The 57,671-nt window shown below is 45.1% G+C and carries 56 protein-coding genes (1 of these 56 running past the window's edge); 43 read left to right on the top strand and 13 right to left on the bottom strand.

Going from position 1 to position 57,671, the window contains the following annotated elements:
- The 24 genes from P8O70_18850 to P8O70_18735 all read left to right on the top strand — a co-directional run.
- Positions 1 to 1,095 carry the 3' portion of a PAS domain-containing protein gene (locus tag P8O70_18850; protein MDG2198900.1) on the top strand. The gene continues 231 nt to the left of window position 1, outside the view, so 1,095 of the gene's 1,326 nt are visible here — the last part of the coding sequence; its start codon lies beyond the left edge, outside the window; it ends in the stop codon at positions 1,093 to 1,095.
- A gap of 208 nt (positions 1,096 to 1,303) precedes the next feature.
- Positions 1,304 to 1,879, top strand: a complete 576-nt coding sequence (scpB, locus tag P8O70_18845; protein MDG2198899.1) for an SMC-Scp complex subunit ScpB — start codon at positions 1,304 to 1,306, stop codon at positions 1,877 to 1,879.
- Between the two features lie 190 nt (positions 1,880 to 2,069).
- The gene (gene glpK, locus P8O70_18840) at positions 2,070 to 3,557 is read left to right on the top strand and encodes a glycerol kinase GlpK (protein MDG2198898.1); all 1,488 of its coding nucleotides are present in this window, start codon (positions 2,070 to 2,072) and stop codon (positions 3,555 to 3,557) included.
- A 553-nt stretch (positions 3,558 to 4,110) separates the two neighbouring features.
- Positions 4,111 to 5,112: an ABC transporter substrate-binding protein gene (locus P8O70_18835; protein MDG2198897.1), complete on the top strand. Its 1,002-nt coding sequence runs from the start codon at positions 4,111 to 4,113 to the stop codon at positions 5,110 to 5,112.
- A gap of 1 nt (position 5,113) precedes the next feature.
- Positions 5,114 to 5,896 carry an ABC transporter ATP-binding protein gene (locus P8O70_18830; GenBank protein MDG2198896.1) on the top strand — a complete coding sequence of 261 codons (783 nt, stop codon included), beginning with the start codon at positions 5,114 to 5,116 and terminating at the stop codon, positions 5,894 to 5,896.
- 12 nt (positions 5,897 to 5,908) lie between these two features.
- Positions 5,909 to 6,670: an ABC transporter permease gene (locus tag P8O70_18825; GenBank protein ID MDG2198895.1), complete on the top strand. Its 762-nt coding sequence runs from the start codon at positions 5,909 to 5,911 to the stop codon at positions 6,668 to 6,670.
- Positions 6,667 to 7,848, top strand: a complete 1,182-nt coding sequence (locus P8O70_18820; GenBank protein MDG2198894.1) for a urate hydroxylase PuuD — start codon at positions 6,667 to 6,669, stop codon at positions 7,846 to 7,848. The genes P8O70_18825 and P8O70_18820 overlap by 4 nt, the downstream gene beginning before the upstream one ends.
- A gap of 22 nt (positions 7,849 to 7,870) precedes the next feature.
- Positions 7,871 to 9,328 carry an FAD binding domain-containing protein gene (locus P8O70_18815; protein MDG2198893.1) on the top strand — a complete coding sequence of 486 codons (1,458 nt, stop codon included), beginning with the start codon at positions 7,871 to 7,873 and terminating at the stop codon, positions 9,326 to 9,328.
- Between the two features lie 29 nt (positions 9,329 to 9,357).
- On the top strand, positions 9,358 to 11,751 hold the full coding sequence (xdhB, locus tag P8O70_18810) for a xanthine dehydrogenase molybdopterin binding subunit (protein MDG2198892.1): 2,394 nt from the start codon (positions 9,358 to 9,360) through the stop codon (positions 11,749 to 11,751).
- 29 nt (positions 11,752 to 11,780) lie between these two features.
- On the top strand, positions 11,781 to 12,893 hold the full coding sequence (locus P8O70_18805; GenBank protein MDG2198891.1) for an ABC transporter ATP-binding protein: 1,113 nt from the start codon (positions 11,781 to 11,783) through the stop codon (positions 12,891 to 12,893).
- Between the two features lie 27 nt (positions 12,894 to 12,920).
- A complete protein-coding gene (locus tag P8O70_18800; GenBank protein MDG2198890.1) occupies positions 12,921 to 14,216 on the top strand; it encodes a PotD/PotF family extracellular solute-binding protein in 1,296 nt (431 codons plus the stop codon).
- Between the two features lie 34 nt (positions 14,217 to 14,250).
- Positions 14,251 to 15,114 (top strand): ABC transporter permease, encoded by an 864-nt coding sequence (locus P8O70_18795; protein MDG2198889.1) that lies wholly within the window; start codon positions 14,251 to 14,253, stop codon positions 15,112 to 15,114.
- The gene (locus P8O70_18790) at positions 15,111 to 15,953 is read left to right on the top strand and encodes an ABC transporter permease (GenBank protein MDG2198888.1); all 843 of its coding nucleotides are present in this window, start codon (positions 15,111 to 15,113) and stop codon (positions 15,951 to 15,953) included. The genes P8O70_18795 and P8O70_18790 overlap by 4 nt, the downstream gene beginning before the upstream one ends.
- The gene (locus P8O70_18785; GenBank protein MDG2198887.1) at positions 15,953 to 16,690 is read left to right on the top strand and encodes an aspartate/glutamate racemase family protein; all 738 of its coding nucleotides are present in this window, start codon (positions 15,953 to 15,955) and stop codon (positions 16,688 to 16,690) included. Before P8O70_18790 ends, P8O70_18785 begins: the two co-directional genes overlap by 1 nt.
- Before the next feature lie 33 nt (positions 16,691 to 16,723).
- Positions 16,724 to 17,665 (top strand): allantoinase PuuE, encoded by a 942-nt coding sequence (gene puuE, locus P8O70_18780; protein MDG2198886.1) that lies wholly within the window; start codon positions 16,724 to 16,726, stop codon positions 17,663 to 17,665.
- A complete protein-coding gene (gene uraD / locus P8O70_18775) occupies positions 17,662 to 18,165 on the top strand; it encodes a 2-oxo-4-hydroxy-4-carboxy-5-ureidoimidazoline decarboxylase (GenBank protein ID MDG2198885.1) in 504 nt (167 codons plus the stop codon). The genes puuE and uraD overlap by 4 nt, the downstream gene beginning before the upstream one ends.
- An 8-nt stretch (positions 18,166 to 18,173) precedes the next feature.
- Complete coding sequence (gene uraH / locus P8O70_18770) at positions 18,174 to 18,515, top strand: hydroxyisourate hydrolase (GenBank protein MDG2198884.1); 342 nt, start codon at positions 18,174 to 18,176, stop codon at positions 18,513 to 18,515.
- Positions 18,516 to 18,544: 29 nt separating this feature from the next.
- Complete coding sequence (gene alc, locus P8O70_18765; GenBank protein MDG2198883.1) at positions 18,545 to 19,558, top strand: allantoicase; 1,014 nt, start codon at positions 18,545 to 18,547, stop codon at positions 19,556 to 19,558.
- Positions 19,555 to 20,040 (top strand): ureidoglycolate lyase, encoded by a 486-nt coding sequence (locus P8O70_18760; GenBank protein MDG2198882.1) that lies wholly within the window; start codon positions 19,555 to 19,557, stop codon positions 20,038 to 20,040. The genes alc and P8O70_18760 overlap by 4 nt, the downstream gene beginning before the upstream one ends.
- 14 nt (positions 20,041 to 20,054) lie before the next feature.
- Positions 20,055 to 20,651 (top strand): nucleoside deaminase, encoded by a 597-nt coding sequence (locus P8O70_18755; protein ID MDG2198881.1) that lies wholly within the window; start codon positions 20,055 to 20,057, stop codon positions 20,649 to 20,651.
- Complete coding sequence (locus tag P8O70_18750) at positions 20,648 to 22,174, top strand: ABC transporter ATP-binding protein (GenBank protein MDG2198880.1); 1,527 nt, start codon at positions 20,648 to 20,650, stop codon at positions 22,172 to 22,174. Before P8O70_18755 ends, P8O70_18750 begins: the two co-directional genes overlap by 4 nt.
- A 6-nt stretch (positions 22,175 to 22,180) precedes the next feature.
- Positions 22,181 to 23,242, top strand: coding sequence for an ABC transporter permease (locus tag P8O70_18745; protein ID MDG2198879.1), 1,062 nt, complete (start codon positions 22,181 to 22,183; stop codon positions 23,240 to 23,242).
- Positions 23,239 to 24,177 (top strand): ABC transporter permease, encoded by a 939-nt coding sequence (locus P8O70_18740; protein ID MDG2198878.1) that lies wholly within the window; start codon positions 23,239 to 23,241, stop codon positions 24,175 to 24,177. The genes P8O70_18745 and P8O70_18740 overlap by 4 nt, the downstream gene beginning before the upstream one ends.
- Before the next feature lie 38 nt (positions 24,178 to 24,215).
- The gene (locus tag P8O70_18735) at positions 24,216 to 25,271 is read left to right on the top strand and encodes a BMP family ABC transporter substrate-binding protein (protein MDG2198877.1); all 1,056 of its coding nucleotides are present in this window, start codon (positions 24,216 to 24,218) and stop codon (positions 25,269 to 25,271) included.
- 8 nt (positions 25,272 to 25,279) lie between these two features.
- Here P8O70_18735 and P8O70_18730 read toward each other — a convergent pair whose 3' ends face one another.
- The 3 genes from P8O70_18730 to msrP form a co-directional block, all read right to left on the bottom strand.
- On the bottom strand, positions 25,280 to 26,155 hold the full coding sequence (locus P8O70_18730) for an alpha/beta hydrolase (protein ID MDG2198876.1): 876 nt from the start codon (positions 26,153 to 26,155) through the stop codon (positions 25,280 to 25,282).
- Positions 26,156 to 26,545: 390 nt separating this feature from the next.
- Positions 26,546 to 26,950 carry an alpha/beta fold hydrolase gene (locus P8O70_18725; GenBank protein ID MDG2198875.1) on the bottom strand — a complete coding sequence of 135 codons (405 nt, stop codon included), beginning with the start codon at positions 26,948 to 26,950 and terminating at the stop codon, positions 26,546 to 26,548.
- A 298-nt stretch (positions 26,951 to 27,248) separates the two neighbouring features.
- Positions 27,249 to 28,208, bottom strand: a complete 960-nt coding sequence (msrP, locus tag P8O70_18720; GenBank protein ID MDG2198874.1) for a protein-methionine-sulfoxide reductase catalytic subunit MsrP — start codon at positions 28,206 to 28,208, stop codon at positions 27,249 to 27,251.
- A 487-nt stretch (positions 28,209 to 28,695) separates the two neighbouring features.
- Here msrP and P8O70_18715 point away from each other — a divergent pair, with 487 nt between their 5' ends.
- From P8O70_18715 to P8O70_18705, 3 genes are all read left to right on the top strand, one after another.
- A complete protein-coding gene (locus P8O70_18715; GenBank protein MDG2198873.1) occupies positions 28,696 to 29,313 on the top strand; it encodes a hypothetical protein in 618 nt (205 codons plus the stop codon).
- A 110-nt stretch (positions 29,314 to 29,423) separates the two neighbouring features.
- Complete coding sequence (locus P8O70_18710) at positions 29,424 to 30,101, top strand: hypothetical protein (protein MDG2198872.1); 678 nt, start codon at positions 29,424 to 29,426, stop codon at positions 30,099 to 30,101.
- A gap of 222 nt (positions 30,102 to 30,323) precedes the next feature.
- A complete protein-coding gene (locus P8O70_18705) occupies positions 30,324 to 31,811 on the top strand; it encodes a M81 family metallopeptidase (protein ID MDG2198871.1) in 1,488 nt (495 codons plus the stop codon).
- 8 nt (positions 31,812 to 31,819) lie between these two features.
- On the opposite strand, the gene P8O70_18700 is transcribed toward P8O70_18705, so the two are convergent.
- From P8O70_18700 to P8O70_18680, 5 genes are all read right to left on the bottom strand, one after another.
- Positions 31,820 to 32,821: a 4-hydroxythreonine-4-phosphate dehydrogenase PdxA gene (locus P8O70_18700; protein MDG2198870.1), complete on the bottom strand. Its 1,002-nt coding sequence runs from the start codon at positions 32,819 to 32,821 to the stop codon at positions 31,820 to 31,822.
- Complete coding sequence (locus P8O70_18695) at positions 32,818 to 33,537, bottom strand: GntR family transcriptional regulator (GenBank protein MDG2198869.1); 720 nt, start codon at positions 33,535 to 33,537, stop codon at positions 32,818 to 32,820. The genes P8O70_18700 and P8O70_18695 overlap by 4 nt, the downstream gene beginning before the upstream one ends.
- Positions 33,538 to 33,653: 116 nt before the next feature.
- Positions 33,654 to 35,144, bottom strand: coding sequence for a tripartite tricarboxylate transporter permease (locus tag P8O70_18690; protein MDG2198868.1), 1,491 nt, complete (start codon positions 35,142 to 35,144; stop codon positions 33,654 to 33,656).
- Between the two features lie 2 nt (positions 35,145 to 35,146).
- Positions 35,147 to 35,629, bottom strand: coding sequence for a tripartite tricarboxylate transporter TctB family protein (locus tag P8O70_18685; GenBank protein ID MDG2198867.1), 483 nt, complete (start codon positions 35,627 to 35,629; stop codon positions 35,147 to 35,149).
- A gap of 56 nt (positions 35,630 to 35,685) precedes the next feature.
- Positions 35,686 to 36,636 (bottom strand): tripartite tricarboxylate transporter substrate binding protein, encoded by a 951-nt coding sequence (locus tag P8O70_18680; GenBank protein ID MDG2198866.1) that lies wholly within the window; start codon positions 36,634 to 36,636, stop codon positions 35,686 to 35,688.
- Positions 36,637 to 36,811: 175 nt separating this feature from the next.
- On the opposite strand from P8O70_18680, the gene P8O70_18675 reads away from it, so the two are divergent.
- The gene (locus P8O70_18675) at positions 36,812 to 37,870 is read left to right on the top strand and encodes an iron-containing alcohol dehydrogenase (protein ID MDG2198865.1); all 1,059 of its coding nucleotides are present in this window, start codon (positions 36,812 to 36,814) and stop codon (positions 37,868 to 37,870) included.
- Between the two features lie 27 nt (positions 37,871 to 37,897).
- Here the strand turns inward: P8O70_18675 and P8O70_18670 are convergent, their stop codons facing one another.
- The gene (locus P8O70_18670; GenBank protein MDG2198864.1) at positions 37,898 to 38,869 is read right to left on the bottom strand and encodes a glycoside hydrolase family 3 N-terminal domain-containing protein; all 972 of its coding nucleotides are present in this window, start codon (positions 38,867 to 38,869) and stop codon (positions 37,898 to 37,900) included.
- A gap of 280 nt (positions 38,870 to 39,149) precedes the next feature.
- Between P8O70_18670 and ngcE the strand changes: the two genes are divergently transcribed.
- The 8 genes from ngcE to P8O70_18630 all read left to right on the top strand — a co-directional run bounded on the left by ngcE (position 39,150) and on the right by P8O70_18630 (position 46,856).
- Positions 39,150 to 40,547, top strand: a complete 1,398-nt coding sequence (ngcE, locus tag P8O70_18665) for an N-acetylglucosamine/diacetylchitobiose ABC transporter substrate-binding protein (protein ID MDG2198863.1) — start codon at positions 39,150 to 39,152, stop codon at positions 40,545 to 40,547.
- Between the two features lie 166 nt (positions 40,548 to 40,713).
- Entirely contained in the window at positions 40,714 to 41,589 is an 876-nt protein-coding gene (locus P8O70_18660; GenBank protein MDG2198862.1) for a sugar ABC transporter permease, read from the top strand.
- Positions 41,590 to 41,597: 8 nt separating this feature from the next.
- On the top strand, positions 41,598 to 42,434 hold the full coding sequence (locus tag P8O70_18655) for a carbohydrate ABC transporter permease (protein ID MDG2198861.1): 837 nt from the start codon (positions 41,598 to 41,600) through the stop codon (positions 42,432 to 42,434).
- Between the two features lie 33 nt (positions 42,435 to 42,467).
- On the top strand, positions 42,468 to 43,175 hold the full coding sequence (locus P8O70_18650; protein ID MDG2198860.1) for an NAD(P)-dependent oxidoreductase: 708 nt from the start codon (positions 42,468 to 42,470) through the stop codon (positions 43,173 to 43,175).
- An 89-nt stretch (positions 43,176 to 43,264) separates the two neighbouring features.
- A complete protein-coding gene (locus P8O70_18645; GenBank protein ID MDG2198859.1) occupies positions 43,265 to 43,786 on the top strand; it encodes a hypothetical protein in 522 nt (173 codons plus the stop codon).
- A 72-nt stretch (positions 43,787 to 43,858) separates the two neighbouring features.
- The gene (locus tag P8O70_18640; GenBank protein ID MDG2198858.1) at positions 43,859 to 44,965 is read left to right on the top strand and encodes an aminotransferase class V-fold PLP-dependent enzyme; all 1,107 of its coding nucleotides are present in this window, start codon (positions 43,859 to 43,861) and stop codon (positions 44,963 to 44,965) included.
- 59 nt (positions 44,966 to 45,024) lie between these two features.
- Positions 45,025 to 45,960 carry an acetylxylan esterase gene (locus tag P8O70_18635; protein MDG2198857.1) on the top strand — a complete coding sequence of 312 codons (936 nt, stop codon included), beginning with the start codon at positions 45,025 to 45,027 and terminating at the stop codon, positions 45,958 to 45,960.
- A gap of 29 nt (positions 45,961 to 45,989) precedes the next feature.
- Positions 45,990 to 46,856 carry an acetylxylan esterase gene (locus P8O70_18630; GenBank protein MDG2198856.1) on the top strand — a complete coding sequence of 289 codons (867 nt, stop codon included), beginning with the start codon at positions 45,990 to 45,992 and terminating at the stop codon, positions 46,854 to 46,856.
- 21 nt (positions 46,857 to 46,877) lie between these two features.
- Here the strand turns inward: P8O70_18630 and P8O70_18625 are convergent, their stop codons facing one another.
- Positions 46,878 to 48,014: an amidohydrolase/deacetylase family metallohydrolase gene (locus P8O70_18625; protein MDG2198855.1), complete on the bottom strand. Its 1,137-nt coding sequence runs from the start codon at positions 48,012 to 48,014 to the stop codon at positions 46,878 to 46,880.
- 277 nt (positions 48,015 to 48,291) lie between these two features.
- Between P8O70_18625 and P8O70_18620 the strand changes: the two genes are divergently transcribed.
- The 5 genes from P8O70_18620 to P8O70_18600 all read left to right on the top strand — a co-directional run bounded on the left by P8O70_18620 (position 48,292) and on the right by P8O70_18600 (position 53,080).
- A complete protein-coding gene (locus P8O70_18620; GenBank protein MDG2198854.1) occupies positions 48,292 to 49,188 on the top strand; it encodes an NAD(P)-dependent oxidoreductase in 897 nt (298 codons plus the stop codon).
- 134 nt (positions 49,189 to 49,322) lie between these two features.
- Positions 49,323 to 50,357, top strand: coding sequence for a TRAP transporter substrate-binding protein (locus tag P8O70_18615; GenBank protein MDG2198853.1), 1,035 nt, complete (start codon positions 49,323 to 49,325; stop codon positions 50,355 to 50,357).
- 103 nt (positions 50,358 to 50,460) lie between these two features.
- A complete protein-coding gene (locus tag P8O70_18610; protein MDG2198852.1) occupies positions 50,461 to 50,883 on the top strand; it encodes a TRAP transporter small permease subunit in 423 nt (140 codons plus the stop codon).
- Positions 50,880 to 52,181 (top strand): TRAP transporter large permease, encoded by a 1,302-nt coding sequence (locus P8O70_18605; protein ID MDG2198851.1) that lies wholly within the window; start codon positions 50,880 to 50,882, stop codon positions 52,179 to 52,181. Before P8O70_18610 ends, P8O70_18605 begins: the two co-directional genes overlap by 4 nt.
- 8 nt (positions 52,182 to 52,189) lie before the next feature.
- Positions 52,190 to 53,080 (top strand): TauD/TfdA family dioxygenase, encoded by an 891-nt coding sequence (locus tag P8O70_18600; GenBank protein MDG2198850.1) that lies wholly within the window; start codon positions 52,190 to 52,192, stop codon positions 53,078 to 53,080.
- A 104-nt stretch (positions 53,081 to 53,184) separates the two neighbouring features.
- Here the strand turns inward: P8O70_18600 and P8O70_18595 are convergent, their stop codons facing one another.
- The 3 genes from P8O70_18595 to P8O70_18585 are packed head-to-tail and all read right to left on the bottom strand — an operon-like array spanning position 53,185 to position 55,118.
- The gene (locus P8O70_18595; protein MDG2198849.1) at positions 53,185 to 54,282 is read right to left on the bottom strand and encodes a Gfo/Idh/MocA family oxidoreductase; all 1,098 of its coding nucleotides are present in this window, start codon (positions 54,280 to 54,282) and stop codon (positions 53,185 to 53,187) included.
- A gap of 25 nt (positions 54,283 to 54,307) precedes the next feature.
- Complete coding sequence (locus tag P8O70_18590) at positions 54,308 to 54,439, bottom strand: hypothetical protein (GenBank protein ID MDG2198848.1); 132 nt, start codon at positions 54,437 to 54,439, stop codon at positions 54,308 to 54,310.
- A gap of 13 nt (positions 54,440 to 54,452) precedes the next feature.
- A complete protein-coding gene (locus tag P8O70_18585) occupies positions 54,453 to 55,118 on the bottom strand; it encodes a glutathione S-transferase family protein (GenBank protein ID MDG2198847.1) in 666 nt (221 codons plus the stop codon).
- Positions 55,119 to 55,177: 59 nt separating this feature from the next.
- Here P8O70_18585 and P8O70_18580 point away from each other — a divergent pair, with 59 nt between their 5' ends.
- Positions 55,178 to 55,324: a hypothetical protein gene (locus tag P8O70_18580; protein ID MDG2198846.1), complete on the top strand. Its 147-nt coding sequence runs from the start codon at positions 55,178 to 55,180 to the stop codon at positions 55,322 to 55,324.
- A gap of 33 nt (positions 55,325 to 55,357) precedes the next feature.
- The gene (locus tag P8O70_18575) at positions 55,358 to 57,025 is read left to right on the top strand and encodes a thiamine pyrophosphate-binding protein (protein MDG2198845.1); all 1,668 of its coding nucleotides are present in this window, start codon (positions 55,358 to 55,360) and stop codon (positions 57,023 to 57,025) included.
- Positions 57,026 to 57,671 lie beyond the last annotated feature (646 nt).

The raw sequence follows: 57,671 nt of genomic DNA, 5'->3' as shown, positions 1-57,671 counted from the left end.
ATCATTGTCAGTAATGCGATTCGCACCGTGCAAAAGAACGGTGGCGAGATCATGTTCAAGGATGTCCAGATCGATACTGATGAAGGACCAAAACTGATGAGGCTTTCGGTCACTCTTTATCGACGTAGGCCATTCACACAGGATTTCTTCATCGTTACTTTCAATAGTTTGAATGAATTGAACGACGAGGATAAAAGGGTCAAAGAATCAACGGTTAATTTCAGCGAAGAAGCCAGAGAGCAACTTAGAGATATGGACCAGGAACTTCAACACACCTGGGAGAGTCTGCAGGCAACTATAGAAGAGTTAGAGACAACTAATGAGGAATTGCAGAGTACGAATGAAGAATTGATGTCTGCCAATGAGGAATTGCAGAGCACGAACAAGGAACTTCACTCTGTCAACGAAGAACTCTACACATTGAATGAAGAATACCAGAAAAAAATAGAGGCATTGACCAATGCCAATAATGATCTAAACAACCTGTATTTGACCACAAATATAGGGATCGTCTTTCTGGATCGACAGCTTTGCATTCGCAATTTTACTCCAGTTACACAAGAGTATTTCCCCCTCTTAAACCAGGATGTTGGTCGACCAATCGCCCACCTAGCCGGAAGCTTTAATTATCCAAATTTAATGGAAGATCTCGAAAAAGTTCTCAAGGTTCTTGTCCCGGTTAAAAGGGAAGTACAACTTAAAGGGGATCGCTGGTGTCAGTTAGAGGTAAAGCCCTATCAGACAATTGAGAATCACATTGAGGGGGCTGTGTTGGTTTTGCTGGATATTACAGAAATTCGAAGATATCGGCGAAAACAAGAAGAATTGATGGAGGAAGTTAAACTTAATAACAAGCGAATGACTCTAGCCAACGAAGTAGGAAAAGCGGCTTGGTGGGAGTGGAATTATGACAAAAAGGAAATGGTTTATCACCCCAACAAGGCCCGATGGCTCGGCTTCACAACAAATGAATTAAAGACTGTCGAAGGCTTCATTCAATTGATTCATCCTGAGGACTATGAAAGTGCCATGAACAGTATGCGTAATTTGCTAACTGGTGACTCTGAGGCCTATGATATTCATTATAGATTGTGAACAAAATCAGGCAGCTATCGCTACTTCCATGACCAGGGCTTTGTCACGCAACGTAACGAGAAAGGTTCCCCTAGGGTGATTACGGGAGCAATCGTGAATTTAGAACAGGACGTGCTCCAGAAAATTCTCCAAAAAATGAAATGGACGGGTAGTGATCTTGTTGAGTTTATTCTGGTTCCACTCCGAAATGAAAAATTGAGAAGCTTGGATGGTCGAGGAAAAAAAGCTGACTGAAGTCATTGAAACTCTCCTGTTTGTTACTCCTCGTTCGTTGACAATTCAGCAACTCAAAGACTTGGTGGGAACAGAGCCCTCAACAAAAGAATTGCGTCAGGCGGTTTTACAACTTAACACAGAATACGAGCTTACAGGGCGAGTTTTTAGGATTGAAGATGTTGCAGGGGGATTCCAAATGAGGACGGTACCAAAGGTCCGAGAATGGATTCGAAAGGTGGATTCCATCAAGCCATTTCGACTGACCCCAGCGAATCTGGAAACTCTCTCCATCGTTGCCTACAAGCAACCGGTCACGCGCGCGCAGATTGAATTTCTGCGAGGTGTCGATTCTTCCAGTACCTTGAGAACATTGCTCCAGCGAAGATTAGTCCGAATCAGTGGTCGAGCTGAACTACCAGGAAGACCAACACTCTATTCGACCACCAAGACCTTTTTGGAGGTTTTCAGTCTACAGTCTTTGAAAGACTTGCCCACGCTAGCTGAATTGGACATGGAAGATGAATCGCATGATCAACTCTCTTTACCTCTCATGGAAACTGAATTGTAAATTTAAAGAACAAAGGTTTGGAGGATTTGCTACCACAAATTCTCATAGATGCATCGAGAAAAATTTATAAGTTTTTGATCGAACTTTCACACAAAGTTATAATGGCTCCAATAAATGCCGAATAGATAGCCCGAATTCCTATCGTGATAATCAATAAAAAAACAGATCAGTCGAATTAAAGAGAAAACCTATGACACTTATTATGGCTTTGGACCAGGGCACAACAAGTTCTCGAACTGTACTCGTGAATGCTAAGGGAGAAATTATCGGTCAATCCAGCGCCCCTTTAGATTGCCACTATCCACAAACTGGGTGGGTAGAGCAGGATCCGCTTCAGATTTGGGAAACCCAACAAAAGACCATGCTGGATGTGATGCAAAAGACGAATGTAAGTATTGAAGACGTTGTTGGGTTGGGGATCACTAATCAGCGTGAAACTACGGTTGTCTGGGAAAAAGAAACTGGAAAACCACTTGCTCCAGCAATTGTTTGGCAATGTAGACGTTCCACGGCAATCTGTGAGCAACTGAAAGCGCAGGGCAAGGAATCATTGATTCGTAAAAAAACTGGATTGGTTTTGGATCCTTATTTCTCAGCTAGCAAGATGCGTTGGTTACTCAATGAGGTACCTGGACTATCTGAAAGAATGAAAGCTCGTGAAATTTGTTTTGGAACAGTTGATTCTTGGCTGATCTGCAACCTGACCGCAGGGAAAGTTTTCAAAACAGATGTGACCAATGCTTCCAGAACCATGCTTTGTAATCTTAAATCTGCATCCTGGGATGAGGAGTTGCTGGCAATATTTGGGATTGAGCAATCAGCATTGCCTGAAATTGTACCTTCGAGTGGAAAACTCGCTGAAATTGAAAATTCGATCCTCGGTAAATCTTTACCCATTGCTGGAATTGCAGGTGACCAGCAATCAGCATTATTTGGCCAAGCCTGTTTTGATGTGGGGCAGGCAAAAAACACATATGGTACAGGCTGTTTTTTGATGCTCAATGCTGGCCCAAAGCCTGTTGAGTCACAACATCAACTACTCTCGACAATTGCTTGGCAAATTGGTGAGGAACGTACCTATGCCCTTGAGGGGGCTGTTTTCGTAGCTGGATCACTGATTCAGTGGCTTCGGGACAAAATGGAATTCTTTCAGAATGCCTCAGAAACAGAGAAGATGGCCTTGAGCGTTGATAATTCAGATGGTTGTTACGTGGTGCCCGCTTTCGTAGGCTTGGGAGCACCCCATTGGGATGCGTATGCCCGCGGATTAATCATTGGGCTTACTCGTAACACCAGCAAAGCTCATATCGTAAGAGCGGCACTGGAAGCGATCGCTTATCAGTCAGCTGAAGTTCTCCAATGCATGGAGGCAGACCTTGGTTACCCCCTTCAAGAATTAAAAATTGATGGGGGAGCCTCAGCAAATAATTTCCTTGCTCAAGATCAAGCTGATCTCTTGGGTAGGACCGTAAGACGTCCTAAAAATGCAGAGAGTACCGCTCTTGGAGCCGCTTTTCTGGCTGGATTGGCAGTTGGAGTTTGGCCAAGCATTGAGTCTCTAAAAAGTTGTTGGCAGGAAGATCAAAAATTTGAAGGCACTATTTCAGAAGACGATAGAAATGTTCGTATAACAGGTTGGTTACGTGCTGAAGAGCGATCTAAAAAATGGCTTCAGTAAAATTGATTTATTTATAAATTACATTTTTGAAAAAATTGCTTGTTGTCCCAAGCTCTAACTGCTGATATAGTTCCGCTCATTTTCCGATGAACCAACCCGTAGAATGCTTTGAAAAATTTATTGCTGGGACTGCTCCTGTGCGCTCCAAGTTCCATTCTTTATCTGTGAGTCTGCATTCGCATCAAAAAGAACTCATGAATTCGTTTTGGCACCCATTTTAGTCTATATCTACACATGCGGTTCTTATTTTCGCAGCAGTCATGATTTTAAGGTTTGTTCGCCTTTACAGAAAGAATAAGTAACGAATAGATATTCTTGACCTAGTAAAATTCAAATCTCGTAACCCCACCCCACTGTCAAATTCTTGGGCAACTGATTATAAACTCATCTATGTTTATTCGGCCCCAAGATTTCGAGTAACCACCCAACACCTTGAATCATTGACGATTCGAGCCGATTCTTAAGATGGTCTGGAATTTGTTGTTGGGAACTGATTCTTTCATCCCAAACTCTGAATGAAAGCTATTTAATTCCATAAATTAAGGAATACACCATGCGATTTCTAACAATCCTCTTAGCAACGATCCTCTATGTGACATCCGCTTTTGCGTTGACTCCTATCAAATTTTCTTTGGATTGGAAATTTGAAGGTCCCGCTGCACCGTACTTTGTTGCCCTGGATAAAGGATATTTTGAAGCAGAGGGAATGGATGTTACCATTGACACAGGCAGGGGTTCCCTCGAAGCCATTCCTAGAGTCACTGGGGGAGCTTACGAATTTGGTTTTGCTGACATTAATTCACTCATCAAATTTCGAGACAAAAATCCAACCATTGGTCTCAAAGGAATTTTGATGGTCTACAACAACCCACCATTTGCAATTATTTCACTTAAGAAAAGTGGAGTGATGAAGCCTAAAGATCTGGAAGGAAGAATCCTCGGCGCTCCCGCTTCTGACGGTGCTTATGCGCAATGGGAAGCCTTTGTAGCGGCAAACAACATCAGGTCGACAGAGGTGACCATTGAGAACGTCGGATTCCCAGTTCGGGAGCCGATGCTTGCTGCTGGTGAGGTGGATGCGATCACAGGTTTTTCATTCTCATCCTTTTTGAATTTGAAATCAAAAGGAGTGAAGGAAGAAGATATCAATGTGATGTTGATGTCGGATTATGGGCTGAAGCTATATGGTAACACAGTGATTGTGAATCCAAATTTTGCAGCTGAAAATCCACAACTGGTAAAAGGATTTGTCAGAGCAATTATTCGTGGCTGGATGGATACGATTGCGGATCCCAATTCAGCAATTGATTATCTGATGAAACGGAACAAAATCGCTCGACGAAACGTTGAGCTGGAGCGTTTAGAGATGGCTATTCGTGATAACGTGATTACAGCTGAAGTGAAAGAACGAGGCTTTGGTGATGTGGAAGGTCAGCGACTGTCTGAATCCATTAACCAAGTTGGTATAACCTATGACTTTTCAAATAAGCCAACGGCAGCTTCGGTCTTTACAAGTGAGTTTCTGCCCGCAATGAGTCAAAGGAAGGTCAACTGAAGTGACTCATTTTGTCGATATTGACGAGGTTTCAGTATCGTACACCTTGGCCGAACCACCTGTGTTGGAGGGGGCTTCGCTTCAGATGTCCAAGGGGGAATTTGTCGCTCTTGTCGGACCTAGTGGCTGTGGCAAGTCAACATTTATGAAGCTGATGTCTGGCTTGCTTCGGGCAGATCAGGGATCTGTCGTAGTTGCGAATCAAGAAGTTACTCGTCCCTTGGGAAATGTCGGGATGGCATTTCAGAATTCAGTGATGCTTCCCTGGCGAACGACCCTCAACAACCTACTATTACCCTTAGAGATTGTAAGACCCCATCGAGAAACTTTCCGTCAGAAACGGGAAGCTCACGCCAATAAAGCGATAGAGTTACTGAGTTCCGTTGGGTTGGAAGATGTCGCTGAAAAATACCCGTGGGAGCTTTCAGGTGGTATGCGCCAAAGAGCTTCACTATGTAGAGCACTTATCCACGAACCAGAAGTTTTAATGCTTGATGAGCCTTTCGGAGCTCTTGATGCCTTTACTCGTGAAGAGCTCTGGTGTGTGCTGCGTGACCTCTGGCAGGAGAGAAAGTTTACTGTCTTACTAGTTACTCATGACTTGATTGAATCGGCTTTTTTGGCTGATAGAGTCATGGTGATGAGTAATCGACCTGGCCGTATAATAATGGAGCTAGAGATCCCCTTTGAAAGACCCCGAGATCTGGACATTCGTTTTGAAAAGGAATTTGTTGACATTGTTCACCAGCTGCGTGACCAAATTCGGACCGCAAGAGCAGCCTAATCTATGGAGTTGATGCAAAAGCGTAACTTAGAAAGATTGGCACCATGGTTCGTAACAGTCTCAATGTTTCTTATATGGGAAATTATCTGTCAATTGGGGGGGATTCCTGAATATTTCCTACCAGCTCCAACTGTTATCTTTGATGCGATGCTTACTTTTCATGAGGCACTCATCGAAGACTCCCTTTATACTTTGCTTTCTACTTCTCTGGGGTTTGGGATTGCCGTTGTTTTTGGGTTATTGCTCGGATTGTTGATTGGCTGGTCTAAAACGATTTATCTGGGGCTTTATCCAGTGATGGTTGGCTTCAACAGCGTTCCGAAGGTGGCTGTTGTTCCAATCCTCGTATTGTGGTTTGGAATAGGTACCGTGCCAGCTGTGCTTACGGCTTTTCTGATTTCTTTTTTCCCTATCGTAGTAAATGTAGCCACCGGTCTAGCTACGACTGAGCCAGAGTTAGAAGATGTCTTACGGTCATTGGGGGCCAGCAAGCTGGATATTATGTTGAAAGTAGGAATTCCAGGAGCGATGCCATTTTTTTTTGGATCTCTCAAGGTTGCCATCACTTTGGCGTTTGTTGGGGCAGTCGTGTCTGAAACTGTTGCCTCGAATCATGGTGTTGGACATCTAATGCTCTCAGCCCAAGCAAATTTTGAAGTTCCCTTGGTCTTTGCAGGCTTACTGGTCTTAGCTTTCGAGGGTATAGTAATGTATGCCATTTTCGCAGCGATTGAGAAGCGTACCGCTCATTGGGCCTATCGGAGCCACCAGTGATTGAAGCACATATTCATGAATGGTTAAATCTTGTGGTTCGCTGGATCCACATGATCACGGGGATTGCTTGGATAGGGGCTTCATTCTACTTCAATTGGGTTGAGGGGCAACTGAATCGAAAAGGGCCTAATCCACCTGGTATTGCAGGGGATTTGTGGGCGGTTCATGGAGGTGGATTCTACCATTCACAGAAATACCAGGTAGCACCAGAAAAGCTTCCAGAGAAGCTTCATTGGTTCAAGTGGGAAGCTTACATGACCTGGGTCAGTGGGATGGCGCTGCTGATCATCGTTTATTTCTGGCAGGCTGAATCCTATATGGTAGATCCTTCGGTCGCTGATTTGTCTGGCTGGCAAGCGATTGCGATTAATCTGAGTGCTATGCTCTTAGGCTGTCTGATTTATGATCAGCTCTGTCGGTCTCCTTTTGGACAGCACAACGATTGGATGCTTTACTTGTTTATCATTGCATTACCAATTGTTGCTTGGGGATTGGGTCAATTTTTGAGTGGCAGGGCCACCTACATTACCGTAGGAGGAATGATTGGTTCCATGATGGTAGGAAACGTCTTCTTTGTCATCATCCCTGTACAAAAGAAGATGGTAGGGGCAATGCTAGCTGGAGAGCCCCCTGATGGTAAAATGGGAAAGCAGGGTCTTCAGCGCTCCAGACACAACAACTACCTGACACTTCCTGTTTTGCTGATCATGATCAGTAATCATTTCCCAACGACCTTTGGCCATTCCTACCACTGGTTGATTTTAGGCTCGCTGTCAGTGATTGGAATTGTCGTCAAGCACTATTTCAATTTACGCCACCAGGGGAAACATCCAAATTGGCTTTTGCCAAGCGCGGCTTTAGCAACCGTTGCCGTTGTGATTCTCTCTGGCCCTTGGATGAGAGAAACAACAGTGACCACCCAAATGGTTAGTGACAATCAAGCGGTCAACATTTTACAGCGTCGATGCACTTCTTGTCACGCAGCCATGCCAACCCAACCAGGTTTCAGTGCTCCACCAAAGGGTGTTATTTTGGAGACTGTCGCTCATCTTCGAAAATATGCTGCTCAGGTACAGTCTCAGGCAGTTACCTCGCATACAATGCCACTTGCAAACCTGACTGGAATGACCCAGGAGGAACGAAATCAACTGGGTGGATGGCTTCAACAGCATTTATGAGTTTAAAATTCAAATATTTGAAATGAAACGCGATTACGTATTTTTCTTTTGTAACGGTCAACCAATTCGGGTGAAAGGCTTGGCAGTCTTGCAGACTCTGTCAACATGGCTCCGAAAAGAAAGACAATTAACTGGAACAAAGGTCGTTTGTGCAGAAGGGGACTGTGGGGCTTGTACGGTTTTGTTGGGGTATACGAGTTCAGAAAAAATTAAATACGAAGCTGTTAATAGCTGTATTTTGAACGTCCACCAATTGGATGGACTTCACGTTATCACAATCGAAGGTTTAGCCTGGGGAGATCGGCTGCATCCAGTTCAGCAGGCAATGCGAGATGGGTTTGGTTCACAATGTGGCTATTGCACTCCTGGAATCGTGATGGCACTTGCCGCAAATGCTCTGGTAGATTCAGAATCCACGAGGAAAAAATTAACTGCGAAAGAAGCATTGATCGGTAATCTCTGTAGGTGCACGGGCTATGAAGCGATCATTGATTCTGCGGAAGCCTCAAAAAAAATTAATTCTTGGAAACTTGCTGAACAATATCCTCCTGGTGCAATCGTAAAACAACTCAAAGAAGAGACAAAGATCCCTTTTGCATTGCAAGAAGTTGATCCATCACTAGAGCAGGAAATACCAAGAAAGTGTTGGAGGCCCAGAACGCTAAAGGACGCCGTAGAAATTAAACGCAAGCACCTAGAAGCTCGATGGTTGGCTGGGGGAACTGACCTATGTGTCCAGATCAATAAAGAGAGAATCGATCCCAAAGAATTGATTGCGACAAGCGAAATTTCTGAATTGTGTGGGATCAGAGAGGAAGGGAACCACCTGATTTTTGGTGGAAATGTCAGTTGGAGGGAATTGGAAGAGTGGGCTCTAGTAAATTGGCCTAATGTAAAAGACATGTTGGATCTGTTTGCATCCCCTCAAATCCGAAATCGTGGGACCATTGCGGGTAATCTGGCCAATGCCTCACCGGTAGCGGACAGTTTGCCTTGGCTATACGTTAGTGAGGCAGAAATTGGGGCTTGTGATGGGGAGAAATGGCGTTGGATTCCAATCGAAAAGTTTTATAAAGGCTACAAGTTACTAGATCTTCGACAAAGTGAATTGATTGGGGCTATTAGGATTCAAAAATCTCATCAGAGTTTGTCACAGCGCTTGTTTAAGGTTTCCAAGAGGAGAGATTTGGATATTTCCACATTCACAGCGGCCATTCAATGGCAAATAGTTGAAGGTCGATTCAAACAAATTAGATTGGCGTATGGGGGGGTGGGGCCAACCGTTATTCGTCTTCACAAAACCGAAAAAGTCCTCCAAGGTAACCAATGCACGCAAGACTTGATTGAACAAGCTGGTAAAATAGCTGTGTCTGAAATCAGTCCTATTTCAGATGTACGTTCATCTATTCACTACCGAAATTGTTTGGCAGAGACGGTTCTCAAAAAATTCTTTCATGAAGAAATTTCGATGGTGGCATAATGAAACATTTAAAGACTATATGAAAAGGCATGGAAACAGGTAAAAGCCTTGCCCACGACTCTGCTGAAATGCATGTCACGGGGGCTGCACTATACACAGATGACAGCGTAGCAAATGCTGGCGAGTTAGTAGTGGGCTTTGTTGGAAGTCCAGTTGCTCATGGGTTGTTGAAGCGAATAGATTTGAGTAGCCTTTATCTGATTCCTGGCTTTGTGGGGGCCTTCACTTGGCAAGATATACCTGGAGCGAACTTGTTTGGGCCTGTGATTGCTGATGAACCGTTCTTGGTAAAAGATGTGTGTGAGTATGTTGGACAGCCAATTGTGGTCTTAGCTGCTGAAAATTCCAGTGCGCTCAGGAAAGCACGCCTACAGGTTCAGATCGAAGTTGAGGAAAAAACGCCATGGCTGACAATTTCTCAGTCGCTCAGACAAAATTCTTTCTTGGGTAATCTTCGAGAGATCAAGCGTGGAGACTTTGAAGGAGCGTGGCGTAAAGCCGAACATCAAATTGAGGGTGTATTTTACAGCAACGGCCAAGAGCAATTCTATCTAGAGTCCCAAGCGGTCATAGCACATCCTGGTGAAGGCAATGAGATCTTGATTCAGGCATCGACACAAAATCCAACAGAGCTTCAGGAGGTTGTAGCTCACATGCTGGGAATTGGTTTCAATGAGGTGATCTGTACCTGCCGTAGAATGGGAGGAGCCTTCGGAGGAAAAGAGACGCAAGCGGCCCTGCCGGCATTAATGGCTGCATTAGTCACCAAGAAAACAGGAAGATCAGGACGCATTGCTTACGACAAAGACACGGATATGCACGTTACTGGGAAACGACATCCTTTCAGAAGTGAATATCAGGCTGCAGTTGGTAAGGAAGGGAATCTTTTGGGCCTGAAAGTGGAGTTGTATTCCAATGGCGGAGCTTACACGGATCTTTCATTAGCCATTATGGAGCGAGCTCTGCTACATGTTGACAACGCTTATTTCATACAGAATATAACTCTTAGGGGTCAAGTCTGTAAAACTCACCTGCCACCAAATACAGCTTTTAGAGGATTTGGAGGACCCCAAGGAATGGCTGTGGTTGAAAACTTGATGGAGGATATCGCAGCAAAATTAAGGCGCGATCCTTATGAAATTCGTAGTCAGAACTGCTATGGAAATTCTCCAAGAGATTTTACCCCTTACGGTCAGAGGGTAGAAAGCCGGCTGCCTCAAATTCTAAATCAAATCCATGAAAGCTCTGATTATAAGACAAGACTTGAAAAGATCAGGCAGTTTAATGAGAAATCTCTGACTCATCTTCGGGGAATTTCGCTAACGCCCATGAAGTTTGGGATATCCTTCACAGCTACTTTTCTCAATCAGGCGAATGCACTCATCAATATCCTAAAGGATGGCAGTGTACAGGTTTCAACTGGTGGAACCGAGATGGGACAGGGTCTAACGGTTAAAATCCGTCAGATCGTAGCAGAGGAATTGGGAGTGCCCTCAGAGCAAGTCAAGTACATGACGACCTCGACGGAGAAGAATCATAATACTTCTCCTACAGCTGCCTCTGCTGGTACAGATCTCAATGGAATGGCAGCAGCCAATGCTTGCCAAGCCATACGATCTCGTCTTGCTCAGTTTGCCGCTGAACTTTTCGCAGATACCCAAGTTGGACTTTCTAAATCTCCAGAGGCTATTGAATTCTCTGAAGGCAAAGTTTGGGATCGAAGGTGCCCTGAGAAACAGGTAACTTTTGGTGAACTTGCACTGCAAGCCTACAGAAACCGCGTGAATCTCGGTGAGAGAGGATTTTATAGGACTCCGGGGGTTGGATTCAATCAATTCACAGGAAAAGGTAGCCCATTCCACTACTACACTACAGGGGCATGCGTTGCTGAAGTAGAGATTGATCGCTTCACAGGCCAATGGAAGTTAGAAAGAGCCGATTTGTTGTTAGATATCGGTCATTCAATCAACCCAGGTATCGACAGAGGACAGATAGTAGGGGGTTTTGTGCAAGGTTTAGGTTGGGTGAGTATGGAAGAACTCCGCTACCAGGAAGATGGGAAATTACTATCGTGTTCACCAACTTCATATAAAATTCCTAATTTTGGAGATCTCCCAAAAGATCTAAGGATCGAACTCTACGAGAATCCAGCACCGAATGGAAGTATTCGGAAAAGCAAAGCTGTGGGGGAACCCCCCTTGATGCTTGCACTTGCCGCATTTACAGCAGTCAAACAGGCACTTGAACATATTTCGCCTGGCAAAATAGTTCCCTTGGCTATTCCAGCGACCTCTGAAGAAGTCCTGAGATGCATGACTTGGTTGGGAAATCCTGAGGCAGCGTGGGGTCTAACTAATTCAGAAATTCCTCTGATTTCTAAGCCAGGGCAGTCCATCACAAATAAGGCTGAAAAAGTAGCCTAGCTAAACCTTAATAATTTGGGGAGAAACGTTTGCCTGAGAAAAGATCACTGACCAGAGAAGCGCGAGATGTGGAACTGGACCAACTTTATAAAAAATACGGTCAAACCACAGCTGTCAACGGAATTAGCCTGAAGATTCCAGCCGGAAGTTATTGCTGTTTGGTTGGACCAAGTGGTTGTGGAAAAACATCTACCCTGAGAATGATTGCTGGTCATGAAGATGTCAGTGAGGGTTCAATCCTATTGGGAAACAAGGAGATCAACGAAGTACCTCCGGCAAAGAGAGAGACAGCCATGATGTTCCAGAATTACGCGCTCTTTCCTCATCTGAATTGCCGGGATAACGTTGCCTTCAGTTTGAAAATGCGAGGAGTTGAAAAAAATGAGAGGCAAAGAGTTGCTGATGAATATCTGGAACTGGTCCACATGTCTTCTTTTGCAGAGAGAATCCCAGCTCAACTCTCTGGAGGACAACAGCAGCGTATTGCTTTGGCAAGGGCCTTAGTGACGCATCCTTCTGTGCTTTTGTTAGATGAACCCCTTTCCGCATTGGATCCTTTTTTAAGAGTGAAGATGCGAGCAGAACTAAAGCGCTTACAGGTGGAATTGGGGATATCCTTTATTCACGTGACTCATAGCCAGGTTGAGGCACTTGCTCTTGCTGATCAGGTCGTCGTGATGAACCAAGGGAACATCGAGCAAGCAGGATCACCCAGAGAAGTTTTCAATCAACCAAAGAGTGAATTTGTTGCTAAATTTGTGGGAGGACATAACCTAATCAAAGCAAAATTTGAAAAAAAATATTCAGAATCAGAAGTTCTCTTGAGCAGCCAGGAGGGCTTTAGCTATCTGGTTCCTTGGACTGCACTGGACACCCCGTCAGGTCCAGTAACATTTTCACTTCGTCAGGACTGTATCCGGCTGGATCAGCCCTCGGAGGAGACCCCACCTCCAAACGAGGTGCGTGGTACTGTTACGGCAGTTGAGTACAAGGGAACCAGTTTGAGTGTGACACTCCAACTCGACGGGGAGCAGGAACTTGAAGTCACACTACCTGAACAACTGCTTGGGCAGTTGGATGTTTCCTATGGTAAACAGCTTGCCGCAAGCTGGAAACCGCAGGATTTATGTCTGCTAAATTAAATTATCCCTTTCTTCCGGAGAGACACTATGAAAAATTCCACCACCCTAACCTCTCTTTCACGACGTGATCTTCTCAAACGTGGAAGCGCGGTCGCACTTGGTGCTGCCGTTGGATCTCAGGCCATCACAGGTTTCCCAACGATCTGGGCCCAGAACATCAAGAATGTAACTTTACGGCAGTTTGGAACTGGAGTTTCCAACATCAATGAAATTGCCAAGAAGGCAAAGGAAGATTTGGGCATCACACTGGAAATGACCGCTCTAAATACAGATGCAACGGCTCAGCGAGTTGTTACCCAACCAAAGAGCTTTGACATCGCAGATATCGAGTACTTTACTTTGAAGAAAGTATGGCCTAGTGGAAACATGCAGCCTATGGACATCAGCAAGCTTAAGTACTTCGACAAGATTGTTGGAATCTTTAAAGATGGACGTCTTACCCCTTCTTCAAAGATTGCCCAAGGTACCGCACCCCATACTGTTAGCTTCACAGATGGCCCAAATTCGAAGAGCTTTTCGAAGTCAATGACCAACTGGTACACCATGGTTCCGACAATTTACAATGCGGACACTTTGGGTATTCGACCTGATCTGATTGGTCGACCAATCAACAGCTGGACAGAACTATTGAATCCAGAATTTAAGGGAAAGGCGTCTATCCTGAATATTGCCTCTATCGGCATCATGGATGCTGCGATGGTCTGCGAAGCAATGGGCGAAGTTCAGTACGGTGATAAAGGAAACATGACCAAGGAAGAGATCGACAAGACCATGGCGATCTTCACTGAAGCCAAGAAGGCTGGACAGTTCCGTGCTTTCTGGCAGACCTTTGACGAGTCAGTCAACTTGATGGCATCGGGTGAGGTTGTCATTCAGTCAATGTGGTCACCTGCGATCACCAAAGTCCGCTCAATGGGGCTGCCATGCATCTACCAGCCATTGAAAGAGGGCTATCGCTCTTGGGGCGGGGGACTTGGTTTATCCAGAAACCTTTCTGGCCTAGAGTTAGATGCGGCCTACGAATATATCAACTGGTATCTTTCTGGTTGGGTTGGGGGTCTGCTGATGCGTCAGGGCTATTACTCGGCAGCTCCAGAGACTTCCAAGCTACACATGTCAGCAGATGAGTGGGGCTTCTGGTTTGAAGGGAAAGCTGCTCAAAACGATATCATGGATCCATTTGGCAATAAGCTGGAACCAAAAGGTGCTAAGCGTGATGGTGGTTCCTTCGAGGAACGAATGGGACGCGTTGAGTGTTGGAATTCAGTGATGGATGAGAACCGTCACATGGTGCGCAAGTGGAATGAGTTCATCGCTGCTTAATCAATAAAAAAGGGGGCCTCAGCCCCCACAAGTTTTGGATACCGTGGATCGTCAATCTCCTCTATCAACTCTGCTCCAAATTTCACCAATCAGCTTAATTCTGGGATTTTTTCTGGTTTTACCGATTGGAACAATTCTCATCGTTAGTTTTTGGGACTATAACGATTTCTCATTTTTTCCTGACTTTGTTTGGACAAACTACTCGGATGCGCTTGGGTCAAACGTCACCTACAAAACCTACTTAAACACCCTCTGGTACGCTGGTCTGACTTGGTTTTTTACATTCATCATTGGCTTCACAGTAGCTTATTTTCTAGCTTTTCATATTCACACAACACGTTGGCAAATCGTTTTATTCCTAATTTGTACAATTCCATTTTGGACTTCAAACATCATTCGCATGATTTCCTGGATTCCTTTTTTGGGTCGCAATGGTGTTTTTAATACGATGCTGCAGTCCATTGGTTTGATAGATGAGCCATTGGAATTTCTTCTTTTTTCCGATTTTTCAATCGTTTTGGCGTTTGTTCATCTTTACGCCTTATTCATGGTGGTGCCGATCTTCAACAGCATGATGCGAATCGATCGTTCCTTTATTGAAGCTGCCATCGATGGTGGTGCGAATGGCTGGCAGACGCTCACCAATGTTGTAATTCCCCTTTGTAAACCAGGTATTGCTATCGGTTCTATCTTTGTGGTCACCTTGGTCATGGGCGACTACATTACAGTTCGCTTGATGGGTGGAGGACAACGAGCTTCTGTTGGGGTGATGATGTGGAATGAGATCTCACTTCTATTGTACCCAGCTGCAGCTGCTCATGCAGTTGTTCTATTGGCAGTCGTCCTAATTATGGTTAGCCTGATGATGCGGGTTGTTGATTTGAAGAAGGAACTTTGATGCATAAAAAACGTCCCGCAAGCTTCTACTGGTTGGCCGCCTTCTTTGGACTGTTTGTGATGTTCTTGTACGGCCCCATCTCGGCAATCGTGATTTTATCTTTCCAGGGGCCAAATGGTGGGCTGACCTTTCCAATGAACGGATTTTCAATCCATTGGTTTTTTGCCTTATTCGGTGAGCAGTTAGTTGGTGACTTTGAGACTTCATTCTTAAGATCACTGCAATTAGGCCTTGTTGTGATGGCACTGACTGTGGTCATTTCACTAGTTACTGGTCTTGCCTTCCGTAAAAAATTCTTTGGCTCAAACCTGCTATTCTACACTACAGTCGCGAGCCTGATAGTACCCTCCATTCTGGTTAGCCTAGGAATCGGTTTAATCTTCAATATCATGGGTTGGGAGGTGTCATGGACTACTTCCGGTTTAGGTGCACACCTTACGTGGACACTCCCATTTGGTTTTTTGATCATGATCGCTGTTTTCAATAGATTCGATAAGTCTTACGAGGAAGCGGCCAGGGACTTGGGTGCTTCCAGCTGGCAGACAATCCGCCATGTTGTCTTACCGATCATTGGACCAAGTTTGATTGGGGTTGCCCTCTTCGGGTTTACTCTATCTTACGATGAATTCGCTCGAACTCTGATGACATCGGGAGTCAAGAACACCCTACCTCTAGAAATCTTTGGGATGACAACAAATGTGACCACCCCAACCCTCTACGCCCTTGGCACACTTACTACTTTCTTTTCTCTTTTCATGATTCTTACTGCGATGGGAGTTTTGTTTTACCTAAGAAGACGGCAAGAAAGCCACGGTTCTGATGCAGGGAAAGGGGTCTGATGAAACTCTTGTTGGTTAACCCAAACACAACTGCATCCATGACAGAGAAAGCTGCGATTGCAGCTCGCTCTGTGGCTAGCACAGGTACAGAAATTCTAGCTTCCAATCCCTCAGATGGGCCAGTGAGCATCGAGGGTTACTACGACGAAGTTTTTAGTATTCCTGGACTGTTGAAAGAAATTCGTAAGGGCGCTGTTGCTGGTTGTCAAGGAACGATCATAGCCTGTTTTGATGACACTGGTCTTGATGCTGCACGTTGTCAGGTTGCTGGTCCAGTTTTGGGAATCTGCGAAGCTGCAGTTCATATGGCATCGATGGTGTCAAACTCCTTTAGCATCGTCACCACACTCAATCGTTCTGTGCCAGCCCTGGAAGGCCTTGTTTTGAAATATGGTATGGAACGACATTGCCGAAAAGTTAGAGCTTCAGAAGTTCCCGTTTTGGATTTGGAGGATGCGAATTCTGGAGGGAGAAAAAAAATCAGAGACGAAGTGGCCCTAGCTTTATTAGAAGATCGAAGTGAGGCAATTGTGCTGGGTTGCGCTGGGATGGTCGATTTAGCAAGAGACCTCTCTGAAGAATTTCAAGTTCCTGTGATTGATGGGGTCGCCTCTGCAGTAAAGTTGGTAGAAAGCCTCGTTTCTCTTGGCCTGCAAACAAGTAAACGAAATGGTTATGCATTTCCTCGAGCGAAAACTTACTTGGGTCGATTCCAAAGTGATCAACCCAGTGGCTGAATATGTTAGTCTTTGCCTCAATTTGGGAATTTAATGGGATCAAATCATTCATGTCCTAGGGATTTGTTGGGTTACGGACCTGAACCGCCAGATCCACAGTGGCCAAATCAAGCAAAAGTAGCTGTTCAATTTGTGCTCAACTACGAAGAAGGTGGCGAAAATTGCGTGCTCTATGGTGATCCCCACTCTGAGAGCTACCTTTGGGAAATAGTTGGTGCGCCCAGTTTGGCTGGTGTTCGAAACATGAATATTGAGTCGATCTATGAGTACGGTAGCCGCTCTGGGGTTTGGCGTATTCTGGGGCTTTTTCGTGAGCATGGATTGCCTCTAACAGTTTATGCTGTTGGAATGGCCCTTGAAAGAAATCCAACGGTTGCAGCAAGAATGCTCGCTGATGGTCATGAAATCGCCACTCATGGTTATCGATGGATCGATTACCAGTATGTTGGTGAAGAAACTGAAAGAGCCCATCTGCAAAAAGCTATTGAAATACAGCAACAACTTACGGGTATCCGACCGCTTGGTTGCTACATTGGGCGAATCAGTCCAAATACTCGTAGGATCGTTGCGGAGGAGGGTGGATTTCTTTACAACTCCGATGTTTATAATGACGATCTCCCCTACTGGGAATTACACGGTGAAAGATCTCTGCTGCTGATTCCCTATACCCTGGACGTGAATGACATGAAGTTTGGGACAGCCCAAGGATTCAATACCGGAGAGGATTTTTTCAGTTATGCAAGAGCCGCTTTCGATACGCTCTACAAAGAGGGTGAGACATCTCCCAAGATGATGTCAGTCGGGCTACATTGCCGTTTGATTGGACGCCCAGGCCGCTTTGAGGGATTACGCAGATTTATAGAGCATATTCAACAGCATGAACGAGTTTGGGTCACAAGAAGGGTGGATATCGCTGAACATTGGCAAAAAGTTCATCCAGCTGAGAAGTGGTTTGGTTTAGGAAATGGTGAATGAACTTCTCAGACTTCCAGATTTTACCTAAAGAGCAGGCTGAGGAAGCACTTTTGCGTTGTTGTGGCTCACAGAATTGGGCAAATAAAATGGCCCAATCAAGACCATTTGGATCACTGGAAGCGATGCAGAACAAGGCAGCCCAGATTTGGGAAGATTTGCAAGCTCAAGATTGGTTAGAAGCTTTTGAGCATCATCCAAGAATTGGAGATCGGCAGGCGCTGGCTGCTCGTTTTGCCAGCACTAGAGATTGGTCTGTTAACGAACAGGCTGGGGTAGAAGTGGCTGAAGAAGATATTCTTGATAGACTTGCCTCAGGCAATGAAAAATATTCTCAGCGCTTTGGATACGTCTTTTTGGTTTGTGCTACGGGTAAGTCAGCACTTGAAATGCTGAATTTGCTTGAAGCACGAATCAATAACTCTCCCGAAGAAGAACTTCTAATAGCTCAACAAGAGCAACAAAAAATCATGTTTCTACGCCTTCATAAGATGTTCAAATAATCCAAAAAATGAGCCCAATCACTACTCACGTACTTGACACTGCCAAAGGTAGTCCGGCTGAGAATGTTCCAATCCAGTTGGAATCTTGGATCAACTCTGAATGGCAACTGCTCGGACGTGGGTCGACTAATGCCGATGGGAGGTTAACGAACCTACTAGAACCAAGTTCATTGGCTAAAGGTAATTATCGAATAAGTTTTGACGTGGAGAAATATTTCAGTTCACAAAATATCCAAAGCTTCTTCTATCCTGTGGTTAGGATTGAGTTCGAAATTCTGAACCCAGAGCAGCACTTTCATGTCCCGCTATTGTTAAGCCCCTTCGGTTATTCGACCTACAGAGGCAGTTAAGAGAAACTAACGTCATTTTTTAGGCATACATGACGGAAACGGTAATTCAACATACTATTCAAATTCCTGATTTTGTTGGTTCAACGACAAATCTCTGTTCTCCAAGACTTGGAACAGTTTCCTTGCGTTGCAGTGATGACAGCTTTGCGTCTCGGGAGCGGATGCTGGCGGAGACAGATCCTGTTTTCAAACCAGACGTTTACGATGATTTCGGAAAATGGATGGACGGTTGGGAAAGTAAACGTCGACGATATGGAGGACATGACTGGTGTGTGATTCGTTTGGGAGTTCCAGGAGATCTGGTCGGCCTTGAATTGGACACAACCCACTTTACTGGTAATTATCCTCCCGCAGCTTCAGTTTGGGGTTCTAAAGAAGTGAATGATCCCGGAGATGCATCAGAAAGCTGGGAGGAAATTCTGGGATCTATCAGCCTTGGTCCATCGAAACGACATTTTTTCGATTGCCAAAAGCCTGGCCCGTGGCGTTGGTTGAGATTGAACATTTACCCTGATGGGGGGATTGCACGATTCCGAGCGTATGGAAATGTTCTCCCTGATTGGTCTAGTTTTAAGTCAGATATTGAGTTGTCTGGTCTCAAAAACGGAGGAAGAATTGTAGCATACAATGACGCTCATTATGGGAATGTGCAGGCTGTCTTGGATTCTGGCAAAGGCATCAACATGGGAGATGGCTGGGAAACTCGGCGTCGTCGTGAACCAGGGTTTGATTGGTTACTGATTGCTTTGGGTGCTCCTGGAGAGGTAAATAAAATCGAAGTCGATACATCTTTTTATAAAGGAAATTCACCTGCAAAATGTTCGGTCCAGGGGCAGAACGTTGAATGGGGTACTGATCAATCTTTGATTACCCAATCCATGTTTTGGCTGGAACTGATGACTCCCAAGGATTTAACTTCAGATACAATCCATCAATTTGAATCGAAGGATCTCGAAAAAATAGGACCTATCAGCCATGTCAAACTAAACATTTTTCCGGATGGAGGTGTTTCTCGATTTCGGGTTTTTGGGAGTAAACTGTGATTGAGGTTAAACCAGAACCATTGACAGAAGAAAGTTTTGCTCCTTTCGGCCAGGTGATCGAACCGAACAATAAAAAATCCTTCATTATCAATGAGGGGACTACAGAAAGACACCATGCTCTATCCAAGGTAGAGTTAGATGAAGGCTCGGCAATTTTGTCTATTTTTAGAGGACGTTCTCGGCCCCGTCCGCTGGAACTAAAGTTAGTTGAAAGACACCCATTGGGATCTCAGGCATTTGTTCCCTTACAGGCCGAACCCTGGCTGGTGGTTGTGGCAACTGAGCCCAAGCCCGAGGCAGTGAGATGTTTTTTAGCCCAAGGTAATCAAGGGGTGCAGTACTCAAAAGGTGTTTGGCACCATCCATTACTTCCTTTGGTTTCCAAGCAAGATTTTCTCATTGTTGATCGAGAAGGCCCAGGAAAAAATTTAGAGGAAGTCCACTGGGATGAAGGAGTACGCATCCTGATTTCAAACATTTGAAGTAGCAACCCTTTATGAATCTGCTTCCTCACCAAATTGAGTTGTATCTACCAGAATGGATTCCAGACTTTTTGAAGGATCAACCGGATTTTTTCATGAGTTCCGAAGAACGCATGAAATTGGTTCTCAGTCTGACTGATCGACAAATTGAGGAGGGGACTGGAGGACCATTTGGAGCTGCAGTTTTTGAGTTAGAATCAGGGAGGTTGATTTCTGTTGGAGTCAATCGAGTCGTGGTCACAGGTTGTTCGACGGCGCATGCTGAGGTGATGGCTCTGAGCCTTGCACAGAAAGCAGTTGGCACTCATGATTTGGGAGCTGAGGGACTTCCACAATTCCAAATTGTGGTCAATGCTCAGATGTGTGCAATGTGCTTGGGAGCTGTGATTTGGTCAGGAGTGAAAGAAGTTTGTTATGCAGCTACAAGTCAGGAGGTTGAACAAATAACAGGCTTTGACGAAGGTCCCTTGCCAAGCAATATTGAAGGTGTACTGAGGCAACGAGGTATTTGTTTGAAAGAAGGAATTATGGTGGAGGAGAGTAAACGCCTGCTTGAAAAATATGTGACCACTGGTGGATTAGTTTACAACGCAACCAGAACTCACAAGTGAACCCTGTTCTGGAACTTCAGAAAATCCACAAAGAATTTCCGGGAATAGTTGCAAACGATCAGATCGACCTTACTTTAAATCGTGGCGAAATACACACGATTCTAGGTGAAAATGGTGCTGGAAAATCAACGCTGATGAACATTATCAGCGGTCTTTACATTCCAGATTCTGGTTCCATTTTCCTTGATGGAAAACCCCTCTACCTTAAAAATCCAGCCCAAGCCATCGCAAAAGGTGTTGGGATGGTACATCAGCATTTTATGCTGATTCCAAATCACAGTGTCTCTGAAAATATTATTCTAGGGACTCCTCAAGCGTTTCGCTTACAGAAATCAAAAGTTAGACAACAGATTGAGGAATTGGGAAGACGTTATGGTCTGGAATTGAACCCAGATCTGCGCGTTCAAGACCTTTCAGTGGGGGAACAACAAAAAGTTGAAATCTTCAAGGTTCTGTTTAGGGGAGCCAAAATTCTGATCCTCGATGAACCAACTGCTGTACTGACTCCCCAAGAATCCGAGGCTCTCTACAAAATTCTGCACCAAATGAGAAAGGATGGACACTCCATTCTTTTTATCTCACACAAGATGAGGGAGGTCATCGAACTCTCCGATCGCATCACGGTTCTGCGTCATGGGAAGGTTAAAGCTACTCGTATTAGAGGCGAGACCAATCCTTCAGAATTAGCCCGTTTGATGATGGGAGAAAGCACAATTCAAACGGCTGAGATCAAAACAAAAACTTCAAAAGTCTCAACAGACCAATCTCAAAATAAAACTATCGTCAGGTTGAAAAACGCTGGATTGCGTCATGAGCTTGGTCATTGGTTGCTACAAAATATCAATTTGGAAGTCCGTGCTGGACAAATTGTAGGTTTGGCTGGAGTAGCTGGAAGTGGACAGGCTCCTCTCGCAGAAGTTCTTGTTGGCCTGAGAGGCTTGGATACTGGAAAATACCAGTTTGCTGGCGAGGAGCAAAAAGACGCATCGGTTTCAGAACTGATTCATAAAGGTGTTGGCTATATCCCAGAGGACCGTAAACGTTATGGTATTGCTCCCCATCTTGAAGTAGCAGAAAATTTTCTTTTGAGGGATTTGCACAACCACCGATTTCAAAGTGGGGGATGGTTACAGCGAGACAAGATCACTGCTTTTGGCCGAGAGCGTATGAGAGCTTTTGATGTCAGAGCTGCGTCTGAAAAAACTCCCATTGGCCAGCTATCTGGTGGGAACATGCAAAAAGTCATTTTAGCCCGTGAAACTTCCAGGCCTTTGAAATTTTTGCTGGCCGCTCAACCCGTACGTGGACTCGATATTCATGCAACCGCTTTTCTGCAGAATCAATTGCTTCAAGCGCGTGCAGATGGATTGGCTATTTTGCTTATTTCAGAGGATCTTGAAGAATTACTGTTAATGAGTGATTACCTCTATGTGATTTGCCGAGGGAGTATTGTTGGTGAAATATCTAAAGAAGAAGCTGAGATTGAAGAAATTGGTCTGCTCATGACAGGTGAAAGGGCCTAATCGATAGTGTTTGAACTTGAACGTAGGCTGGAGACGCCACTGAGCGTTCAAGTTGCGGTCACAGTTAGCTCGATTGTGCTCGCCTTGATATTGGGTAGCATTCTACTTGCGATGGTAGGGATAAACCCCTTGGAGGCCTATCCAAGTGTGGGTGCCCTGATGTTCTTTGATCAATGGGGTTGGCAGGATCTGTTTCTCAAAATGACCCCTTTACTCTTGACAGGATTAGGGGTCGCCATTGCAGCTCAACTAAATCTGTGGAACATCGGAGCGGAGGGGCAGCTTTATCTGGGAGCCATCGCCACTACTTGGCTAGCACTGGAGTTCAGTGAAGCACTTGATGCCCAATTCATGTTGCCAATACTCCTGATTGGGACCTTCGTTGCTGGAGGAATGTGGGCTGCCATTCCAGCCGGTTTGCGGTCATGGTTTGGGGTGAATGAAATCATCACAACCCTGTTATTAAATTATGTGGCCATCAGCCTTGCTGATTACCTCTTGTACGGAGCATGGCGAGATCCCAGTACATTTAATTTCCCAATGACAAGATCTTTTGGGGAGTCTTCCTTCTTACCAATGATTGGTTCCACATCTGTTCATTGGGGTTTGCCCCTTGGAATTTTTCTCGCAGTTTTAACTTGGATCCTACTCAGGTCCACCACAATCGGCTTCCAAATCAGGGTAGCTGGAGACAATTTATCTGCTGCAGATTATTCTGGTTTCAATACAAAGAATCTTCTGTTCATAGTCCTTGTTTTAAGCGGTTCTGTTGCGGCTCTAGCGGGCATGACTGAGGTGGCAGGGATTCACCATAGGCTGCAGCAGAATTTCTCTATCAACTATGGCTACACAGGCATAATTGTCTCCCGTCTGGCGAGAAATCATCCAATCGGAATCATTGGAACCGCATTTCTGCTGGCAGTAATCTTTGTTGGAGGAGAGTTACTTCAAGTTGAGTATCAACTCCCAATTGCTGTGGTCTATCTTTTTGAGGGATTATTACTCTTCACCGTGATTGGTTCAGAACTTTTTTTGAGCTACCGACTTCGTAGAAGAGTTGCCGTGTGACAACTCCAGAGTTATTGACCATCATTCTGACCACCGCAGTTACCATGGGAACCCCTTTGTTATTTGCAACATTAGGTGGTGTACTCAGTGAGAGAGCAGGGGTGATCCACCTTGGCATGGAAGGCATAATGCTTGTCAGTGCCTTGGTCACTTTTGTAGTGGATCTACAGACAGGTTCAAAAGTTTTGGCCTTGATAGGAGCAATGATGGCCGCTGGAGCACTATCAGGTCTGCATGGTTTTGTCTGCATCAGCCTCAGAGGGAATCAAATAGCTTCCGGATTGGCTCTAGCCCTTTTCGGAACAGGCCTCAGTGGACTTTTTGGAGATGCTCTGATTGGAAGTACAGTCACCTCATTAAATAGAATTCCAATTCCAGGATTGGAGTTGATACCAATATTTGGAAGTGCCTTTTTTAATCAGGATTGGATGGTCTACCTGTCTTATTTTTTGGTAGCTGGACTATGGTTTGTGCTTTTTCACACAAACTGGGGATTGCAGATTCGCTCCGTTGGTGAAGCTCCTATCGTATGTGATGCACTCGGTTTGTCAGTAACAAAAATCCGCTACCTTTGTGTGATTTTTGGTGGAATGCTGATTGGTCTTGGTGGGGCTTATTTCCCGATGGTGCTTACTTCGTTTTGGGTAGATGATCTTACGGCTGGTCGTGGCTGGATTGCAGTGGCACTGGTGATCTTTGCATTCTGGCATCCGGGGAAGGCCTTGTGGGGAGCTTATCTTTTTGGGGCTGCAATCGCTTTCCAACTCCAGGCCCAAGTCATGGGTTTGAAGATTCCATCTTATATCTTGGAAATGTTTCCTTATTTGTTGACCATCGTTGTGTTGACGGTGGTCACTGTGCGCAATCGCCGGGCGGGGCAGACCCTTATGCCAGCGGCACTGGGATTGCCCTTCTTTCGTGGCGATAAGCACTAGCTTTCGTCATTCAACATTGTGCAATGGAGAAGTGCCTCATGATCAAGCATTTATTGACCATATTGGTTGCCCTCATGCTATGGGTCCCGAATTTCGCCTCTGCCGCTGATCCCAAAGTGGCTTTCATCTATGTTGGACCTGTGGGAGATGGTGGCTGGACTTACGCACACGATTTGGGTCGTCGGCATCTTGAGAAAATGGGAGTGGAAACCACCTACGTCGAAAGCGTCCCAGAGACAGATTCTGAACGAGTATTAAGAAACCTAGCTCGTCGAGGATACGATATTATCTTCACCACGAGTTTTGGATATATGGATCCTACCTTAAATGTTGCCAAGCAATTCCCCGACACGATCTTCATGCACGCCAGTGGTTTTAGGACCCATGATAATATGGGTAACTACTTTGCTCGCATGTACCAAGCTCGATATCTAGTGGGAATGGTTGCAGGAATGATGACCAAGAGTGATAAGATTGGGATCATCGGTTCTCATCCCATTCCAGAAATCATTCGGCATATCAATGCATTCACCCTGGGGGTTCGATCAGTAAATCCAAAAGCTTCTACTCAGGTTGTCTGGGTGAACTCCTGGTTTGACCCCGCCAAAGAAGGTGCCGCTGCAAATAGCTTGATGGACAACGGAGCTGATATCATCACCATCACTACAGATTCAGCTGCAGCGACACAAACAGCTGCAAAGAGAGGGCTTTATTCGATTGGTAATGATTCAGACATGACTCTTTACGGCCCAGAAGCTCACTTAACAGCTAATATCTTCAATTGGGGAATTTATTATGAGCACATTTATAACCACGTGAAAAATGGGACTTGGAAGCCTTCCAGTGATTGGTGGGGAATTGAGACAGGAGCGGTCGACTTGGCCCCATTTGGTAAAATGGTCCCAAAGAACGTTCAAGATATGGTTATGGCCAAGAAAGCTGAGATTGCCAGTGGTGAGTTTGTTGTCTTCAAAGGTCCTATCAAAGGACAGGATGGCTCCACAGCAATTGCGGCAGGTGCAGTTCCATCAGATCAAGATCTACTCAGCATGATGTATTATGTTGAGGGTGTGGTGGGAGATATCCCTCAATAATTAGACGATCAGATTCTGTTTTTGAGGAAAAAACGAATTGCCTGTGCAACAGGCTTTGGATTGTCTAGGTGAAGATGATGTCCTCCAGGGAGGAGGACATCCTGCAAATCAGGCACGTACTCGCATCGCGCCCGCATTCTCTGCTGCCAGTCTGGGTTCTCCTGGAAGTAAAAATCTCCATGAATCAGTAGGGTGGGGCAGCGAATTTGCTTCAAAAACTCAAGGATCTGCTCCTCTGAAAAATAAGTTCTAGAACCTACACGAAGTCTAGAATCTGACGCCCAAGTCACGCCATTTTCTAGCATCCTGACACCCCGTTGGACCAGAGTTCTCACAGAGTCTAACTTCATCCCCCCAACCTTGTAACGTGCTTGAACTGCAGCCTCCAGATCTGGATACAAGGGCATGCTCTTCCGTTCTATACTTTTCATGCCTTCTATTGAGTGTCTGAGCGCCCTAGGGCCAAAGCTGTCTCGCCTTGAGAAAGGTCCCAATCCCTCAATTAAGATCATGTTTTGAACTCTTTCTGGAATCACTCCAGCCATCAAAGCTCCCACAGCCGCACCCATGCTGTGTCCAATTAAATTGAACTTCTCCCAACCGAGTTGATCTGCAACACCGAACATCAAATCAACCGAATCTACAAAATGATATGCTATGCCAGGAGGTAGGTGATCTGAAAAACCATGTCCATGTAAGTCCAATGATACCAAACGCAGTTCCGGTAGCAGAGGGGCAATGTGATCATAGGTCGCAGCATTGTCCAGCCATCCATGCATCCCAAGAAATGGGATTCCATTCTCTGGACCCCAGCAGCGAGCTGCAAATCGTAAGTACGGAAGCCGAATATCAATTTCGCGAAATGGGGTCTTACTCGTGACCAAAGGTCTTAGCTCAGATTTCAGAAAGGAAGTATTTTAGCGTCTTCATCAGCGCTTCAGGTTGGTCAATATGAATCCAATGACCGCAATTTTTTAGCCGCACTAATCGATGTTTTGGAAACCAACTCTTTAAAATAGATTGATGTTCGGTTTGGATGTAATTTGAATTGCTTCCAGCAACAAATAAACAATTCCCCTCAAAAGGTAGCATCTTCGGATCAATCGGAAAATCGATTAAATTACTCAAGTGTTCTTCGAGTGCCTTCAAATTGATCTTCCAACTCGATTGATTAGATCGGATTTCAAGATTAGTCAGTAAAAATGTCCTAATTGCCCTCTCTGGAATAGAATTGCGCAATAAATTATCAATTTCAGTCCGAGTCAGTCCCTGCTTCAGTGAATATTATTCAACGCTCGAATGTAGCTTCGGTGGTCACTCCCATGAGTATAGACGACAGGTGAGATATCTCCGACGATAAGTTTTTGAATTTTTTGTGGATGTCGAAGTGCCAACTGCATTGCAGTCTTTCCTCCCATAGAGTGTCCAAGAATAGAAACACTACCTGCAGTTTTTTTTTCCAGAAAAACTAGGACGTCTTCCAGCATCACAACATAATCCATCTCCAAGGAATGGGGGGATTTTCCATGATTCCTTAAATCTACAAGAGAAATTCGGAAATCTTTTGAAAGCTTTTTAGCAAAGCTTCTCCAATTGTTGCCTGATCCGAAGAGACCATGAAGTATTACCAGATCTGGTCCTTCTCCAAATTGTTCGTGATGAAGTTCTAGCGCAGCCACTGCTTAAGCCAATGATTCAATCAAGTTAAGTACTAGTTCTCTGTTTGGTCGCTTAATAAAAAAGTGTTTAACACGGGACTTGTCTCCACTAATCAGTTTGATACTAGATTTTGGCACCTCGAAAAATTCAGCTAAGAATTTTTGGCAGGCTTCGTTTGCTGCATTGTTTTGCGGTGAGGCACTTACTTTTACCTGATTCGATCTCCATGAGTTTCTGCCCATTCTGTTACTTTAAACAGTCGGTTGCACCCAGACAAAAATATGAAAGTCAACCTTATCAAATTGATACCAAGTCAACTCAGTAATTTTTTTTGAGATCCATTCCTTTGTACAGGCTAGCTACTTCTTCTGCATAGCCGTTGAAGGGTTGGGTAGGGATCTTTTGAAAAAACCAACTCCCAATTGGTCGCTCCTTGGCTTGGGACCAGCGAGGATGATCAACCTCAGGATTGACATTTGCGTAAAAACCATACTCTTGTGGGGCTAATTCGTTCCATAAACTCCTAGGCTGCTGATCCGTGAATTCAATTTTTTGAATTGATTTGATGCTCTTGAATCCATACTTCCATGGGACCATCAGCCGAACTGGTGCTCCATTTTGATTAGGAAGTGGTCTACCAAAAACACCAGTTACCATCAGGGTTAGTTCGTGCAAAGCCTCATCCATCCTAAGGCCCTCTGTGTATGGCCAAGGGTAGGATCGATTTTTCATACCTGGAGCTTCTTCGGGATCATCAAATGATATGAACTTAACGAACTTTGCAGAGGACAGCGGTTGTACTTTTTCAATTAGCTTTCTCAAGGGAAATCCATCCCATGGGACAACCATAGACCATGCTTCTACACAACGAAATCGATAAACTCGCTGTTCAATTCCAAACTCACTGATCAGTTCATTGACGTCAAGTGTCAATGGTTTTGGCACCATCCCTGAAATTTCAATGCTCCACGGTTCGGTCTTCCAGTGTTTGGCTTTGTCCTTTACATCTTCCTTATCAAAGCTGAACTCGTAAAAATTGTTATATCCAGTCACATACTTCTCTTCGGTGATTTTTTCAGCTTTGATGAGATTGTACCTTGGATTTCTCTGTGTTGGAAAACCTGCTGTTGCAGCAGACAGCAGGGATTGATTAAGAAGCAAGGATGTGCCGAGCAATCCTGCACTTTTCAGGAAAGTTCTCCTATTCCAGAAATCAGCTTCATCTATGGCAAGTGATTCAGGAATCTCCCAGGGTTTTCTTGGGTGTGTAAGTATCATTTTATGATCCCATTGGAGTGAGTTGGATTAGATGTCTACCAGTTGAATAGAACCAAATTACAGTAAATTATGGCATAGAGCAGGCATCGAATCAGTCAAAATTTTTATCCGAAAGTTGGTTTCCTGATCAACAGTTCGAATCTTTGAGACGATTCAACAGTAACGGGAAAATAAACTGAGTTAGAAAAATATGTAAAATCAATCAGTTGATTTCTGAAACAAAGCTCAACCACAGGGATGTTGTTGGCTTCTCAGAAAGAGTAATGACTGGGAAAAAGACACCTCGTCCCATAAAATTTCAGGGTTGGTTGAGGACATTTTACAAAGAGATAGCCCTTTAATATTGCATGTGTGTTACAAAAACCTTTCCTAATCCGTAGAAAACTTCAAATTTCCCTATTCAAATTAAATGAGTCATTGGAAGATTCTCAAAATTTGGTGGTTAGTACTATTCTGTGGAGTATGCCTCAGTTGGATTACGGAGTCATTGTTTGCTCAAGAACCTGCTGAGACTAGGAAATGGATCGGAGGAGGAGACGCATTTGGTACCTATGGCCAAAGCGATGTTGACAAATCAGAAGATTTAGAGGGCATTACCCTTGAAATCATGCTTTCGCACAGAATTTTTGATGATTCAATGGCGCTTGGCAAAGCATTTATGGACACCAGATTCGAGCATGGATTTGAAGACAGTTATGGAAATTATCATCAAATCAACGCAAGGGTCTTTCACGGTTATTACTCTTTTGGATTTGGAAAATCCTTAGAATTACATAACAAGTTTCAGGTGGGTGCTACAGCAGAATTAGTCGGAGGACTTGGTTTGGCAATATTCAACAAATACTATAAGACAGCATCAGGCCAGGAAATCAACTTTGATCCAAAATTTGGTGGTGATTTTCTTGTTGGATATCAATGGGCGATTTTTATGGATTTCAATAATTACTGGTCAGTAGGTATGAAATCTTCAGTTTATCGTAATAGATTATATGTTGAATTTGGGGGTGTGGATGCACATGTCAATCACATTCACTCAAACATGCTATTCATTGGCATCAAAAAAGGTTATGTGGACTGTGTTCCGACAGCATATGTCCAGTGTTAACTCTATTTTAGGATGTGCAGGTAAACTGAAGACATAGATTTCTGAAAATTATAATTGTTGTGTGTCACATTTTATTGAAACAATACATTTTTCTTTGATCTCAAATGTCAATGAATCAATTTATTTTTTGTGCGATCACCCTAATTCTCAGTCTGGTGCTTGTTACCTCAGCAGTTGCCCAAGAACCAGCGGAGACGCGCCGCTGGATCGGTTTTGGGAACTCCTACGGTGATTATGGTGAAAATGACTTAGATAAAACACATTCTGTCAAAGGATTAGCAAACGAGATCATGATGGCTCATAAGATTTTTGATGATGGAACAGCCTTCGGTCAAGCCCTCATGGATACACGCTTCGAGAAAAGTTTTGAGGATACTGATGGCAATTATCATCATGTGAATACTCGGGTTTTTCACAGCTATTTTTCGTTTGGTTATGGTAGAGCCTATGAGATGAACAACAAATTACATCTCGGAGGCACAGTGGATTTGATTGGTGGCTTTGGGATTATCGTTTTTAAGAAAGATTACACTCTTGCATCAGGACAAAACCTGAAATTCAGTGAAAAGTTTGGTTTTGATTTATTGACTGGTTACCAGATGACAGTTTTTATGGATTTGAACAACTATTGGGTAATCGGTTGGAAGACAGCATATTATCAGAACCGACTCTATTTAGAGTTTGGAGATACTGTTGGTAATCTGAATCATATGCATTCCAATATGATGTTCATCGGAACAAAATTGGGCTTCACTGACTGTGTTCCAACAGCTTATGTTCAGTGTTGAAAAAATAGATAATTAAATTTTTCCTTCCTCACTCTTCCTCATAATCCTTAATTTTTTTTCAGATCCTGCTTTTATAGCCTCCCCAATTAAATGAGACTTTCCTAAAGGTGCCTTCCTTTATCTCTCTAGGTTGAATGAAATTGATCTCACACATACTCACTAGCTTGTCGATTATTTGACTTTTCCCAAAATGTTTTCAGATGCTTATAAATTAGAGGTGGTATGGATAAAGTTGTTCTGACCGGAGCGTTAAATCATGAAACCAACACATTTAGTAAGAATCCGACAGGGATTGCAGAGTTTGAAGCGTACTATGCGATCTTTGGTGCGCAGATCTTCACCAAATTTAGAAACGTAAACCATGAACAAGCGGGTTTTATCGACTGTGCAGACCAGTTTGGCTGGGAACTAGTCCCCACTGTTGTAGCAACCGCAACCCCCGGGGGGATGGTTACTAAGGAGGCGTTTGAACGCTATGCGGGTGCAATCTTAAAGCAGGCCAGGTCAAGGAGATGGGATGGCATTGCCCTCTCACTGCACGGAGCCATGGTTGCTGAGGGAATATTCGATGCTGAAGGGCATTTACTTGGGGAACTTCATGCGATTGTTGGATCTGAAGTGCCCATTGCCATAACGCTGGACCTACATGCGAACGTTACCGAGAAGATGTGTCGCCATGCGAACATTATTGTTTCCTACAAAACCTATCCACATGTGGATATGCGTGATGCCGCGGTTCACGCTGGGCAAGCTCTGGAGTTCGCAATGAAAAACAAGGTCAAAATTAAGACGATCATCCGACAACCGTCCCAGATTGAAGGGCTTGATGGTGGTAGGACAGACGTTGAACCAATGACCAACTTGACTCCAAGACTCAAGGAAATGGAAGCTGAAGATGGTATTTTTTCAGTTAGTTTGAATGCTGGATTTGCTTTGGCTGACGTTCCTTTCGTAGGCCCATCGGTAACCGTTAGTTATGAAGAAAAGACTGAGCAGCGAGCTATAGAAATCGCAAATGAACTGGAAGAAGCGATTTGGCAATCACGAGATCGGGTCAACAATGATTACCTGACACCGGAACAAGCAGCCCAACTAGCTAAACATTTTACTGGAGAGAGCAAACCCTTGGTCATTGCTGATTACTCAGACAATCCTGGCGCAGGGAGTTATGGTGATGCTACTAACTTGTTGAAGGCTCTTCTGGAAGCTGGTGTTGAAGAGGCCTCTTTTGGTGCAGTGTGTGATCCCGAGGCTGCCCAAATACTTTGCCAGAGAAGATTTGGTGAAAAAATCACCTTAGACTTGGGCGGAAAGAATGATCCCGATTTGGGAGGAGGCCCACTGAGGTTGACCGGAGAAATACTCGGAATTTACGATGGGAATTATTCATCAGAGGGACCTATGTACGCTGGATTGACGAAAAGTTTCGGTCCCACAGTGGTTTTTCGGGTGGAAGGAATTGATATTTTGGTTACAACCCACAACTTGCAGATTCTGGATCGAATGCAATTTGCTTCCTTTGGAATTCACCCAGAAAAGCTAAAAGTAGTTGCTCTAAAGTCCATGCAACACTTCCGCGCGGCCTATGAGCCCTTAGCAGCAAAAGTCATCGTTTGTGACTCAGGTGCTTTGGCCCGCCCTAGGCGCTCTACCTTGCCTTTCCAAAACGTTCGTCGACCTGTCTATCCATTAGATGTCATTGCACGATGAATCGAGGGTTAATTCCAGTGACTGACCATCTTGCAAGCTAGGTCAAAGGCTGCTCGAGTTGCCCCGAGATTTGCTTTTCCCTGACCTGCAATATCGAAGGCCGTACCGTGAGCTGGTGTGGTTACTGGAAAAGGAATTCCACCCTGCACCGTTACGCCACGACTGAAGCCCAACATCTTGAGAGCGATTTGCCCCTGGTCATGATACATCGTGACCACAGCATCTATTTCTTTGGTGATAGCTTTGAGGAATACTGTGTCAGAAGGCCAGGGACCATCTACTGGAAGCCCTTCTGATTGAAGAGATTGGACAGCTGGGAAAATCACATCGATTTCCTCACGTCCAAAGTTACCCCCGTCGCCTGCATGAGGGTTTAGAGCTGCAACGGAGATTTTTGGTGAAGCAATTCCCGAATTACAAAGTACGCCGTGAATCAACCGGACAGCTTCACCAATACTGTGTTCGTTGATTCGCTCAGCGACATCTTTCAAGGCGATGTGGCTTGTGACCCGACTGGTCCACATTCCATCAAATGTGTTCAACTCACTGATATAGTTGTGAACTTTCAGGCGGGTGGCCATGTAATGAAGCTCATCATCATGCCCCAACCCAGCAAAATGCATCGCTTGCTTGTTGAAAGGGGCAAAGACCACTGCATCAACGATCCCGTCTTTTGCAAAATCCAAGGCGACATTCAACGTGTTGAGGACTGAAGCTCCAGAACTTTGAGTGGCCTCTGAAATCCTGACCTCATCTCTTGAAATTGTCTGGGTGGGATGGAATGCAAAACTGCCTGAATCTGCTGATGACCAATCAATTTTTAAGGGATCTATTGGTTTAAAGGTGTTTTGCATCCCTGCCTGGTGTTGACCCATCTCTAGCACATGCCTATCTCCGATAACCAAGACGTCTGCTTCCTCAGAGATCCCTGGTTCCGCCAGTAGCTTCGCAACAAGTTCGGGTCCTATTCCACTTGGATCTCCAGGTATCAAAGCAATTCTAGGTTTCATAAGGGGTATTCCTCATGTGGTTGTGAAGGATTCTCCTCTTGATCTTCAGAGATGTTATTAATCGTTGTATCCAAGTGATTTCGTAAGGCTATCGATATCTGCCTGGTGTCCCGTTTTCTAAGTGAATCAGCGATTTGATCATGCTGATCCAGGGTCATCGTTCGTCTTGCTAATCTTCGAGAAGATACGAAACGAGCCCTCCATAGCCTTGCATTGTATTGCCGATGAGTTTCTATCAGGGCTGGGTTTCTACTGGAAGCGACCAACTGTCGATGAAATTCCATATCAATCTTGAAGAAATCAAGTGGTTCAATTCGATCGGATTTGTCTAACATTTCTTCTGCAAGGCTTGAAATGGAATTGATCTCGTCCTGATTGGCCCGTTCACAAGCCAGTTCACCTGCAAGAGACTCCAAGGCTCCAATCACTTTGATCACATCTGCCAACTCTAGGAGTGATGGATTTGCGACGAAAGGGCGGCGAGTCAAACTGTACTCTACCAGGCCTTCAAGCTCCAAAATCTTTAGTGCTTCTCGAAGAGGAGTTCTGCTGATCCCAAGCACTGAGGCGAGATCTCGTTCTGGAATGGGGATGCCTGCTTTAAGCTTTTCAAGCAGGATTAGCTCTCTAAGTGCTTCTGCTGCCTCCTCAGCGAGCGATCTCCTGGGTCTGAGCAAAGGCTGCCCCGAGTTCTTCAATTCATCGAGTGATTCCATCAACTCTAATTAGATATGAATTAAAGTATCTAAAATCTAAAAATCAAAAGATAACTCTTTAGAAGTAAAAATTTTCAGATACTTGATTATCAATCAAAAAGAGAAATGCATTTGGTCTATGTAGACTTCCATGATTTCAAGGTCTTCAGTTTTTTTAGCAAAGATGGTCCAGCCAGCGCCAAAACCGTCAAAACAAGGAAAAACAAAGAAAGTGGTCTCGTTGCGATCAACCACCATTGTTCGTCCAACATCACCATGCTCTGTCCTAGCCGCTTTTCTAGCATCCCTCCCAGAATCAAACCTATCGCGAGAGATACCACTGAAAATCCATACCTTCGCATGAGATACCCGATCACCCCAAAAATCAGCGCAATCCAAACGTCAATCATTGATTGATCCAGGGCGTAAGCACCTACGATGGAAAAAAGGAAAACCATGGGCCAAAGGATGGTTAACGGAATCAAAGTTGCGCGAGCAAAAATTCGTGCTCCGTACAAGCCAACGAAGAAAAACAGGACATTGACCAACAGCATTGACCAGAAAATAGCAAAGACGAATGTCGATTGCTCAGTGAACATGGTTGGTCCAGGACGCAGGCCGTGTACCATCAATCCGGCGAGAATTACAGCTGCAGTGGGACTGCCAGGGATTCCAAGGGCTAAAGTGGGAACCATAGCGCCCCCAGTAGCGGAATTATTGGCGGCCTCGCTACCGGCTATCCCTTCAATGGAACCCTTCCCAAATTCCTCAGGTGTCTTAGACCAACGCTTAGCCTCGTTGTAACCGATCATCGAAGCGATGGTCGCTCCTTCAGCGGGTAAAATTCCGATAAAAGTGCCAATTCCTGACGATCGTAGAATTGCTTTCCAGGTTTTCTGATAATCCGCTTTGCTGGGCAATTGGATCGCTCGAAGAGTGATTCTCTCGCGGACGATTCCAAGTTGACCAGCCTGAGCCAAGAGTTCTGCTATTCCAAACACTCCAATCATGACTGGCACAAAGCCAATTCCCTCGGTTAATTCATTCATACCAAAGGTAAAACGTTCAACGGTTGTAAGCAGGTCAATGCCGACTGTTGCCAACAAAACGCCGAATGCTCCAGACATGATGCTTTTAATGGATGACTCTTCACCAATGGAAGCCAGCATTGAGAGGCCGAAGACTGTCAGAGCAAAATATTCTGGAGGAGCAAATTTGTAAGCCGCACCTGCAAGCAATGGAGCTGCTGCCATCAGGCAAAGTACGCTTATGATTCCGCCAATTGTTGAAGAAACAGCTGCCATTCCGAGCGCGCGACCTGCTTCACCCCGCTGCGCAAGGGGATAGCCATCAAGGCACGTGGTAGCACTCGCAGAAGTACCCGGAGTATTGATCAAAATTGCGGTCACAGCTCCTGCAAAGGTTGCAGCGCAATAAATCGTTGTGAGAACTGCGATCGCAGCAATGGGCTCCATTGTGATGGTAAATGGTAGTAATAGAGCAACCCCATTTGTAGCATTTAGGCCTGGGAGAGCTCCGACAAGAATACCCCCCAATGTGGCCAGCACAATCAATAGCAATAGCATTGGGTCAGCTAAGGCCCATAAACCGGAGAAGATGGCTTCCAATTTTATCCGTACCAAAGATTCGTCAACAAACCGCGCGGGAAGCGGACTTCAAAGACGAGATCGAAAAGAAAGAAAACAAAAGTTGGAAAAAACAGCGTAACCAAGAATAAAGCTCCCAATCGGCGTTCCCCCCAACTAAAGGAGAGCAAACCACCAAAGCATCCTAGAGCAATAAAGAAATCTAGATTGGTTAATAGAACAAAAATGATGATGAGTAAGAGGGAAATGAAAACTGAAGGCTGAATAGCTGGTCGGTTGTGTTGAATCTTCTCAAAGGGAAGTAGGCATGCCAGTCCTATCAACAATAGGAGAATTAACTGTGGAAAATCAGAGGGTTGGATCCCACGCTTAAGGATCTCTGGGACCCGGTCAAATTGAGTAGTAAAATAAAAAGCGACTACACAAAACAAGATGATCAATCCGGGGATCACCCAGCGACTGCTATTGAGTGAGTTAGAGCCTGAGCCGTTGGATTGGACAGCCATTGTAGGATGAAAAGAGAGAGTATGTACCCCACAGGAATGGGGCACAAAAAAAGAAATTATTGAATAAAACCCAATTCAGTAAGGGCATCTTTCATGTCAGTAACCATGGTTTGCAGTTGGTTACCCCATACTTCAGATTCTGCTACTGATGTCGAGTCCAGGCCCACAGAGGTCAAGAAGCCCTGATAAACACCGTGTTTCATGGCTTTGATAAGGGAATCTTCAATCTTTTTAGCAACTTCATCTGGGACATCTTTATGGACGACAAAACCCCTGACGGTTGAAAAACTGACAGGGATACCCAACTCTTTCGCAGTTGAGACATCTGAGATAGCAGACATTCTTTCATCAGCAAGAACAACGATCGGGCAAATATCTCCTGCTTCGATTTGGGCTCCAGCTTCTGCTAGGTTCAAAACCCCGACATCCACAGCACCAGCCACCAATTGGGTAGCTAATTCCCCACCACCATCAAAGGGTACAATTTTTGGGGTTGCTAGGTTTCCGCGCTTTGTAAACATGAATGCCGATACGTCATCAATGTTCCCCAAGTGGGTGGTACCGTAAGCCAAAGGTTTATCTTTTTGTGCATTCACGAAGCTCTGTGCACTGTCATAGACTCCACAGCGCACCATCAAGATTTGCGGGTCATCCGTACCTCTCGCAATTGGGCGGACGTCATCCAAGGTCATCTTAGTTTTATTTTTCGCTAACTCAGCAGCATGACCAATAGTGAAGGTCAAAATAGAATAGCCATCAGCTGGTTGCTCAATATAGTAATCCATAGCCACGGAGCCACCCCCACCGCGCTTGTTGACAACCACCATGTCTTCGCCCAACACTCGGCGTGCGCGTAGCATCATCATTCGAGCGGTTACGTCAGTTCCACCCCCTGCTCCAGCATGAGTGATTACCTCCACAGTTTTGTTTGGATAGTCACTGGCACTGACCAAGGTGCCGCCGAGCAGCATCACAGCTGCCAACGACGTTGCGAATAGTTTCTTCATGATTCCTCCTTAGAGATTGAGAAAGAGCGCTGAAAGGTATTTGGTATTCCAAATTTTGTCGAGTAAAAAATGTTCACCAAAAAATCTTCCTTGAACGACAATAGTTTTTCAGTTAAAAGCCTCTGGCCATAATCGAAATGTCTTTTTAGGGTTTTACATAAAATTGAGGAATATCATGCAACACAAACACAGCAAGGAAATTCCATATGGCTTCACAACGATCTTTGGCCGGGGACTTTTGGATGAATTCAAGAATTTCGTCAATCCACCTTTCCTTGTCGTTACAATGGAAGATTTATGGCCGATGTTTGGACATCATTTTGAGGGAGCAGAGTGCCAAACTTACTTTTGTAGATCGATTGAGCAGGATGATCTCAACAAAGACGCTGAAAATCTTGGAGAAGTTCGGGCGATTGTGGGTCTTGGAGGTGGACAGGCCTTAGATGTGGCAAAATACTTCAGCTGGCGCAAAAATCTTCCCCTATTCCAGGCTCCCACAGCCCTTTCTGTGAATGCGGTCTATGGCCAGCGCTCCGGAATTAGAATTGATGGAAAAGTCGTTTACCGTGGGTGGGCAGTTCCAGAGACAGTGTATATTGATTATGACGTGCTAGCTAATTGCCCACCTCATCTGAATTGGTCAGGGATTGGTGATATCCTCTGTTTTCATACTGGAGTGCTGGACTGGAAATACGCAGAGCGAGAGGGGAAGATTGAAGAGAAATGGCGTTATGATGAAGGTTTGGCTCAACAGTCAATGAGGAAAGTTCGAGGAATTGTTGAGAACGTTGATAATATTCGAGCCATGAATGATCGTGGAATTGAGGCTCTCGTTGATGGTTTAAAATGGGGGACCAGTTATCATGGTGCTGGTTGGTGTCCTCGACACATCGAAGGGACTGATCACTTCCTTTTTTACACCCTTGAAAAACTAACCGGAAAGAAGTTCTTGCATGGACAGCCTGTTGGCCTGGGGGTGATAGTTGGTTCAATGCTTCATGAGGATGGATCTGAGGAAATGTTGGATACTATCTCAAGTATTGGATTGGACATCAGGCCAGAAGCAATGGGGCTGACCTGGGATCAATTGGTGGAGGGACTCAAGCTTTTACGTAGCTATGTAAACGAAGTTGGCCTCTGGCATTCCATTGCTCACGATGTGAGCATCAGTGACGGATTCATCTCTGATCTGCGAAGTCGACTTAACCAAGCTTATCAACACAAGAATGGTTAATTTAAAAACAATTTTTTGAAAAATGACTCAAAAGTGTGCTTTTTCTTTAACCCAATCTAAAGATTTCTCCCAACGTTCCAAAGAAAGAGCTGAGATTGGCTGCATTCCCACCACTGCTTTTTCTAAGTCCGCTAGTTCTCCGTGACTATGAAGGGCAAGATCACATCCCACCTCAAGGCAGCGTTGAATTCTCTCGGGCATCGTTCCGGAAAGTGCCTTCATGAACAAACAATCTGTGACCAGCACTCCTTTAAAACCAATCCAATCTCGAATGATGTCACTGATGATTTTTTTAGAGAGTGTGGCCGGCCATTTTTCATCCAGTTCAGGGAATAGCAAGTGACTGCTCATACCCCATGGAAGGTCAGCTAGCATCTGAAAAGGAAGAAAATCTGATTTTTTCAAGAAATCCTCGGTCTCCCGAACAATCGGCAGTTCTTCGTGAGGATCTACAGCCGCTCGTCCATAGCCTGGCAGATGCTTGACTGTTGGAATGACTCCCACCTCACCTAGTCCATTAGCGCAGGCTCTTGCAAACTCAGCGACATTCTTCGGATCTGAAGCAAAAGCGCGATCTCCAATTACGTCATGGGCATCGGGTATTAGTAGATCAGCTACAGGAGCAGCATCCACAGTAATGCCCAACTCTTTGAGTCCTTTGCCAAGTTCCCAATAATTTTGGTGAATCCTTTGTTGGATTTTCTCCTCACTCCCTCCATCTTCCACGAGTGATCTTGCGGAGGGATAACGCTTCCAATTGGGCTGCGGCAATCTCTGAACACGCCCTCCTTCTTCATCAATCAAGATGGCAAGATCATCACGATTACAAACTTCGTGAAATTGTTGAACCAACCGCTTGATTTGCTTTGGTTCCTTCAGATTTCTTGCAAATAGAATAAAGCCAAAGGGGGAGACTCTCTGAAAAAAATCAGCCCATTCTTTTTCAATCTCCAAGCCTGGGATTCCAAAAATAATGGGAAGTACGGGTTTTTTATCCATGAATTGGGAACTCAAATATGAGTGTAGTGAGCTGGTTTGAGAATTTTTGAAAACATTTAGATAGGCATTCCTTTGATTGAGCGGAAGCCACAGACATTTAAAACAAGAAAACATAAAATATTCGTAGCAACTTCCGGCCCTTCAAAAAAAAGTTGTCTGATGAATCGAGTTGTTGTAATTTCGCGCCTGCGATTGAGGTTCTCAAGGGCACAATCAGGGTCTTTGAGCAAATACGATTTCGATGAGGGGTTTTTCGCCTCATCTATTCATTGGAGCTCACATGAAAAAATCGGGAATTTCACGAAGACGCTTTATTGAATACACGGGCGCAGCTGGTCTGGGTATTGGTCTCAGTTCAGTATTGCCTCAGATTTTGCTTGCCAAAACAGGCATTAAGGTAGCTTCAGGCGCCACAAATCCATTGGGATTGGCAGCAAATACTCAGGCTGAGGGTGTGTTTTTCAGCGGTGGATTTGGGCATGCTTACATTGAGTATGCAGCAGAAATTTTTGCAGAAGTCCACCCTGGCAGCAGCATGTCTGTGGAGGGAATACAAAGAGTTGGTGAACGCTTACGCCCCAGAATCATCGCAGGGAATCCACCAGACGTAATGGACAACAGTGGCGCTGGAAATCTCGACACAGGGGCCCTGGTTGGTGAAGGAGAAATACTGGATCTTGGGCCACTGATGTCAGCACCAGCTATTGATACTCCAGGCAAAACATTTGGTGAAACCTTGTTTCCTGGGTCACAAAATTCTGGTCTTTTTGACGGCGTACAGCGCTACGTGAACATTGCTTTTACAGTCTTTGGAGTGTGGCATAGCAAGTCACTCTTCGATGAAAAGGGTTGGAATTACCCGACCACTTGGGATGGAATGCTTTCGCTTTGCGACACCATCAAGTCTTCGGGCATTGCGCCTTGGACCTACCAAGGAAAGTATCCTCAATACATGCTCTTTGGTCTCTTAGAGCCAATGGTTTCCAAAATTGGTGGGACACAGATTTGGAAAGATGTTGACAATTTGGTTCCTGGTGCCTGGGAGCATCCTGCGATGCTACAAGCACTGAATATGATGAAGGCCTTGCATGACAACGGCTACATCATGGAGGGTACGCCTGGACTGACCCATACAGAATCCCAGGCTGAGTGGTTGCAGAAGAAAGCGGCATTCATTCCATGTGGAACGTGGCTGGAAAATGAAATGCGCAGCATTACCCCTGGTGGATTTGACATGGTCATCAAGTCAGTACCTTCTGACGATGCGTCCAAATTAAGCTGGATTGATGCGAGTTCCGGTGAACCTTTCATGGTCTTTTCTAACGGGAAAAATCCAGTTGCAGGTATGGAGTTTTTACGCTGCTTGCTGAGCAAGGAGTCGGCAAAGTGGTTTGCCCAGAATGTGGGTTCAATTATGCCAGTGGTAGGTGGAGCAGAGGGTGTGGAGTTGAGCTCTGCGATGACTTCTGCACTCACCGCAGTAGAAAATGCAGGGCCGAACATCCTAGACAGACCATCCTTCCCGGGCTGGTACTCTGACATCTACAGCGAAGTCAAAGATAGCATGGGTGCTCTTCTGACAGGTCGTGCAAGTGCGGAGGAATTCATCGAGCGAGTTCAGGGTGCCTCTGATGAAGTCCGTGAAGATGAAGACATTGTTAAGTTCAAGAGATCCTAACGATTGAGAAAATTTTCTCAAAAAGGTTTCTCACGAATTCCTCTAACTTTGTATGAGTTGACAAGATAGTTCAGATGGCAGTTGGAAAGAACCGCTGATTCCAGCTGCCAACCTTCCTTCCTCTGATGAGGAAACCTTTGATCCTCATGATTGAATAGACTCCGTTATGCATCGTAACAAGTACGGGATCATCCTTCCCTTCCTAGCTCCTGCTCTGATTCTCTACAGTCTATTCGTAATTTATCCATACGCACAGGCAATGTATGTGGCCTTTACAAAATGGAAAGGCCTCCGAAAGTCTCCGAGATTTGTGGGTCTCGACAACTTTGAAAAAATGCTTGGTGATGATAAATTTTGGAATGCACTCTCCAACAATCTGATTTATCTCGTTTTTTTACCAATCATTACTCTCGGATTTGCGCTGTTCATGGCCTTCATGATTTCTCAGAAGGTCCGCTTTAGTAATTTCTATCGGGTTACTTTCTTCTTTCCACAAGTGATGTCTGTGGTGGCGATCGGGATTCTCTGGAGTTTTGTTTATCATCCAACCATCGGCATCTTTAGTTCACTTCTCAAGGCAGTTGGAATTGAGAATCCACCAATTTGGCTGGGGGATCCTGATACAGCTCTCTGGTCGATTGTGGCTGTGACGGTCTGGCAGTCTGCAGGATTCTTTATGGTGATTTTCATGGCGGGTATGCTCTCCATCCCAAAATCACTTTATGAAGCTGCAGCACTGGATGGGGCTGGTAGAGGATCAACCTTTTTTCGAATCACATTTCCCTTGCTTTGGGAAAACACTAGGTCCTCACTCGTTTTCATCACTGTCATAGCGATGGACATGTTTGGCATTACCTTCACGATGACTCAGGGCGGTCCGGACCGCTCCACAGATGTATTGGCTACCCTCTTATACGAGCACGCTTTCTTACATAGTCGTTTTGGGTATGCCACCAGTATCGCGATGGTTTACTTCGTCATTGTCATCGTTCTGACATTACTGATTTTCCGTGTGACGCGTCGAGAGACGATTGAATTCTAGGAGTTCGAATGTACCAAGTAAGCCGCTGGTCGGCCGTTTCCACGCAAACGGTTCTGATCGGTTGGGCAGTGACAGTGATTTTTCCAATGATCTGGATGATCTACAGTTCCTTCAAGACCGATCAGGAATTGTTCTTCAGCCCTTGGGCCCCACCAGTGGAACTGCAGTGGGATAACTTCGCGAGAGCCTGGACCAAAGCTCATGTGGGAGAATATCTCCTAAATACTCTGATTGTTGTTGTTCCTGCTCTGCTGCTAACGTTAATCATCTCTGCGATGGCAGCTTATGTCTTGGCACGTTTTGAATTTGTTGGTCGGCGTTTCCTCTTCTACATGTTTCTTTCTGGAATGCTCTTCCCTGTGTTTCTTGCCCTAGTGCCACTCTTTAACTTGGTGAATCAATTAAAGATGCTCAACACCTTCCATGGATTGATTCTAGTCTACATTGCCTATTCTCTTCCCTTCACCATTTTCTTTCTGACAGGCTTCTTCAAGACTCTCCCGACTGAAATAGAAGAATCAGCGATTATGGATGGTGCTAACCCCTATCAGGTGTTCTTCAAGGTCATGCTACCAATGGCGTCACCTGGATTGATCAGCATGGGCATTTTCAACTTTTTGGGGATGTGGAACCAATATGTTTTACCCCTCGTGTTGATCAGTGATGAGAGTAAATACATGCTCTCCCAAGGTCTGGCTTTCATGCTGTTCAAGCAATTCTATGAGAATGACTGGAGTGCTCTATTTGCAGCGTTAACAATCATTATGGTGCCCACATTAATTGTGTATATAACGTTTCAAAAGCAGATTCAGGATGGTATCACGACTGGTGCTTTAAAGGGTTGAAGTTATTAATTTTACTTGCTTTATGGAAATCGAATGAAAGTTCTTCTTGCGGGGGGTAGTGGTCGGGTAGCAACCCTAGTTATCCCCTTTCTCAAAAAGCAGCATCAACTACGAGTCTATGATCGAAATCCCCCGGTGGATCAGTCACTGGAATTTCTTCAAGGAGAACTAACAGATCCTGTTGGTTTAGAAAAAGCCGTTAAGGGTATGGATGCTTTGATCTATCTGGCAATGGGTAGCGAAGACTGGGACACCTGGAAAGGGGTTGACTCTGCTTACGATGTGAATGTCAAGGGTCTACATTTCTTATTGAGGAGTGCGCAGGCAGCAGGGATCCAACAGGCTGTCTACTGTAGCAGTATGTCGGTCTATGCGGATCTCCGGAAGCGCTACTTTCAAGATGAGGAAATCCCACCAGATGAAACAGCGCTTTATGGTTTCACGAAGTGGCTGGGTGAGGAAATTTGTCGCAATGCCTGGCGAAGATGGGGAATGCATACGAATGCTCTGCGTCTATGTCATCCTACCCTGAAAGAAAAGTGGCTGAGCGAGACCCAACAAGGAGTTACTACAATAGCGACAACTGATGAAGATATTGCCTCTGCAATGCTTGCAGCCCTCGAACTGAAGGCAGGTTTTCAGGCTTTCATGCTCAGTGGAGACTATGAACAAAAAATTATGTGCATGGCCAAGGCTGAACGAATGTTGGATTGGACTCCAAAGGCTAGACCAGCCACATAAAGCCTATTTGGCAAGTTACATTTCATTAGATCTGCTTCATCAAAATCCTGAGTCTGCTGATCAAACCTAACAATCTAAGAGGATTGAAAATGGCCTTTTTGGTAAAGAAACGTGGAAAGTTAACCTACTACTACGAGGGTGAAGATCCTGTTTTATCAGCAATGGTGGTAGAAAAACAACCTGATGGAGACCTACGAATTCACTTCTCAGGGCTTACTGGAGGGCACTCTGCAACAAAGGTTCTTCAGTTGGATTCAGTCACAAGCATGGAACCTGCTATTGAAGTTCCATTGGTCTTTCGTTGCTGGGAATACTGGTTACAAGAGGCTGGAATCTGTCAGTCGATCGCAGAAATAGACTTCATCGAAATTCACGCATTTGGAGCCCAACCAAAGTCTCCCAGCCCGCTCTCTGATCCAGCAGGTTATCGCAAAGAGCAGGAAAGAGTACGTGCAGAATATGCAAAGGCTTACCGCAATTTCTTCAAAGAGAAATGCCCACAAAATGGAGTTCCAGCTCGTTTTACCGTCCATGTTGTCGACTTCCCGGACGAAGCTGCTTCCTACGAATTCTATGGTGTAGGTCTGTTGCAGCAAGATCATGGTGGATGAGATTCAGAGAGACAGAACCTAACGTAATGAAGATTCATCACTGCTAAAACATCTGTTCCCCGAAAGGAATCCATGACTTCGAATTACAAATCGCTTGGGATTCGGCCTGTTATCAATGCGAATGCTACCCTCACGAAACTCGGTGGTTCGCTGATGCCTGCAGAGATTCGCCAAGCGATGCAGCATGCTGCTCAATCATTCGTTGACATGCATGATCTTCAGCAGAAAGTTGGGGCTCGCTTGGCAGAAATCACACAGAATGAAGCTGCCTTCGTAAGTTGTGGTGCTGCGACAGGGTTGCTGCTGGCTACGGCTGCATGCATCCAAAAAGTTTCAGGAGCAACCTTTGAGAGCTTCCCCAATTCACTCGGAACTCAGAATGAGGTCATTGTCCAAAGGATGCACCGGAATCCTTACGACTATGCTGTGCGGCAAGCAGGTGCTACTTTGGTGGAAATTGGAACAATTGATGGAACTTCCCTAGAGGATTTGGAAAACGCTTACAGCGCTTCGACTGTTGCTGTTTTCTGGTTTCAGGGTGTGATGAATCAGCCGAGTGAACTCTCTTTGGAAGATGTCATTCAATCCGCCAAAAAGCAGGGTGTACCTATCATTGTGGATGGAGCTGCCCAGTTGCCACCTGCTAGCAATCTTTGGAACTTCACTCAATTAGGGGCAGATCTGGCAATTTTCAGCGGTGGCAAAGACTTGTCAGGCCCACAAGCATCGGGACTAGTAGTTGGAAAGTCAGAATGGATTGAGCGGATAAGGATATTGGGTGCTCCCAATCATGGTGTGGGAAGACCGATGAAGGTCGGCAAGGAGGAAATGATGGGCCTCTTGGCAGCAGTAGAGCGCTACGTGAGCTTAGATCACGAACAGTTGCTGGAAGTCTACGAGCAGCGTGTTCAGATCTGGATCCAGGGCTTGAATGGAAAAGGTGGACTCTCAGCCAAAAGAGATTATCCCAATGAAGCAGGACAACCAGTCCCAAGAGCTATTGTTCAGCTTCCAGACAATTGGTCAAAGGATCAACTTGTGGACCAATTGATGGTGGGCGAACCTGCAGTATCTGTTGCTCCCTCTGAGAAACTGAACGCCATCCTTCTCAATCCAATGACGGTTAGTGATAAAGAGACGCAGATTGTGTTGGAGCAGATTCTCAAGGTAATCCATTAAATTACTCTCCCTTTTGCTATCGCTCTGAATCAACGATGTTCTTGAAATAAAGGAGTTTCGTGCCCAAACCAAATTTATCTGCTCATCCTACGGAAGTTGTCAAACCGCATGACTTTGACCAGTTTTGGCAGGAAATCATGGAGGAAGTTGACTCAATCCCATTGAATGCCTCGATTGAGTTGAATCCTTTGCGTTCCAGTGAGGAAGTAGAGGTGTTTGATGTCAAATATGACAGCCTTGATGGTTTGCGAATCGCTGGCTGGTATTGTCTGCCCAGAGAAAGAACCAAGACCCTTCCCGCCCGCGTTTTCTATCCAGGCTACATCAGTGAGCCAACCTTGCCAAAATCACATGCTGCCCAAGGTTATGCTACCTTTGGTGCTGCTCCACGGGGCAAATTACGGAGCAATGGCGCATTCAACCCCGGATATCCTGGTTTGTTAACCCACAACATCAATGATCGAGACCATTACGGTTACAAGGGATTTTACATCGATGCAGTGAGGGTGATTGATTTTCTACTTGAGCAACCAGAGGTAGACTCTGATCGGATTGGAATCCAAGGGAGTAGCCAGGGAGGTGCATTGACTCTTGTTGTCTCCGCGCTCCGTCAACAAGTCAGAGCCGCTTCAGCTGGAGCACCTTATCTTGCGGGCGTCGTGGACGCCTTTAAATTGACGCGTACTTATCCGTATGAGGAAATCAACGATTATCTGGGAATACACCCAGAACATAGGTCAGCGATAGTGGATACTTGGAATTATTATGACTGCTTCAACTTTGCAGAGCGGATTCAATGTCCCATCATCGTGTACATTGGCCTGCAAGACGATGTTTGTCCTCCAGAGACTGCCTATCCATTGATGGAAAGGATTGGTACGTCTAATAAAAAGCTCTACGAATACGAAGGGCATGGTCATGACGCCAATCATCATGAGCATGATCATGTGGTGGATGCTTTTTTCGACAACCAATTGAAACAAGCTGGATCTTGAGTCACCAAGCTCTGAAAATACAAGGAATCATGAAACCAAAGGACTTTGATCAATTCTGGGCTGGTATTGAAAGCGACTTGAATTCAGTGGTTCCAGAGCCTGAATTGAAGGCACTGTCCATTCGCAGCAAACCTCAATTCACTCTGTACGGCTTACAGCTTTCAAGTGTGAAAGGTTATCGAATCTTTGCTTACTACAGTGTGCCAAGAGGTGAAGGGCCCTTCCCAGTCATCTACCATCTCCCAAACTATGGGAGCGTTGTTCACATCCCACCTTTCGAAGAGCGTTGTAAATATATCTGCGTAGCGTTGTGTCATCGAGGCCAACGACTCTCTGATGAGCCTTTTGCGGCAGCATATCCAGGATTATTGACCTTGGGGATTGAAGCTGCAGAATCCTACATTTACCGTGATATTGCTGGAGATTGTCTATCTGTCATGGACTTTTTGAAAAGTCGTGAAGAAGTGGACGGTCAAAGAATTTGCTTACTTGGTGGTGAATTAGCGCTTTGGACAGCAGCCCGTAGATCTGAGGCAGCCGCCCTCCACTATACCCCTGCGCTCCATTACAACTCCCTTAAGAGGGCATCACAGGCTAGCAACTATCCCCTCGAAGAATTCAACGATCACTTGCGAGGCTCAGCATCCGCTCAAATGTCCGTAGAGAAAACTCTGTCTTATTTTGAACCAGTTCATCACGCTCCCCATGTTCAAATACCCACCATGTTAGTTGAAGACTCTGTGGGGTTCTGTGATGCTTTGGTTGAGGCTTTTACGGGGCCTGTTGATAGAGTACCTTTGCAGCACTCGAGTTATCGAGATGGGGTTCGACAAGCAAACTGGATTGCAGATAAGCTTGATAATGGCCGGCCGATCCTCCCAGCCCATTGGTGCTAGTTTTTGTGCTCAAACAAAATTTTACTGGAATCGTAGACCGCACTCAGCATGATTTACACCCTGAATGGCGAGTAGTGGATGAATCAACTGAGTTAAAGTGAGATTATCACCCAGGCTGTCTTCGACTGAAGTGTTCGCTTGATCTACCCGGAATACTGTTAGGTCTGCTTTCTTTCCAACTTTCAACCAATCTTCCCCCTCCGTGGGGTCTAAAAAGGAAGAGGGTCTTGTTGATCCTGCTGCAATGACTTGTTCCAGCGGCATTCCCAGATTCAAAAGTTTTGAAAGGGTTGTAGGCAGGTCGTAGGCAGGCCCCTTGATGCTGTTGCGGTGCAGGTCGGTGCTAATCAAATCTGTTTCGATTCCCTGCTCTCTCGCAAAGCGCATCACCTTGAAGGAAAAAGAGGCTGCACCATGCCCCACGTCCAGTAAAACCCCCCGAATTCTCGCTTCGTGAACAGCGGCAAGTGACCTCGGATCCTCCATCAGATTACCCCCGGGTTTCCCATGAAAGGCATGGGTGACCACATCCCCTTCCTCGAGAAGATCAAGCACGTCTTCCATCAAGGGTGGTGGTTCCCCAACATGGACGATCAGCGGCAATCCTGCGACACGGGCTACCTTCCTCGCTACTCGTACTGCTTCAGCACCTAAGTCTCCAGTGATGACCTGACTAGCCCTGCACTTGATCCCCCGAATTAGGTCAGGATAATTCTCAATGGTTTTTAAAGTTCGTTCTACATTCACCGAGCGAAACCCAAGAGAAAGTTCACTGATTCGATTGCAGGCGACAAGTCCGATGCTTCCGATGTTCAAGAAAGCAAAGAGCCTCTCTTTGGCCTGTTTAGCAATGAATTCTGAAAATCCCACAAAGTTGGCTTCCCCTGCAGAGCCACAATCAACTAAAGTAGTCACTCCAGTTTCAAGTCCAGCCTGTTCAGGCCGGATGGAGATGTCGGTCGCCCCAAAATAGACGTGTACGTGCAGATCCACCCAACCTTTCGACATCAGGGCATTTTCAAATGCATACTCTTTAAAACCCTTTGGGTTGTCCAACTGAGGTCCAAGGCGGATGATCTTACCGTCTTCGATTTCAAGATCAATTGGTTGTGATGTGGTATTTGGACTGTTCAAAGGGGTGACTTTTCTGATGATCATCTGGATCCTTCTACAAATTATTTATTTGAAAATGCGAGATTTTGCTGCCCAACCTTCAAGCAAGGTATATTTGTTATCCGACCAAAAATATGAATTTAGGGAATTTAGTCGAGCGATTTTTGAAAATTCAGCCACCATTTAGCAAAATTCATTTGTCTTTTTCCTGATAAATTGACTTATGTCTCTGATAATTATTTGCCTTATTCTAAAAGGAAATCATTATGATTCCAGATACTAACGAATTTAAATATTTCAATATCAATTATCCAGGATAGATATGCAGAAACCAAAAATTGGATTTATTGGCTTGGGACTGATGGGCTCAGCCATGGTAGAAAGACTTCAATCGCTGGGCTATGAATTGATAGTCAAAGGCAATCGAAGTCGTCAGAAAATTGAGGAAGCAATATCTCGGGGAGCTGTTGAGTCAGCCTCAGCAAAGCAGATGGCAGAACAAGTCGAGATTGTGATGTTCTGTGTGGATAACTCCCAAAGTGTGGAATCTAACATTTACGGTGACGCAGGAGTCCTTTTGGGAGTTAAAGCTGGTACAACTGTAATCGACTTCGGCACTTCTTTGCCCTCTTCGACATTGAAGATTGCACAGGATTTGGCTGCGAAGGGAGCATTCTATTTGGATTGTCCCCTGGGGCGAACTCCAGCACACGCAAAGGATGGCAAGCTGAATGTCATGGGAGCTGGGGATGAGGTGGTTTTCAATCAGGTAAAACCAGTGCTAAATGACCTTGGGGAAAATGTTTTTTATCTAGGTTCGTCAAGCACTGGGAACAAAATCAAACTTCTGAACAACTTTTTTGCGATGACAACGGCCTGTGCCATGGCAGAGGTCTTCGCTATGGCAGATGCTGCAGAGGTTCCCCGTGATAAAGTTTATCAAGCCATGTCAGCGGGACCATTACGTTCAGGTATGATGGATTTTATTAGGAACTATGCCATCGATGGGCAGATTGATCTCACATTTTCTATAGAGAATGCGGTGAAAGATATCAACTACTATGTCCAAATGGCTGAGGATCTCAATACGACTTCTCGAATGGCAATTGGGGCTCAGTCAACCTTGGCAGAGGCTGTGGGAACGAGTCAGGGTGCGAAGATGGTCCCACAGATGGTTGATTTCTTGAGTGAGAATTTGCATCAAAGACCCAAAAACTAACAATCAGGCAATGTTCGGCAAAATAATGCAAGCAGAGTTTAATATACCTTGCTATCAAATTCTTAAAGGAATATTCTCCGCGCGTACTTCGCATCATTGAAGATACTCAATGTCAACTTGCTATGGAGAGAAACATGAAAACGTGGATGATTTCAAAAACAGCCAAATCGATTCTGTCAAAGATGATTGGAATCGGACTCGCCACGAGCATGGTTTTTGTTGGGGCAACCACCACGGTCTACGCTAAGAAAATCACACTGCACGGTGCCAGCCAGTTTGATGAGACACACTCCTACACTCGCTTGATGCGACGCTTCGAGGAACTCACCAAAATGTATTATAATGGCCCCGATGAGCTTGAATTTGTGATGCACCTGAACAGTGAATTAGGACTGGAGAAAGATTATGTCGCCTACATGAACCAGGGAATCTCGGTTGACTACGCTGTCGCCTCTCCTTCCCACATGTCAACCTTTTCCCAGATGGCAACTCTGATGGATCCACCAATGCTTTTCAGAGATCCAGCTCACTGGAGCAAGGTACTGACAAGCGGTGTGTTTGGACCGATTGAAGAAGATATTTACAAGCGCGCTGACATCAAAATTATTGGCTATGGTGGAGGTGGAATTCGGCACCTGATCGTCAACAAGCCAGTTAGTAACATGTCAGAGATCAGTGATGTGCCGATTCGTGTGATGGGTGCTCCGATTCAAACCCAATTGTTCAATGCTTTTGGGATGGCTCCATCCGTAATCGCTTACTCTGAAGTCTACAATGCAATTCAGACTGGTGTGATTGATGCCGCGGAGAATGAAGCCGCAGGGATTCAGCAGATGAAGTTCTACGAGGTTGGACCAAATATCTCCCTCACAGCACACTCCATTACCGTGCGACCGCTGGCCGTCAGTGGCAAGACTCTCCGAAGCCTTCCCGAAGATTTACAGGCAGCAATCATTCAGGCTGGAAAAGATGCTGGTGCCTACGGTCGTGTAGTTGAAATGACCGAGGGGCAAGGAATTTTGACCAAGCTTGAGTCTGAGGGCAAATTGAAGACGGTCAACTTTACCGAACGTCAGAAGTTGATTGATGCTGCGATGCCTGTTCTTGAAGAGTTCTTTGCAGATAATGATGCTGCTGATCTCTACAAAGCTATCCAAGCCATAAAGTAACCTAATTTTGAAATAGGGGGCCGAATAGGCTCCCTTCAAATGACTCAAGACCATGATTTTTGAGTTTTATCACAGGTTTCTCAGAGGCCTGCTCACAGCCTTGATGTTTCTGCTGTTACTTCCAGTTTCAATGCAGATGCTCTCCCGCTACACGGGTTTGATTCCAAGGTACATCTGGACTGAGGAGATGGCCCGATTCTGTTTCATCTGGATCATCCTCGTTGGCTCCATGGTCGCTGTTCGTGACAAGTCCCATTTTATCGTAGATTTGATAGCTGAGCCGAAGACACAACGCGGTAAGGTAATTTGGGAATTGATACCAGATTTCATGATGACTTGTGTTGCTGTCATCTTCATCATTTGGGGTTGGCCACTGGTACAGTTTGGATTGATGCAACAGTCCGAGATGTCTGGATTACCCATGATCTATATCTACGGGGCCTGGCCTTTGGCAGGGGCAACATGGTTCTTCTTTTTGATCGAAAAATTCATCAATAACCTGAAAACCTTGAAAAGTTCAAAATGACTGCGGGAGAAGTTTCAGCAATCCTTTTCCCCACATTTATCGTTCTCATCATATTGAGGGTGCCAGTGGCCTTTGCGTTGGGGCTTGCGTGTGCACCAGTGTTGCTGCTTTCGGATCGCTTGACGCCAATCGTGTTGATGAACGAAATGTTCAAATCCTATAACGCTTTCATTTTGCTGGCGGTCCCCTTCTTTTTACTTGCTGCTAACTTGATGAATGCCTCGGGGATCACGGATCGCCTGATTCGTTTTTCGAGAGCCCTCGTGGGGCATTTGACAGGCGGTCTGGGACACGTAAATGTTGTTGTCAGTATGCTCTTTGCGGGTATCTCAGGTTCTTCAACAGCAGATGCTGCAGGGATCGGTTCCCTACTGATCCCACAAATGAAAAAACAGGGTTTCTCCACTTCCTTTTCAGTGGCAATCACAGCTTGTTCGTCGGTGATGGGTGTGATCATTCCTCCTAGCATCATGATGGTGGTCTGGGGGGGATTGATGTCAGTTTCAATTGGAGGACTCTTCCTGGCTGGGGTGGTTCCCGGAGTTTTGATTGCTGCCTCACAAATGTTAGCTGTATATATTTATGCCAAGTCAAATAATTATGAGACGACCCAACGATCAAACCTCAAAGAACTCTTTGTCGCCCTAATCCAGGCAATTCCCCCATTGATGACGCCTGTTATCATCGTCGGAGGAATCGTGGGCGGAATCTTTACTCCTACTGAAGCTTCGGCTGTAGCTGTCGTTTATTCCCTTTTACTAGGAGTGATTGGCTACCGTACTTTAAACCTCAGCAAAGTCGTCAAAGCATTTTATGAAGCTGGCCGCTTCTCCGCAGTTTCATTGTTCTGCGTAGGAACTGCGTCAGCATTTGGCTGGCTGCTAGCGTATTACAAAGTGCCCTTGGCCATCGTAGAATTCTTGAAACCTTTTGGTGTGGGACCGCTCAGTACTGGTTTGATCATCGCGGGGGCTTTTCTGTTCATTGGTATGTTCATCGACGCCATTCCAGCAATCATCATTCTTGGAACCGTTCTACTCCCCTTAGCTCAATACGCTGGAATCCATGACATTCACTTCGCTATCATTGGCGTTGTCTCTCTTGCTTTTGGTTTGGTCTCACCTCCTTACGGACTTTGCCTGATGATTTCCTGCTCGATTGGTGAGATCAAAATCATTGACGCCTTACAGCATGTGTGTTTTATTTTGATCCCAATGTTACTAATTCTATTAGTAATAATTCTACTGCCTGACCTCATCTTGTATCTGCCCAGATTGTTGATGCCTCGTTTTATGTAAATTAGAAAATGTCTCTGGAAGTCACACCACTCAATCCAAAATTATCAGATTTTGTTGCCAAGGTAGAAGGCGTTTCATTGGCGAAACCTCTGACTTCTGAGAACGTCGAAGCTCTCTTAAACGCTTTGGATACGTTTGCAGTGCTAGTTTTTCCAAATCAAGTTTTGGCAGATGAGCAGCACATTCGATTCAGTCGATACTTCGGTGATTTGGAGTTGGCTACTGGCGATTACATGAAGCAAGATGACCGGCGATTGCAAATGGAATTAAACGATATTTCCAATATAGATCGTACTGGTGGAAAAATGGAGGCTGCTGATCCAAAGAGGCTGTTTTCCCTTGGAAATATGCTTTGGCATTCAGACAGTTCTTTTAAGGCGATTCCGGCACAATATTCAATCCTTTCGGCCAAGATCATTCCGGCTACTGAAGGGGATACAGAGTTTGCAGACATGAGAGCTGCCTGGAATGCATTAGATGAAAAAACTCAGCAGAAATGCCTTGGCCAGGTAACTCGCCACAGTCAGCTATATTCAAGAGGTGAACTGGGTTTTACAGAGTTCCGGGAAGATCAGCAGGAAGCAATGGTTCCAGTCAGGCAGGCCCTCGTTCGAAGGCACCCTAGGACCAAGAACATTTCCCTATATCTTTCTGCACATGCAGGCATGATCGAGGGTTGGACAGTTCCCGAATCTCGGATCTTTCTCAAGCGATTGGCAGAGCATGCGACCCAGCGAGAATTCGTTTATCGACATAAGTGGAAAGTCAATGACCTGGTGATTTGGGATAACCAAGCCACGATGCATCGTGCGATGGGCTATGACAACAAAGAAGAACGTGATATGAGACGCACCACCATCAAGGGGGTTACTTCGTCGCTAGAAGAGATGCCTGGTTAGGTGCCTGAGATAAAAAAGACTAGACAATGGTTGCTGGTAAAGTGAATGATTCATTTATAATATATTAAATCATAAAATTAAATTAATTAAATTATTTTAATTGTTTAAACTTTAACATCAATCCATTTTCTAGATTCTGCAGCTTCTAAGATGGCATCCGCCACAGCCTGGGCACGCATCCCGTGATAGAAGGATGGTGTGCACTCCCTACCCTCTCGAATTGCACTAATAAATTCCCAAGCTTGATCATATCTAAATCGAATCAGAGGATCCCCATCATTAGGATCTCTTGGTGAATCAGAACGCTTTAAAAATTCTGCTGGAACTGGTTGAATTTGGTAGGATTTTCCACGATTACCGAAAAGGATTTGGTAGGGATTATGTAGCTGATAAACTGCAGATGCCTTTGTACCGTTCAACTCAGCCTGATCGTGATCACCTCTTGGACCAAAGCCTTTGGTGAGCTTTCCCATTTCAAAAACACCCGTTGTGCCATTTTCAAATTGGGCGATCCAGGCAACCCAATCCTCCACATCCTGGGGTGGACAAGGCTCTCCACTTTTCGTGAGATCACGAGTTGCCCATTGTTTTGTGTGGGCGCACAAGGAAGCGATGGGACCCAGCAGATCTTCCGCAAAATCAATCCGGTGAATGCCCATATCTCCCAATTCACCGGAACCAGCCTGGTCATAATACTGGCGCCAGCCAATCGCTTGTTCGCCCCAGTCCTGTAAACGTTGAAACCTCGCATGACGAATCTCTCCCAATGCTCCGGTGTGAACCAAATAACGGATGTAGTTCATCGCAGGAACAAATCGATAGGTGAAAGCTGTCATGTTCCAAAGTTTTGTTTTCTGGGCAGCGGCCAGAATTTCTTTGGTCTCCTGAAGATTCATTCCCAGTGGTTTCTCACAAAGCACATGTGACCCAGCTTCGAAAGCTTTCAAAATCAGCGATTTGTGAGTGCAGTTTGGGGTGGCGATCACTACTGCTTCCGGTTGTATTTCCCTTAGCAGGTCATCAACATCGTTAAAGCAAGCCTCTACTCTCCATTCCTTGCTCCGTTTCTCTCGCAGCGAAGCATCTGGATCACAAATCCCTACAATTTTAACTCCAGGGATCCGAGAAAAACTAGGATAGTGGACTTGTGCACAGACACCACCCACCCCGATCAGGGCTACTCGAATCATCTTTGAACTCATGGCTTACTCCTTTGAACTATTCTGGTCATTCCAGGCTTCCATCCATATTCATGGAAATCTGCATGGGTGCCTTCCTACAATCTAGTACAAGCATCGTGTTTGGTGGAGCATCCTGCCAGCGAGGATCTTTATTCAGTGGCTCAAGAGAAACAATCATTGCTTCCACCTAGTCAGTAAGTGCCTCTTACATAATTTTCAGGGTAGGTTCGACCGATCCATTCCTGTACTTTAGGGTGTTGATCGACGGCTAAACAGGCTCGTCTGATTTTTGGAAAGTCTGCAAGTAGGTCTTTGGGTATTCCATCCAATAAGCCAGAGGTAAACCATCCTAGAACTCGCCAAATTGCAATATCGGCTGTGCTGATCGAAGGAGGAACAATCCAATCTGATCCCTCTGGAATCAAACGCTCTAACATTCCTAATTTCCTTTTCAGGGGACCGTTTGCCAATTCTAACCGTGCAGCCAATTTTTGGTCTTCATCCTTAATTTGGTTCGTACTGGAAACCATTGTGTTGAGATCAGTAGCAAAATCGATAAACTGATCGATTTGCGCGGCCTTGAGGTGATCATCCGTTGGGTAAAGTCCTGATAATTTTCCACAAAATCTTGCGATGCCACCTGTTTGGGCAATTGATTTTCCGTCCACTTCAAGAACTGGCATCTGATGGAAAGGCATGACAGTGCCATCATCTAATTTTCCGGACTCCTTTGCCCGGAGGAACTCTTCTCGACCGATTCGTAAATCCTCGAATTCCACGTCTCCAATAAAGAGGCTGATTCTGCCAACTTCAGCTCTCCAAAACGGCATGTTTGTATAAATAAATCTCAACTGCATACTATGTAACTTTCCAATATGATGAAGTAATCGAGAGACGAAACTTGATGAAACACCGGATGGATATTACTCTTCGCCTTTCATTCGTCAAGAGAGTGATTGAGGAATTTATGGAAGATTCAGCTCAGTTCAAAGGTAGATCTTCTAAGCAAAGAATTTTGCTGAATGAAAAGATTGGTTTAAGTGAAAATCAAAAAGATAAATAGATTAATAAAATCAGTATTTCTTTTGGGTGAGTAATGGAGAAAAATGAAGGGCTTACTGGTGCTCAGCTCCTTGTCCAGTGTCTACAAAATCTTGGTGTAAAAAATAGCTTTGGTGTCCCGGGGGAATCCTACCTGGCGGTATTGGATGCTCTTCATGATGCTGACATTCAGTTCACCCTCTGTCGACAGGAAGGGGCCGCCAGTTTTGCAGCATGTGCATGGGGTAAGCTGACTGGTATGCCAGGAATCTGTTTTGTAACTCGGGGTCCTGGAGCGGCCAATGGCTCAATCGGTGTTCATTCTGCTCATCAAGACAGCTCTCCGATGATTCTTTTCGTAGGACAGGTTGGTGTTGATCATAAAGACCGAGAGGCTTTTCAGGAAGTTGATTATCGTGCTTTCTTTGGGCCTTTGGCCAAATGGGCTACTGAGATTGACAACGCTGCGCGCATTCCAGAGTTCGTTAGCCGTGCATGGCGACTTGCCTTGTCGGGTCGGCCAGGACCAGTAGTGATTGGATTACCCGAAGACATGTTGACCACTCAAACTTCTGTCGAACCTTGTCAACCACTTGAAGTAGCTGAGGCTGGGGTTGATCTTTCTCAAGCTGAAGCGCTTACAGGGATTCTGAACGGGGCGGAGCGACCTCTGATCCTCATCGGGGGAGGAGGCTGGAAGGGAGTGGGCAAAGCCGCTTTGCAGAAGTTTGCAGAGCTTCATAATTTTCCTGTTTCAGCAATTTTTCGCTATCACGACCTCATTGACAACAATAGCCCTGTGTACGTTGGAGACGCCGGTGTTGGGATGGCAGCCCATCTCGCTGAAATGATCAAAAATTCAGATGTGATATTGGCTATCAATGCCCGCCTGGGTGAGGCCGCTACTCAGTCCTGGTCGCTCTTGGAAGTACCCTATCCTCGTCAAAAATTGATTCATGTTCACGCTTCGGACAAAGAAATCGGCAAAATATTTCAACCACGTATTAGTTTTCATGCAAACCCAAACCAGCTTTCGCAGTTTCTTGAGAGCTTGGAAATTAGCGGTAAAAATCTTCACCAGAGAACCTCGTGGATGGCTAAGGGCCATTCTGACTATCTTTCATCCTTGATAGCTCCTCCACAAAACAGCCCTGTGGACATGTCAGCAGTGATGAAGTTCCTGCAAGATCGGCTGGAGAAGGATGCCATCTTGACCAACGGGGCAGGAAATTTCGCATTTTGGCCAAATAAACACTTTTGCTTTGGCCCAAGACATAGGTTGCTGGCTCCACAAAGTGGGGCTATGGGCTATGGGCTGCCAGCAGCAATCGCTGCGGCACTGGCCTATCCTGATCGGCAGGTTGTTTGTTTTGCCGGTGATGGAGATCTACAAATGGGATTGGCTGAACTCGGCACAGCTGTTCAGCATGGCGCTAGAATGGTGATTTTAGTCTTAAATAATGGAGCTTATGGCACCATTCGGATGCACCAGGAGAAGAAGTATCCTGGTAGAGTTTCTGGAACGAATCTGCACAATCCCGATTTTGCTGCCGTTGCTGAAGCTTTTGGAATGAAGGGTTTTTGTGTAAGAAAAACGGAGGATTTTGCAGAGGCCTTCGAAAAGGCATCTGAGTCAGAAACTGGTGCTCTGCTTGAATTAATTGTCAGTGTCGAGGCAATCACCCCAAGGAAGACTATTGCTGATCTTCGTTCAAGTGGATAGCTGAATAATTTGCGAAACAGGAGAATCTTGCTGAACGGTAGACTTTATTGGCCTAAATATTTGACTGGAATATAGATAGGGTTTTAATCAAGTTTTCAGAGGTGTCTTCTGCAGAATCTCTCAACTAGAATACGTTTCTCACAATTTCGAACAATTCCAGAACTACCCTCGAAAAGGAATATAAAATCACTGCCCCACAGAGAGTCAGGTCTCCTTCCCCTTTCGTTGGATGAAAGAGCATGATCATCGCGGAAGGAATCTCTAAAGCTTCGCTTTCCACCCTTCTTTGTCTGAATAAAATCAAAATGGTGAAGGCTCCACCAAGTAGAATTAACCAAACAACCATAAATTAGCCCCCCGCTGAAATCTTTGAAAGACACTTTTATTTCTCAATTTCTAAGCAATTCTGAATCCAGAACAATCCATTCAATATACGAGCATTTAGATTTTCAAGTCTCAGTTCTAGTTTTAGAAATTTAATTGAGAAAACACTGAGGGCTATTTGGTGCAAGCTGAAAGGAAGATAGATTAAGAATAACTCCAGCTTTTATGCGGCTGAGGGTGAAAAAACAAGATTTTATAGTGCTGGTGAATTCTTAGTCTCCCCAAGCTCCGTGGAATTCATAGGCAACAGCTGGTTGATCAC

The sequence above is a fragment of the SAR324 cluster bacterium genome (assembly GCA_029245725.1).
Classification (GTDB): Bacteria; SAR324; SAR324; order SAR324; family NAC60-12; genus JCVI-SCAAA005.
The sequence above is the reverse complement of the archived record's forward strand: the minus strand, read 5'-3'. Positions and strand labels throughout refer to the sequence as shown.

Bases quoted from the DNA above. Each gene is read 5' to 3' on its own strand.
- P8O70_18615 (MDG2198853.1), top strand. From the start codon at position 49,323: ATGAAAACGTGGATGATTTCAAAAACAGCCAAATCGATTCTGTCAAAG.
- P8O70_18595 (MDG2198849.1), bottom strand. From the start codon at position 54,282: ATGAGTTCAAAGATGATTCGAGTAGCCCTGATCGGGGTGGGTGGTGTC.
- P8O70_18680 (MDG2198866.1), bottom strand. From the start codon at position 36,636: ATGAAGAAACTATTCGCAACGTCGTTGGCAGCTGTGATGCTGCTCGGC.
- P8O70_18735 (MDG2198877.1), top strand. From the start codon at position 24,216: ATGATCAAGCATTTATTGACCATATTGGTTGCCCTCATGCTATGGGTC.
- P8O70_18575 (MDG2198845.1), top strand. From the start codon at position 55,358: ATGGAGAAAAATGAAGGGCTTACTGGTGCTCAGCTCCTTGTCCAGTGT.
- P8O70_18675 (MDG2198865.1), top strand. From the start codon at position 36,812: ATGCAACACAAACACAGCAAGGAAATTCCATATGGCTTCACAACGATC.
- P8O70_18815 (MDG2198893.1), top strand. From the start codon at position 7,871: ATGAAACGCGATTACGTATTTTTCTTTTGTAACGGTCAACCAATTCGG.
- P8O70_18590 (MDG2198848.1), bottom strand. From the start codon at position 54,439: ATGATTGTTTCTCTTGAGCCACTGAATAAAGATCCTCGCTGGCAGGAT.
- P8O70_18825 (MDG2198895.1), top strand. From the start codon at position 5,909: ATGCAAAAGCGTAACTTAGAAAGATTGGCACCATGGTTCGTAACAGTC.
- alc (MDG2198883.1), top strand. From the start codon at position 18,545: ATGACGGAAACGGTAATTCAACATACTATTCAAATTCCTGATTTTGTT.
- P8O70_18785 (MDG2198887.1), top strand. From the start codon at position 15,953: ATGAAACTCTTGTTGGTTAACCCAAACACAACTGCATCCATGACAGAG.
- P8O70_18600 (MDG2198850.1), top strand. From the start codon at position 52,190: ATGTCTCTGGAAGTCACACCACTCAATCCAAAATTATCAGATTTTGTT.
- P8O70_18580 (MDG2198846.1), top strand. From the start codon at position 55,178: ATGGATATTACTCTTCGCCTTTCATTCGTCAAGAGAGTGATTGAGGAA.
- P8O70_18645 (MDG2198859.1), top strand. From the start codon at position 43,265: ATGGCCTTTTTGGTAAAGAAACGTGGAAAGTTAACCTACTACTACGAG.
- P8O70_18585 (MDG2198847.1), bottom strand. From the start codon at position 55,118: ATGCAGTTGAGATTTATTTATACAAACATGCCGTTTTGGAGAGCTGAA.
- scpB (MDG2198899.1), top strand. From the start codon at position 1,304: ATGGTCGAGGAAAAAAAGCTGACTGAAGTCATTGAAACTCTCCTGTTT.
- P8O70_18800 (MDG2198890.1), top strand. From the start codon at position 12,921: ATGAAAAATTCCACCACCCTAACCTCTCTTTCACGACGTGATCTTCTC.
- P8O70_18670 (MDG2198864.1), bottom strand. From the start codon at position 38,869: ATGGATAAAAAACCCGTACTTCCCATTATTTTTGGAATCCCAGGCTTG.
- P8O70_18700 (MDG2198870.1), bottom strand. From the start codon at position 32,821: ATGAAACCTAGAATTGCTTTGATACCTGGAGATCCAAGTGGAATAGGA.
- P8O70_18660 (MDG2198862.1), top strand. From the start codon at position 40,714: ATGCATCGTAACAAGTACGGGATCATCCTTCCCTTCCTAGCTCCTGCT.
- P8O70_18630 (MDG2198856.1), top strand. From the start codon at position 45,990: ATGAAACCAAAGGACTTTGATCAATTCTGGGCTGGTATTGAAAGCGAC.
- P8O70_18710 (MDG2198872.1), top strand. From the start codon at position 29,424: ATGAATCAATTTATTTTTTGTGCGATCACCCTAATTCTCAGTCTGGTG.
- P8O70_18655 (MDG2198861.1), top strand. From the start codon at position 41,598: ATGTACCAAGTAAGCCGCTGGTCGGCCGTTTCCACGCAAACGGTTCTG.
- P8O70_18685 (MDG2198867.1), bottom strand. From the start codon at position 35,629: ATGGCTGTCCAATCCAACGGCTCAGGCTCTAACTCACTCAATAGCAGT.
- P8O70_18835 (MDG2198897.1), top strand. From the start codon at position 4,111: ATGCGATTTCTAACAATCCTCTTAGCAACGATCCTCTATGTGACATCC.
- P8O70_18610 (MDG2198852.1), top strand. From the start codon at position 50,461: ATGTTTCTGCTGTTACTTCCAGTTTCAATGCAGATGCTCTCCCGCTAC.
- P8O70_18605 (MDG2198851.1), top strand. From the start codon at position 50,880: ATGACTGCGGGAGAAGTTTCAGCAATCCTTTTCCCCACATTTATCGTT.
- glpK (MDG2198898.1), top strand. From the start codon at position 2,070: ATGACACTTATTATGGCTTTGGACCAGGGCACAACAAGTTCTCGAACT.
- msrP (MDG2198874.1), bottom strand. From the start codon at position 28,208: ATGATACTTACACACCCAAGAAAACCCTGGGAGATTCCTGAATCACTT.
- P8O70_18625 (MDG2198855.1), bottom strand. From the start codon at position 48,014: ATGATCATCAGAAAAGTCACCCCTTTGAACAGTCCAAATACCACATCA.
- puuE (MDG2198886.1), top strand. From the start codon at position 16,724: ATGGGATCAAATCATTCATGTCCTAGGGATTTGTTGGGTTACGGACCT.
- P8O70_18620 (MDG2198854.1), top strand. From the start codon at position 48,292: ATGCAGAAACCAAAAATTGGATTTATTGGCTTGGGACTGATGGGCTCA.
- uraH (MDG2198884.1), top strand. From the start codon at position 18,174: ATGAGCCCAATCACTACTCACGTACTTGACACTGCCAAAGGTAGTCCG.
- ngcE (MDG2198863.1), top strand. From the start codon at position 39,150: ATGAAAAAATCGGGAATTTCACGAAGACGCTTTATTGAATACACGGGC.
- uraD (MDG2198885.1), top strand. From the start codon at position 17,662: ATGAACTTCTCAGACTTCCAGATTTTACCTAAAGAGCAGGCTGAGGAA.
- P8O70_18640 (MDG2198858.1), top strand. From the start codon at position 43,859: ATGACTTCGAATTACAAATCGCTTGGGATTCGGCCTGTTATCAATGCG.
- xdhB (MDG2198892.1), top strand. From the start codon at position 9,358: ATGGAAACAGGTAAAAGCCTTGCCCACGACTCTGCTGAAATGCATGTC.
- P8O70_18755 (MDG2198881.1), top strand. From the start codon at position 20,055: ATGAATCTGCTTCCTCACCAAATTGAGTTGTATCTACCAGAATGGATT.
- P8O70_18705 (MDG2198871.1), top strand. From the start codon at position 30,324: ATGGATAAAGTTGTTCTGACCGGAGCGTTAAATCATGAAACCAACACA.
- P8O70_18695 (MDG2198869.1), bottom strand. From the start codon at position 33,537: ATGGAATCACTCGATGAATTGAAGAACTCGGGGCAGCCTTTGCTCAGA.
- P8O70_18650 (MDG2198860.1), top strand. From the start codon at position 42,468: ATGAAAGTTCTTCTTGCGGGGGGTAGTGGTCGGGTAGCAACCCTAGTT.